The 57,671-nt window shown below is 57.0% G+C and carries 48 protein-coding genes and 2 tRNA genes (1 of these 50 only partly in view); 32 read left to right on the plus strand and 18 right to left on the minus strand.

All coding sequences use genetic code 11. The annotated features are described in order from the left end of the window. Positions 1 to 96 precede the first annotated feature (96 nt). Together WMO17_RS05060 and WMO17_RS05065 are read left to right on the plus strand one after the other, a co-directional pair. The gene (locus WMO17_RS05060; protein ID WP_005945812.1) at positions 97 to 1,359 is read left to right on the plus strand and encodes a methionine gamma-lyase family protein; all 1,263 of its coding nucleotides are present in this window, start codon (positions 97 to 99) and stop codon (positions 1,357 to 1,359) included. A gap of 14 nt (positions 1,360 to 1,373) precedes the next feature. Then, entirely contained in the window at positions 1,374 to 2,552 is a 1,179-nt protein-coding gene (locus tag WMO17_RS05065; RefSeq protein ID WP_097775353.1) for a pyridoxal phosphate-dependent aminotransferase, read from the plus strand. A 79-nt stretch (positions 2,553 to 2,631) separates the two neighbouring features. Here the strand turns inward: WMO17_RS05065 and WMO17_RS05070 are convergent, their stop codons facing one another. From WMO17_RS05070 to proC, 4 genes are all read right to left on the minus strand, one after another. Continuing rightward, the gene (locus tag WMO17_RS05070) at positions 2,632 to 3,072 is read right to left on the minus strand and encodes a methylglyoxal synthase (protein ID WP_005945815.1); all 441 of its coding nucleotides are present in this window, start codon (positions 3,070 to 3,072) and stop codon (positions 2,632 to 2,634) included. 437 nt (positions 3,073 to 3,509) lie between these two features. Next, a complete protein-coding gene (locus WMO17_RS05075) occupies positions 3,510 to 4,772 on the minus strand; it encodes a glutamate-5-semialdehyde dehydrogenase (protein ID WP_349137593.1) in 1,263 nt (420 codons plus the stop codon). Positions 4,773 to 4,776: 4 nt separating this feature from the next. Then, positions 4,777 to 5,553 carry a glutamate 5-kinase gene (proB, locus tag WMO17_RS05080; RefSeq protein WP_154255651.1) on the minus strand — a complete coding sequence of 259 codons (777 nt, stop codon included), beginning with the start codon at positions 5,551 to 5,553 and terminating at the stop codon, positions 4,777 to 4,779. A 7-nt stretch (positions 5,554 to 5,560) separates the two neighbouring features. Next, positions 5,561 to 6,367: a pyrroline-5-carboxylate reductase gene (gene proC, locus WMO17_RS05085; RefSeq protein ID WP_005945823.1), complete on the minus strand. Its 807-nt coding sequence runs from the start codon at positions 6,365 to 6,367 to the stop codon at positions 5,561 to 5,563. Between the two features lie 338 nt (positions 6,368 to 6,705). Here proC and WMO17_RS05090 point away from each other — a divergent pair, with 338 nt between their 5' ends. Further along, positions 6,706 to 7,287, plus strand: a complete 582-nt coding sequence (locus tag WMO17_RS05090; RefSeq protein WP_338428278.1) for a TetR-like C-terminal domain-containing protein — start codon at positions 6,706 to 6,708, stop codon at positions 7,285 to 7,287. 160 nt (positions 7,288 to 7,447) lie between these two features. Beyond that, entirely contained in the window at positions 7,448 to 8,881 is a 1,434-nt protein-coding gene (locus WMO17_RS05095; RefSeq protein WP_097775357.1) for a radical SAM/SPASM domain-containing protein, read from the plus strand. Between the two features lie 262 nt (positions 8,882 to 9,143). Here the strand turns inward: WMO17_RS05095 and WMO17_RS05100 are convergent, their stop codons facing one another. The 6 genes from WMO17_RS05100 to typA form a co-directional block, all read right to left on the minus strand. Next, the gene (locus WMO17_RS05100; protein ID WP_294648170.1) at positions 9,144 to 10,664 is read right to left on the minus strand and encodes an Ig-like domain-containing protein; all 1,521 of its coding nucleotides are present in this window, start codon (positions 10,662 to 10,664) and stop codon (positions 9,144 to 9,146) included. Between the two features lie 57 nt (positions 10,665 to 10,721). Beyond that, positions 10,722 to 11,834, minus strand: coding sequence for an HlyD family secretion protein (locus WMO17_RS05105; protein ID WP_005945848.1), 1,113 nt, complete (start codon positions 11,832 to 11,834; stop codon positions 10,722 to 10,724). Between the two features lie 2 nt (positions 11,835 to 11,836). Further along, positions 11,837 to 12,286 (minus strand): hypothetical protein, encoded by a 450-nt coding sequence (locus WMO17_RS05110; protein ID WP_097777610.1) that lies wholly within the window; start codon positions 12,284 to 12,286, stop codon positions 11,837 to 11,839. Between the two features lie 364 nt (positions 12,287 to 12,650). Continuing rightward, a complete protein-coding gene (locus tag WMO17_RS05115; RefSeq protein WP_005945852.1) occupies positions 12,651 to 14,981 on the minus strand; it encodes a peptidase domain-containing ABC transporter in 2,331 nt (776 codons plus the stop codon). Between the two features lie 459 nt (positions 14,982 to 15,440). Beyond that, a tRNA-Asn gene (locus WMO17_RS05120) sits at positions 15,441 to 15,517 on the minus strand. Between the two features lie 159 nt (positions 15,518 to 15,676). Beyond that, a complete protein-coding gene (gene typA / locus WMO17_RS05125) occupies positions 15,677 to 17,500 on the minus strand; it encodes a translational GTPase TypA (RefSeq protein WP_005945857.1) in 1,824 nt (607 codons plus the stop codon). A gap of 216 nt (positions 17,501 to 17,716) precedes the next feature. Between typA and WMO17_RS05130 the strand changes: the two genes are divergently transcribed. Then, positions 17,717 to 19,324, plus strand: a complete 1,608-nt coding sequence (locus tag WMO17_RS05130) for an MBL fold metallo-hydrolase RNA specificity domain-containing protein (RefSeq protein ID WP_097775360.1) — start codon at positions 17,717 to 17,719, stop codon at positions 19,322 to 19,324. A 48-nt stretch (positions 19,325 to 19,372) separates the two neighbouring features. On the opposite strand, the gene WMO17_RS05135 is transcribed toward WMO17_RS05130, so the two are convergent. Further along, positions 19,373 to 19,447: transfer RNA gene (locus WMO17_RS05135), tRNA-Gly, on the minus strand. A 145-nt stretch (positions 19,448 to 19,592) separates the two neighbouring features. Here WMO17_RS05135 and WMO17_RS05140 point away from each other — a divergent pair. From WMO17_RS05140 to WMO17_RS05185, 10 genes are all read left to right on the plus strand, one after another. Next, positions 19,593 to 20,288 carry a DNA alkylation repair protein gene (locus tag WMO17_RS05140; RefSeq protein WP_223389663.1) on the plus strand — a complete coding sequence of 232 codons (696 nt, stop codon included), beginning with the start codon at positions 19,593 to 19,595 and terminating at the stop codon, positions 20,286 to 20,288. A gap of 129 nt (positions 20,289 to 20,417) precedes the next feature. Next, a complete protein-coding gene (gene pyrH / locus WMO17_RS05145; RefSeq protein WP_223389665.1) occupies positions 20,418 to 21,128 on the plus strand; it encodes a UMP kinase in 711 nt (236 codons plus the stop codon). A gap of 81 nt (positions 21,129 to 21,209) precedes the next feature. Beyond that, positions 21,210 to 21,764, plus strand: a complete 555-nt coding sequence (gene frr / locus WMO17_RS05150) for a ribosome recycling factor (RefSeq protein WP_005945866.1) — start codon at positions 21,210 to 21,212, stop codon at positions 21,762 to 21,764. A 92-nt stretch (positions 21,765 to 21,856) separates the two neighbouring features. After that, positions 21,857 to 22,570, plus strand: coding sequence for a polyprenyl diphosphate synthase (gene uppS, locus WMO17_RS05155; protein ID WP_097775362.1), 714 nt, complete (start codon positions 21,857 to 21,859; stop codon positions 22,568 to 22,570). Positions 22,571 to 22,682: 112 nt separating this feature from the next. Continuing rightward, on the plus strand, positions 22,683 to 23,543 hold the full coding sequence (locus WMO17_RS05160) for a phosphatidate cytidylyltransferase (RefSeq protein ID WP_005945868.1): 861 nt from the start codon (positions 22,683 to 22,685) through the stop codon (positions 23,541 to 23,543). Positions 23,544 to 23,558: 15 nt separating this feature from the next. Then, positions 23,559 to 24,710 carry a 1-deoxy-D-xylulose-5-phosphate reductoisomerase gene (dxr, locus tag WMO17_RS05165; RefSeq protein ID WP_005945869.1) on the plus strand — a complete coding sequence of 384 codons (1,152 nt, stop codon included), beginning with the start codon at positions 23,559 to 23,561 and terminating at the stop codon, positions 24,708 to 24,710. Between the two features lie 74 nt (positions 24,711 to 24,784). Beyond that, positions 24,785 to 25,897, plus strand: a complete 1,113-nt coding sequence (locus WMO17_RS05170) for a M50 family metallopeptidase (protein WP_338428282.1) — start codon at positions 24,785 to 24,787, stop codon at positions 25,895 to 25,897. Further along, positions 25,894 to 26,967: a flavodoxin-dependent (E)-4-hydroxy-3-methylbut-2-enyl-diphosphate synthase gene (ispG, locus tag WMO17_RS05175; RefSeq protein WP_349137594.1), complete on the plus strand. Its 1,074-nt coding sequence runs from the start codon at positions 25,894 to 25,896 to the stop codon at positions 26,965 to 26,967. Before WMO17_RS05170 ends, ispG begins: the two co-directional genes overlap by 4 nt. Positions 26,968 to 26,981: 14 nt before the next feature. After that, positions 26,982 to 27,596, plus strand: coding sequence for a protein adenylyltransferase Fic (fic, locus tag WMO17_RS05180; RefSeq protein ID WP_348583219.1), 615 nt, complete (start codon positions 26,982 to 26,984; stop codon positions 27,594 to 27,596). 108 nt (positions 27,597 to 27,704) lie between these two features. Further along, positions 27,705 to 31,958 carry a PolC-type DNA polymerase III gene (locus tag WMO17_RS05185; RefSeq protein WP_435387695.1) on the plus strand — a complete coding sequence of 1,418 codons (4,254 nt, stop codon included), beginning with the start codon at positions 27,705 to 27,707 and terminating at the stop codon, positions 31,956 to 31,958. A gap of 116 nt (positions 31,959 to 32,074) precedes the next feature. Here WMO17_RS05185 and WMO17_RS05190 read toward each other — a convergent pair whose 3' ends face one another. Both WMO17_RS05190 and WMO17_RS05195 read right to left on the minus strand, forming a co-directional pair. Next, on the minus strand, positions 32,075 to 33,769 hold the full coding sequence (locus tag WMO17_RS05190; protein ID WP_097781699.1) for a DAK2 domain-containing protein: 1,695 nt from the start codon (positions 33,767 to 33,769) through the stop codon (positions 32,075 to 32,077). Positions 33,770 to 33,829: 60 nt separating this feature from the next. Then, complete coding sequence (locus WMO17_RS05195) at positions 33,830 to 34,180, minus strand: Asp23/Gls24 family envelope stress response protein (RefSeq protein ID WP_005945874.1); 351 nt, start codon at positions 34,178 to 34,180, stop codon at positions 33,830 to 33,832. 439 nt (positions 34,181 to 34,619) lie between these two features. On the opposite strand from WMO17_RS05195, the gene WMO17_RS05200 reads away from it, so the two are divergent. Together WMO17_RS05200 and WMO17_RS05205 are read left to right on the plus strand one after the other, a co-directional pair. Continuing rightward, entirely contained in the window at positions 34,620 to 35,072 is a 453-nt protein-coding gene (locus WMO17_RS05200) for a CBS domain-containing protein (RefSeq protein ID WP_097775366.1), read from the plus strand. A gap of 588 nt (positions 35,073 to 35,660) precedes the next feature. Beyond that, entirely contained in the window at positions 35,661 to 37,439 is a 1,779-nt protein-coding gene (locus WMO17_RS05205) for a Na/Pi cotransporter family protein (RefSeq protein WP_097775367.1), read from the plus strand. 52 nt (positions 37,440 to 37,491) lie between these two features. Here the strand turns inward: WMO17_RS05205 and WMO17_RS05210 are convergent, their stop codons facing one another. Next, positions 37,492 to 37,662 (minus strand): hypothetical protein, encoded by a 171-nt coding sequence (locus tag WMO17_RS05210; protein ID WP_154255643.1) that lies wholly within the window; start codon positions 37,660 to 37,662, stop codon positions 37,492 to 37,494. 132 nt (positions 37,663 to 37,794) lie between these two features. Further along, positions 37,795 to 38,169 (minus strand): hypothetical protein, encoded by a 375-nt coding sequence (locus WMO17_RS05215; RefSeq protein WP_120080248.1) that lies wholly within the window; start codon positions 38,167 to 38,169, stop codon positions 37,795 to 37,797. A 269-nt stretch (positions 38,170 to 38,438) separates the two neighbouring features. On the opposite strand from WMO17_RS05215, the gene WMO17_RS05220 reads away from it, so the two are divergent. From WMO17_RS05220 to WMO17_RS05280, 13 genes are all read left to right on the plus strand, one after another. Then, positions 38,439 to 40,964, plus strand: coding sequence for a transglycosylase domain-containing protein (locus WMO17_RS05220; RefSeq protein WP_349137596.1), 2,526 nt, complete (start codon positions 38,439 to 38,441; stop codon positions 40,962 to 40,964). Between the two features lie 180 nt (positions 40,965 to 41,144). Next, positions 41,145 to 41,585: an ACT domain-containing protein gene (locus WMO17_RS05225; protein ID WP_005945891.1), complete on the plus strand. Its 441-nt coding sequence runs from the start codon at positions 41,145 to 41,147 to the stop codon at positions 41,583 to 41,585. Positions 41,586 to 41,622: 37 nt separating this feature from the next. Then, positions 41,623 to 42,858 carry a homoserine dehydrogenase gene (locus WMO17_RS05230; RefSeq protein ID WP_005945893.1) on the plus strand — a complete coding sequence of 412 codons (1,236 nt, stop codon included), beginning with the start codon at positions 41,623 to 41,625 and terminating at the stop codon, positions 42,856 to 42,858. A 28-nt stretch (positions 42,859 to 42,886) separates the two neighbouring features. Beyond that, the gene (gene thrB / locus WMO17_RS05235) at positions 42,887 to 43,792 is read left to right on the plus strand and encodes a homoserine kinase (protein ID WP_005945895.1); all 906 of its coding nucleotides are present in this window, start codon (positions 42,887 to 42,889) and stop codon (positions 43,790 to 43,792) included. Between the two features lie 93 nt (positions 43,793 to 43,885). Further along, positions 43,886 to 45,085, plus strand: a complete 1,200-nt coding sequence (locus WMO17_RS05240; RefSeq protein ID WP_005945897.1) for an aspartate kinase — start codon at positions 43,886 to 43,888, stop codon at positions 45,083 to 45,085. Positions 45,086 to 45,398: 313 nt separating this feature from the next. Continuing rightward, positions 45,399 to 46,211 (plus strand): M15 family metallopeptidase, encoded by an 813-nt coding sequence (locus WMO17_RS05245; protein WP_097775370.1) that lies wholly within the window; start codon positions 45,399 to 45,401, stop codon positions 46,209 to 46,211. Between the two features lie 39 nt (positions 46,212 to 46,250). Then, positions 46,251 to 47,546, plus strand: coding sequence for a M16 family metallopeptidase (locus tag WMO17_RS05250; protein ID WP_298638394.1), 1,296 nt, complete (start codon positions 46,251 to 46,253; stop codon positions 47,544 to 47,546). Beyond that, positions 47,533 to 48,843, plus strand: coding sequence for an EF-P 5-aminopentanol modification-associated protein YfmH (gene yfmH, locus WMO17_RS05255; protein WP_223389703.1), 1,311 nt, complete (start codon positions 47,533 to 47,535; stop codon positions 48,841 to 48,843). The genes WMO17_RS05250 and yfmH overlap by 14 nt, the downstream gene beginning before the upstream one ends. Further along, positions 48,840 to 49,892, plus strand: a complete 1,053-nt coding sequence (gene lgt / locus WMO17_RS05260) for a prolipoprotein diacylglyceryl transferase (RefSeq protein WP_349137597.1) — start codon at positions 48,840 to 48,842, stop codon at positions 49,890 to 49,892. The genes yfmH and lgt overlap by 4 nt, the downstream gene beginning before the upstream one ends. Before the next feature lie 148 nt (positions 49,893 to 50,040). Then, positions 50,041 to 50,352 carry a 50S ribosomal protein L21 gene (rplU, locus tag WMO17_RS05265; protein ID WP_044954216.1) on the plus strand — a complete coding sequence of 104 codons (312 nt, stop codon included), beginning with the start codon at positions 50,041 to 50,043 and terminating at the stop codon, positions 50,350 to 50,352. Positions 50,353 to 50,366: 14 nt separating this feature from the next. Then, positions 50,367 to 50,618, plus strand: a complete 252-nt coding sequence (gene rpmA / locus WMO17_RS05270) for a 50S ribosomal protein L27 (protein WP_005945908.1) — start codon at positions 50,367 to 50,369, stop codon at positions 50,616 to 50,618. A gap of 213 nt (positions 50,619 to 50,831) precedes the next feature. Beyond that, positions 50,832 to 52,115: a GTPase ObgE gene (gene obgE, locus WMO17_RS05275; RefSeq protein ID WP_294648575.1), complete on the plus strand. Its 1,284-nt coding sequence runs from the start codon at positions 50,832 to 50,834 to the stop codon at positions 52,113 to 52,115. A 147-nt stretch (positions 52,116 to 52,262) separates the two neighbouring features. Then, a complete protein-coding gene (locus WMO17_RS05280; protein WP_097775375.1) occupies positions 52,263 to 52,667 on the plus strand; it encodes a Mini-ribonuclease 3 in 405 nt (134 codons plus the stop codon). A gap of 278 nt (positions 52,668 to 52,945) precedes the next feature. On the opposite strand, the gene WMO17_RS05285 is transcribed toward WMO17_RS05280, so the two are convergent. Further along, complete coding sequence (locus tag WMO17_RS05285; RefSeq protein WP_097775376.1) at positions 52,946 to 53,128, minus strand: hypothetical protein; 183 nt, start codon at positions 53,126 to 53,128, stop codon at positions 52,946 to 52,948. Positions 53,129 to 53,233: 105 nt separating this feature from the next. On the opposite strand from WMO17_RS05285, the gene WMO17_RS05290 reads away from it, so the two are divergent. Both WMO17_RS05290 and WMO17_RS05295 read left to right on the plus strand, forming a co-directional pair. Continuing rightward, positions 53,234 to 54,781, plus strand: a complete 1,548-nt coding sequence (locus WMO17_RS05290; RefSeq protein ID WP_349137598.1) for an RsmB/NOP family class I SAM-dependent RNA methyltransferase — start codon at positions 53,234 to 53,236, stop codon at positions 54,779 to 54,781. Positions 54,782 to 54,962: 181 nt separating this feature from the next. After that, entirely contained in the window at positions 54,963 to 55,700 is a 738-nt protein-coding gene (locus tag WMO17_RS05295; protein ID WP_044954219.1) for a YebC/PmpR family DNA-binding transcriptional regulator, read from the plus strand. A gap of 191 nt (positions 55,701 to 55,891) precedes the next feature. Here WMO17_RS05295 and galT read toward each other — a convergent pair whose 3' ends face one another. Next, on the minus strand, positions 55,892 to 57,391 hold the full coding sequence (galT, locus tag WMO17_RS05300) for a UDP-glucose--hexose-1-phosphate uridylyltransferase (RefSeq protein ID WP_097775378.1): 1,500 nt from the start codon (positions 57,389 to 57,391) through the stop codon (positions 55,892 to 55,894). After that, positions 57,388 to 57,671, minus strand: the 3' portion of a protein-coding gene (locus WMO17_RS05305) for a galactokinase (protein WP_349137599.1). 1,003 nt of this gene lie beyond the right edge of the window; only the last 284 of its 1,287 coding nucleotides appear in the window; the start codon falls outside the window, past its right edge — the gene reads right to left on this strand; its stop codon occupies positions 57,388 to 57,390. Before WMO17_RS05305 ends, galT begins: the two co-directional genes overlap by 4 nt.

The following is a 57,671-nucleotide window of genomic DNA, read 5'->3' on the forward strand; positions in this document are numbered from 1 at the left end:
AGGGAGCTGGCGCACGAAGTGCGGCTGAAGGAGTCATTCCGACAGAAAGCCTGCGCTCTATAAAATCTATAAAATTAAGGAACCGTTATAATGTCAATGCTGAACCACTTTTTCAATTACAAACCCGAAGTTCTGGCGCTGGATGAAAAGGCTATGGAGCTGTGCCAGCCCTACTTCCGCCATATGGAGGAGATCCGCGATTTTAACCAGCTCAAAATGCTGAAAGCCTTTGCGGATACCCAGATGTCCTCCACCGATATGCTGGGCACCACCGGCTACGGCCTGTGGGATACCGGCCGCGCAAAGCTGGAGCAGATCTTTGCCGAGGTGATGGGCGCAGAGGATGCCCTCGTGCGCAGCCAGTTCCAGAGCGGCACCCACACGCTGGCTGTGGCGCTGTTCGGCCTGCTGCGGGCAGGGGACACCCTGCTGGCTGCCACCGGCCGTCCCTACGATACGCTGGAAGGCGTGATCGGTCTGGACGGCAAGGGCAGGGGCACCGGCACCCTGATGGATTACGGCATCCGGTACGATGAAGCTCCGCTGAAAGCCGACTTCACCCCGGATTATGACCTGATCGCCCAAAAGGCCCCCGGTGCAAAGGTGTGCCACATCCAGCGCAGCCGCGGCTATCTGCAGCGCAATGCCTTTGATCTGGAAACGATCCGAAAAATTGCGGATACCGCCCGCGCCGCAAACCCGGACATCATTATTTTTGTGGATAACTGCTACGGCGAGTTCACCCAGACGCAGGAGCCCTGTCAGATGGGCGCAGACCTTGTGGTGGGCAGCCTGATCAAGAACCCCGGCGGCGGCATCGCTCCCACCGGCGGCTACATTGCGGGCCGCAAAGACCTTGTGGAGCTGTGCGCTTACCGCCTGAATGCGCCCGGTCTCGGCAAGGATCTGGGCTGCACGCTGGAAACGCCCCGTGATATGTATCTGGGCTTCTACTATGCGCCCGGCGTGGTGTGCGAGGCCATCAAGACCGCCATTTACGCCCAGTGTATGCTGGAGCTGCTGGGCAAGAATCCAGTGCCGCGCTACTGCGACGACCACAACGACATCGTCACCTGCTTTGATGCAGGCACTGCGGATGCGCTCATCGGCTTCTGTCAGGGCATTCAGGCTGCAAGTCCCGTGGACAGCTATGCCGCCCCGGAACCTTCTCCGGAGCCGGGCTATACTGATGAGGTGGTCATGGCAAGCGGCAGCTTTACACAGGGCAGCACCATCGAGCTTTCCTGCGACGGCCCGCTGCGTGAGCCGTACACCTGCTACCTGCAGGGCGGTCTGAACTTTGCTGCCAGCCGTGCAGGCGTGCTGCTGGCCATCCAGAAGGCTTATTTTAAGGACTGAAAAGGGGAGAGCGCATGCCTGTTTTAAGTGACCGTGTGGGTACCTTCACGGATTCAGTCATCCGCCGCATGACCCGCATCAACAATCAGTACGACTCCATCAACCTCTCGCAGGGCTTCCCGGATTTTGACCCGCCGAAGCAGTTGCTGGACGCTCTGGCCGAAACAGCTTACAAAGGCCCGCACCAGTACGCTGTGACCTTTGGCGCGCAAAACTTCCGCGAGGCGCTGGCAAAAAAGACCAGCCCTGCCCTGCACCACGAAGTAGACCCCAACACCGAGATCTGCGTGACCTGCGGCGGCACTGAGGCCATGATGGCCGCCATGATGACCATCTGCAACCCCGGCGACAAGGTGATGATCTTCTCACCGTTCTACGAGAACTACGGTGCCGATGCCATTCTTTCGGGCGCGGAACCCATCTATATCCCGCTGGTGCCGCCCACCTATGAGTTTGACATCAGCCTGATCGAAAAGGGCTTTGCCGAGGGTGCCAAGGCGCTGATCCTGTGCAACCCCTCCAATCCCTGCGGCAAGGTGTTCCGCCGCGACGAGCTGGAAGCCATTGCAAAGCTGGCCATCCAGTACGATGCCTTTGTGGTGACGGATGAGGTGTACGAGCATATCATCTATGCGCCGGCAGAGCATATCTGCATGGCAAGCCTGCCCGGCATGTTTGAGCACACCATCACCTGCAACTCGCTCTCCAAGACTTACTCCATCACGGGTTGGCGTCTGGGCTATCTGATCGGACCCGCAGAGGTCATTGAGGGCGCGCGCAAGGTGCACGACTTCCTTACTGTGGGTGCGGCTGCACCCTTGCAGGAGGCTGCTGTGGCCGGTTTGGAGATGCCCGCCAGCTATTACGAAAAGCTGCAGGCCCTTTACACCGAAAAGCGCGATCATTTTCTGGCCGGGCTGGACCGTGTGGGGCTGAAGCACAATGTTCCGCAGGGCACCTATTTTGTGATGATTGATATTTCCGATTTTCTGGCGCTGCCCCAGTTCAAGGGCTGGACCGACCTGCAGTTCTGTGAGTGGATGATCCGGGAAGTGGGCGTGGCCGCTGTGCCTGGCTCCAGCTTCTTCCGGGAGCCGGTGAACCACCTGATCCGGATGCACTTTGCCCGCGGCACCGATGTGCTGGACGAAGCCGTCCGCCGGCTGGAAAAGCTGCAGGCTTTACTGAAATAAAAAGCAAAACAAAAAACAACAGCGCCGCAGGAAGTTTCCTGCGGCGTTGTCTCTTTCCCGATACTCTATACACGATTCATCACACGGCGTGGCGCTGCACGGTGGGCATTGGCTCCACAAGAGCGGGATGCATCCCCTCGCGGTAGTCCAGGTCGCCCTGATCCATACCGCGCAGTAAGACCTCGGCGGTGGCAATGTTGGTGGCAATGGGTACGCTGTGCATATCGCACAGGCGGAGCAGATTCTGCTCGGTGATGCTGGCGGCATCCGCTTTCAGCGGGTCACGGAAGAACAACACCAGATCCACTTCGTCGCACGCAATGCGGGAAGTAATCTGCTGCACACCACCCAAGCGCCCGGAGAGATAACAGTGCACGGGCAGGCCGGTAGTCTGCGCCAGCATCCGTCCGGTGGTGCCGGTAGCAATGACTGTGTTTTTGGACAAAATGGCGCTGTAAGCAGTGCAGAACTGCAGTGCAAGCTCTTTGCGGGAATCGTGTGCAAGAATGGCGATCGTCATATTGCTCTCTCCTTTGTTCCAAGTATAGTGTTGTGTATGACGAACAACTTTCTCATTGGAAAGTGAAATGAAGTGAAATCGTTATCAAGTTTTCCAATATAGTTTTACCGCATCGAAATAGGGGTTGTCAAGGGGGGCCTTGTACTTTTTACAAAACAAAATGGAGAAAGTAAGACTATTACTTTGTAAGAATTGGAGAAAACTGGGATACAATCATCTATATCAGTGAGCGAACAGGAAAGGCAGATTGAAAACATAATTCAGCTTTTGTCTTTACTGAAAGAACATTTCATGGGAATAAAACAAAAATACAGGCTGGCGCAAATCGCACCAGCCTGTTTCGGAAAAAGCTTTTCAGTTTCGTTTCTAAATTATGAATATTATGGAGAAAACGCTCACTCCCGATTTCCGCACTGGAAAGGTGGGTTCAGCGGGCTTTAGCGGATCTGACCATTGCCGTGGATGATATACTTGTAGCTGCACAGCTCGGCCAGTCCCATGGGGCCACGGGCGTGGAGTTTCTGGGTGGAAATGCCCATTTCGCACCCAAGGCCGAATTCACCGCCATCCGTAAAGCGGGTGGAACAGTTCACATACACGGCGGCGCTGTCCACTGCGGCAGTGAACAGGTCGGCATGGGCCTGTGTCTGGGTCAGGATGGCCTCGCTGTGGCCGGTGGAGTGCTCAGCAATATGCCCGATGGCCTCCTCTACGCTGTCCACGACCTTGACCGCGAGGATGTAGTCCAGAAATTCGGTGTCAAAGTCCTTTTCTCCGGCAGGGGTGCCGGAGATTATGGCGGCGGCGCGCTTATCCAGCCGCAGATCCACCGGGTGCAGACCCTTTGCAATACGGTCCGGGCCAAGCCGCTGGGCCAGACGGGGCAGGAACTGCCCGGCAATGGAAGAGTGCACAAGGCACACTTCCTCGGCGTTGCACACGCTGGGGCGGCTGGCCTTGGCGTTCTCGATGATGTCCAGAGCTTTGGAAAGGTCGGCAGTGTCGTCTACATAGATATGGCAGATGCCGGTGCCGGTCTGGATACAGGGCACCTTGGCGTTCTGAACGCAGGCACGGATCAGCCCGGCACCGCCGCGCGGGATCAGCAGATCCACATAGCCTACAGCGGTCATCAGAGCGTTGGCAGAAGCGTGGGTGGTGTCCTCGATCAGGCAGACCGCTGTCTCGGGCAGACCGGCCTTTTTCAGGCCCTGCCGCAGGGCTGTGACGATGGCATGAGCACTGCGCCATGCCTCCTTGCCGCAGCGCAGGATGCAGGCATTGCCGCTCTTGATGGCAAGGGCAGCGGCATCGCTGGTCACATTGGGGCGGCTCTCGTAGATAATAGCGATCACACCCATGGGCACAGCCGTCTTTTCAATGACAAGCCCGTTGGGGCGCTCCACCCGGTTCAGCACCCGGCCCACCGGGTCGGGCAGAGCGGCAACCTCGCGGATGCCCTGCGCCATGGCTTCAATGCGCGGTACGGTCAGGGCCAGACGGTCCAGCATCACATCGCTGATGTGCCCCTTGGCCGCAGCCATGTCCTCAGCGTTGGCGGCAAGGATGGCCGCCTGATCGTCTGCGCTGCACAGCGCATCTGCCATGCCCAGCAGGGCCGCGTTGCGGGCGGTGTTATCGGCCAGCGCAAGGGCACTTTTGGCGCTGCGGGCGGCTTCCAGAATTTCCTGTGTGGTCATGTGTTCAGTCCTCCTTGCGGGCCGCAAAGCGGGTGCCTGCGGATCTGCCTGCGGCAATGTCGTACAAAAGCTCCGGGTGTGCGCCGTTGGCAATGACCATATCGGCACCGCTGCCCGTTACCATGCGGGCAGCGCGCAGCTTGGTGGCCATGCCGCCGGTGCCAAGGGCCGAACCGGCACCATCGGCCAGAGCCATCACCTCGGGGGTGATCTCCTCCACCAGCGGGATGAGCTTTGCATCCGTGTGGGTGTGGGGATTGGCGGTGTACAGGCCGTCGATGTCACTCAGCAGCACCAGCAGGTCAGCCTTGGCGCAGCAGGCCACGATGGCCGCCAGCGTGTCGTTGTCGCCAATGGAGGTGATCTCATCGGTGGCAACGGTGTCGTTTTCGTTGATGATGGGCAGGGCACCCAGCTCCAGCAGGCGGGACAGGGTGTTCTGAAAGTTCACGCGGCGTTCGGTGTGCTCCACGTCCACGCCGGTGAGCAGGATCTGCGCCACGGTGTGATTGTAGGCGTTGAACAGCCGGTCGTAGGTGTACATCAGCTCACACTGGCCCACAGCGGCGCAGGCCTGCTTGGTGGTGGTGTCCTTTGGGCGGGTTGGCAGTGAGAGCTTGCCCACGCCCATGCCAATGGCACCGGAGGACACCAGAATGACCTCATGGCCCTCGTTTTTCAGGTCGCTGAGCACCTTGACCAGCTGTTCCGTGTGGCGGATGTTCAGCCGTCCGGTGGCGTATGCCAGAGTAGAAGTGCCTACTTTTACAACGATGCGCATGATATCCTTAACCCTTTCCCATTTCCTTTGTCTTATTGTACGAGGCGATCACGGCATCCATCACCGCACCGCGCAGGCCGTGCTCTTCCAGCACGCGCACGCCCTGAATGGTGCTGCCGCCGGGGCTGCATACAGCATCCTTGAGTTCGCCGGGATGCTTTCCGCTTTCCAGCACCAGCTTTGCGCTGCCCAGAACCATCTGCGCGGCATATTCCTGCGCTTTGGCGCGGGGCAGGCCGCAGGCCACGCCGCCATCAGCCAGAGCCTCAATAAACTGGTACACCCATGCCGGGCCGCAGCCGGAAACGCAGCTGGCGGCATCGATCAGACTTTCCGGCACGGCATCCAGACGGCCCGCAGGAGCCATGATCCTGAGGAAGGCTTCTTCTTCCTCAGCGGTGACATTGCTGGAACAGTACTGGATCATACCCTCGCCCACCGAAGCCGGGGTGTTGGGCATGATGCGGATCACAGGAAAGTCCTCACCGGCCATCTCCTGAATACGGGCGATCGAAAGGCCCGCTGCCATGCTGCACAGCACAAAACGGCTGGGGCGCTCGTCAAAGGTGAACTTGAGCGGCTGGAGCAGAGCTTCCATCATCTGGGGCTTTACCGCCAGAAAAATCAGGTCGCAGTCACCGGCCACCTCGGCATTGGTGGCTGTTTTGCAGCCCAGTTCTTTGGCCAGTGCCTGTGCCTTGGCCGCAGTGCGGTTTGCCAGAAAAACTTTCTTAGGGTCAACAGCTTTGCAAACGGCACGGGCGATGGCTCCACCCATGTTGCCGCAGCCCAGAAAACCAATGGTATCCATCATAGTTTGTACCCTCCCTCAAAACGGCACTTCAATCACCGCCGTCTGCTCCCATTCTAAGCGTAGAGGAATATAAAATCAAGGGCCTTTTCCGCTTTTTTGCCGGAAGAAGCCGCTTTTGCAGGCATTGCGCACCGCCGGAAGGGGGTTGGGAGGGCTGAGAAACGGTTTTTGAAACGAGAAACTGCCGGAGTGAAAACGCAGGAAGTCGTTCTTTGTTTACAAAATGGACAGAATCAATGCTTGCAATCGGGACGGCTTTTGCGGTATTATAATGTACGAAGCTGCCAATCGCCGTACGCAGCGGGAAAAATTTCTACGGTCGGGAAAGGAAGGTTTTTGTGTCACAAACAACGAAGCGGGCACTGGAAGCATCGCTGAAAAAGCTGCTGCTGGAAAAGCCCCTCAATAAGATCACAATCAACGATATCACCGAGGACTGCGGCGTGAACCGCATGACCTTCTACTACCACTTTAAGGATATTTACGATCTGGTGGATTGGATCCTGACGGAAGATGCGGTCAAGGCGATGGAAGGCCGCCAGAGCTTTGATACATGGACCGAAGCATTTCTGGAAATCCTGCACCAGATCCGGGATAACAAAACACTGGTACTGAACGTATACCGCTCTGTGGGTCGTGAACAGGTGGAGCAGTATCTGTACAAGCTTCTGGACCCCATGCTGAAGGAATTTGCGGATCGCGAATGCCGCGACATCACCGTGCAGGACGATGACAAGCAGTTTGTGGTGGATTTTTACAAATATGCGCTGGTGGGCGTGGTGCTGGAATGGATCCGCCGGGATATGAAGACCGAGCCCGCTGTGATGGTAGAACGTATGGGACGGATGCTGCAGGGCGATCTGCGCCGCGCATTATGCCGCCTTGCCAGCAATAAGATCCATCTGGAACAGGACGGTTGAACCGGAAGAACGACAAAATTTTATCATAATCCGCGCCGTGATGGGTTTTCTATCACGGCGCTTTTTCTGTTTATGGCAACTTGTGGGATAGAATGGTAGAGTAATGGCATAGAAATAGAAAAAGAGATTTCCGAAAAATACCGTTTGGAGGAAAAGGATAATGAATACTTCTGTTGAGAGCCTGACTCATAAAATGCAGCGTGCTGCCGTTGGTAAAATGGTGGACGTGGTGCTTTCTCATGCCGATAAAGACCGTCAGAAAACCGTGGGACAGCTGGTGGATGTTGCAAAGCAGTTCTATGGCAGTTCGTTCAGCGATGAAGCCTACGAACACGCCAGACAGACCCTGACAGACCCTGACAGCAAGTGGTCCAAGCTCATCAACTGTGTGCTGGATCAGACCGACCCCAACGTGGCCCGCACCATGGCGCTGAATCTGGGCTACGAGGCTTTCTTCCGCGGCACCAAGACCATCCGCGAGAACCGCGTGAAGTATCAGTGCAACATCCCTTGGCTGATCCTGTTCGACCCCACTTCCGCCTGCAATATGCACTGCGTGGGCTGCTGGGCCGGCGAGTATGGCAACAAGAACAACCTCAGCTTTGAGGATATGGACAAGATCGTTACCGAGGGCAAGGAGCTGGGCGTATACCTGTACATGCTGACCGGCGGCGAGCCGCTGGTGCGCAAGGCTGATATCCTCAAGCTGGCCGAGAAGCACAATGATGTGCAGTTTGCCATCTACACAAACTCCACCCTCATCGATGAGCCCTTCTGCAAAGAGGTGGTGCGTCTGGGCAACATTGCCTTCATGCTGTCCATCGAGGGCACCCCGGAGACCAACGATGCCCGCCGCGGTGAGGGGCACTATGCCGCTGTTATGCATGCTATGGATCTGCTCAAGGAGCACGGCATCGTGTTCGGCACGTCCATCTGCTACACCCGCGATAATATCGAAGCTGTTACCAACGATGAGTTCATGCGTTTCCTGTGCGAGAAGGGCGCACACTTCGGCTTCTACTTCCACTACATGCCCGTGGGCAACGAGGCAGCACCGGAACTGATGCCTACCCCGGAGCAGCGCAAATATATGATCGACCGCATCCGCTATCTGCGCTCGGAAGAGTGCGATATCCCGTTCTACCCGATGGATTTCCAGAACGATGGCGAGTTTGTGGGCGGCTGCATTGCCGGCGGACGCAACTACTTCCACATCAACTCTGCCGGTGACGCAGAGCCGTGCGTGTTCATCCACTACTCCAATGCCAATATCCACGACCAGAGCATTCTGGAAATTCTGCACAGTCCGCTGTTCATGGCTTATCACAACGGCCAGCCCTTCAACAAGAACCATCTGCGTCCCTGCCCGATGCTGGAAAACCCCGAACTGCTGCAGAAGATGGTGCACGAGACCGGTGCCCACAGCACCGACCTGCAGTCGCCGGAGAGCGTGGAGCACCTGTGCGAGAAGTGCAAGAACTATGCGGCCAACTGGCAGCCCACGGCGGACGAGATCTGGTCCCACACCAAGATCCGCGAGAGCCGCTACGAGAACTACAAGGACTGGAAGCCCTCGCAGCCCATTGAAAAGTAACGAAGGCAGACATCATAATGCAAACAAAGCCCAGGCGTTCCATTGAAGTGCGCTCCGTCAAGTAGACAGAGAAATAATATAAGTTTTTGTTCGCCGTTTCCACAAGGAGACGGCGAATTTTTTGTGCAAAAGTGATTGTTCTTTCTTGACATAAAAATACCCCCAGAGTACGCAGAGTTTTTGTTTTACTCTGTCTACTCTAGGGGGAGCATATCACACGCAGAGAGGGTCTTACTGTTTCATGAAAGAGTGGTTTTGAAAATTACCAGAACCAGTAGCGCTTTTTCAGCACAACATATGCAATGCCGATCAGAACCACTACAACACCACCGGCAATGAAGAAGGTCCAGTTGATATTGGCAAATTTCAGGTTCTGGTTGGTCAGCAGATAACGGCCTGCAGTATCGGCAGTGATGATGCCGTCGGTGTAGCTGTTCAGGTACTGCCACTTGTTGGAGACGGCGTTGTACAGATACAGGCGGGTATAGGTGCTCACATCCAGATCGATGCGCACCGAGCAGGGAAGAGCCTTGCCCTTGTCCAGCTCAAACTCGATGCCCTGATCGGACTCAGTCAGGATGAGCATGGTGTCCAGCTCACTGGTGGTGCTCTTGACACCGCTGCCTGCAATCTGCATGGTGTAGCCATCACCCACCACGCACAGGGTCTTGCCGGTGGTGCGCAGCGCATTGAGGATATCACCGGTCACGGTAGGCACCTCGGCCTGTGTGAAAACGATCTCGTTGTCCTCACTGTCCTGAATGGCCTGCACAACGGGATCGATCTCGATGGGAGTATCGTTATCCGATTCGGTGGAGCTGCTGTCCGAAGAATTATCGGAAGAAGATGCAGCCGAACGGTTGACGATGACCGTGACCATGGCGGATGCAGTGCCGTTGGAAACGGTAATGGAAGTAGCGCCGGTGCCCACAGCCGTGATCACGCCGCTGGGGCTGACCGTGGCAATGTTGCTGTTGGCGGACTTATAGGTGAACTTCTGGGAAGCGGAAGAAGGCTTGACACTGGCGGTCAGGGTGCGGGTGGCACCGGGCTTGAGCACAACGTAGGAAGGATTCACCGTGACGACCTGACCGCTGTTGGAAGAACCAGTGCTGGCGGTGCCGGTGCTGGAGTTGGGAATACTCATGACCGTGACATTGGTGGTAGCAGTCACCGAACCGCAGGTAGCGGTAATGGTGGCGGTGCCGGGGGCAATGCCGGTAACACGGCCGAAATTGTTCACCGTGGCGACCTTCTCATTGGAAGAGGTCAGAGCGACGGTGGCATAGTTGGAAGCCGAAGTAGGCCGCACCTGCAGCTGTGCCGAGACCGAGTTGCCAACATAGATGGTGTTGGAGGAAAGGGAAAGGTCCATCTCGGTAACGATCATGGAAGAATCCATGGAGACAACGATGGTGTAGGCACAGATCTGGTTGCCTGCGGCAGCGGTGATGCGGGTGGTGCCTACGCCCACAGCCTGCACGACACCGGAGTTGCTCACGGTCAGAATGGAAGTATCGTCCGAGATAAAGACAACCGAGTCGGTAGAGTTGCGCGGACGCACCACAGGAGACAGCTGCTGAGAGGAACCCAGCAGCATGTTGGCGGTATAGCTGCCGGCCTCAATGCTTTCGGCAGGCACGTCCTGATCCCACGGCATGGCAACGCCGCTCAGGGCAAGGCCGGAGACAGGGCTTGCTGCGGCCGCAGACACAGCTGTGCCGCAGGCCAGCAGGCAGAGCGCTGCCGCACAGACGGCCAGTTTTTTTGCGGTTGATTTCATAGTAAGTGTACCTCTTTGGGTGATATAACGGCGGCTGGCAGTCAGCACAGCTCCGGTTTAGCGGAACAGAACGCCCAGGGCTTCCATTGCGTACTCGAAATAGGTGACCTGATCGTACTCCACGCGGGCAGTAACGCTCATGCCGTTGGAAAGATCCACCTTGTCGCCGCTGCGGCTCACCACATAAGTGGCATCGGGCTTAATGGTCATCTTATAGTAGGAAGCGTTGGAGCTGGCCGTCACGTCACTGTCAATGGCCGTTACAGTGCCGGTCAGGGTGCCATAGGAATACTCCGAAAGGCCGGTAATGGCGATCTTGCACGGGTCACCCACATGAAGCAGCGGGCGGTCATTCACGGTGACCATGGCAACGATCTCCAGATCGTCGTTCTCGCTGGCAACAGTGGCCAGCGGGGAGCCTGCGCTCAGCACCATGCCCTCTTTGTAAGGAGTATCCATGTGGATCACACCGGAGGTGGGGGCGTAGATGTAGTAATCGTTGGCACCGGTGTTCAAGGCATCGAGCTGAGCCTGAACGTTGTCCACGTTGCTCTGTGCGCTGGTAATGCTCTGGGAGATGGACTGCATGGTGGAGTAGTACAGAGCTTCTACTTCGCTCTGGCTCTGCTCCATCATGGTCTTGATCTGAGCATCGGAGTAACCGGCAGCCTGATAGGCCGTGGCATCAAAGGTCTTCTGAGAGACCTGGCTCTTGTAGGTCTCGTACTGATAGTAGTAGGGCTGATCTTCGGGGTTTGTCTCGCTGAAGTAGTTGGTATCATCCTGCACGCACTGCAGCAGCTTGTTGTACTGGTCCAGCTGGGTCTGGTAGATCTTGAGCTGGCTTTCCAGGTTATCCTGCTGCATGTCGATATCCGTGCTCTTGATGTGGGCCACGAGGTCGCCCTCGTTCACATAGCTGCCCTCCGAAATATACATCTCGGTAATGGAGCCGGAATAACTGGACATGATATAGGTTTTATTGCTGGCCTGAACGGTGCCTGCGTTCTGGCTGACATAAATGCGGTTGGTATGGGTGCTCCACACCACCAGAAACAGCATGAAGATGCCCACCAGAATGACAAAAGCGTAGCCATAAGGTGGCAGCTTTTTTTCCATCATGATGCGGCGGTCCTGCAGATCCGAAAGGTTCTGAACTTTAATCGTCATAATTACTTGGTCTCCATAAAGACATCGACCACGGCATCATCCTCGTCCTGATTGACATAGATGGTATAAGAGGTGCCGGTCAGTTTCTGCTCATTCTCAAAAGCGTGGACCTGCAGCTTGTAGGAAGCCAGCTGGCTTTCGGGCATGGGGCCGGTGTAGTGGGCATACAGGCAGTTCTTCACGCGCAGAATAGCATCCATATGGTAGTCCTGCTCCATCTGGCCGATGAACTGGGTAGCCTGCTGCATCATGTACAGGTGCATCTGACGATCCTCACCAACCACCATGGCCTGCACAATGGGGCCAATGGGCTGTGCGTTGTTGCTCTTGATAAAGTTGTGCATCTGGGTCAGCACCACGGGCAGACTGGCCATCTCTTCCGGATGAATCTCACGGGAGAGCACATTGGTGAGCTTCAGGGTCTTGTTCTCGGCTACTTTGATCTCTTTCATGTTGAATACCTCGGTTCCTTTTCAGATTTACCTCAGAAGAGGCAGTAATAGGCAATCGAGAAAGGGGAGAAAACCGCTGCAGAGAGCAGCTTCCTCTCCGCTCCCGATCGCCTACTACTTATAAAAGTAATAGGGATCTTGCAAATAAAATGTGCCCGGAGGCATTTTGCCTCCGGGCACACCATAGTGAGGCATAGTTACCTGAGCAGGCGGGGCCTGTTCAGGATAACACCATCTACTTCTACTAAACAGAAAGTCTTTCTAGCTCTTTTTATCTGACACAGCAAAACTATGTCAAATCAAGCTATCCATCATGAATGACTCCCTTTCATATGTAACCGGGTACGCACCCGGCTGCAACACATCAATAGGTGATCGACTCACCGTCGTCATCCTCTTCCACCACGGCCTGCATGACAGACTGCTTGGGCTCTGCCTTTTTGCTGCGGTAGATACCCTGCTGCATGTTCCACAGCTCGTAGTACTTGCCTTCCTTGGCAAGCAGCTCATCGTGCGTGCCGCGTTCCACGATCTTGCCGTGATCCATCACAAGGATCAGATCACAGTCACGAACGGTGGACAGGCGGTGAGCTACGATCAGCATGGAACGATCTGCAAGCTGATCGTAGATCATGTTGAAGATCAGATTTTCCGTAGCAAAGTCCAGATTACTGGTGGATTCATCCAGAATGTAGAGGTTGGAATCTTTCAGGAAAGCGCGTGCCAGCGCAATGCGCTGCTTTTCACCGCCGGACAGGCCGTTGCCTGCTTCCTCCAGATAGGTGTTATACTGCAGGGGCAGATGACGGATAAAGTCGTGAGCATCTGCCTTCTTGGCAGCTTCCTTAACTTCGTCCATCGTAGCGTCCATACGGGAAACGCGGATGTTATCATAAATGGTCTTGCTGAACAGCTCAACGTTCTGCGGCACATAAGAAATTGCGCGGCGGACAGAATCATTGGTGTATTCAGCCAGATTCACACCGTTCAAGTCGATCTCGCCATCTTCCGGTTCATAATACTTGAGCAGAAGCTTGGTGATCGTGGATTTGCCGCTGCCGCTGCTGCCCACCAGCGCGACCTTTTTACCGGCCGGAATGGTAAAGCTGATGTGATCCAGTGCAGGGGCACGGTTGCCATAACGGAAAGTGACATCCTTGAACTCGATATCGCCCTCCACCTTGTCCAGATCGGTGCGGTCTTCGTCGCCGACCGTCTCGGAGGGATAATCCATGATCTCGCCCAGACGCTTCATGGAAATGCTGGCCTCCTGAATCTGCATCTGCAGACCAATCAGGTTGCTCAGCGGAGAAGTAAAGTAAGAGGACAGCGTGCTGAAGGCCATGAATCCGCCCAGTGTCATCTCACCCTTCAGAACCTGACTGATACCCACATAGGTGGTCAGCATACTGAAACCGGTGGAAATGAAGGAGGAGATCAGGCCCTGCGTGGTGCTGATCTTGCTGGAGCGCAGGCTGATCTTCAGGCTCTTGATGTACTCACGCTCGAGGTTCTCCATTTCGGTATCCTCGTTGGCGTTGCACTTGACCGTCTCAATGCCGCGCAGGCTTTCGATCATCTGGCTGTTCAGTGCAGCGGACTGCACCATGGTCTCTTCGTTGATCTTTTTGTAAGGCTGCTTGTAGATCAGCACCAGCAGAATGCTGACCAGAGCCATGAACAGCGAGATCGAGAAGAGCATCGCATTCATGCGGAACAGGATGATACCGGTGATAATGGCCATCGAGATATCCATGATCAGGCTCAGCGCAATGCTGGTAAAGATGGATTTGATGGTGTTTGCATCCGAATAACGGGTGGTGATATCACCAGTCTTGCGGGTGGCAAAGAACTTCATGGGCAGACGGAAGATATGCCCGAAGTAACCCAGCATCAGCGGAATATCGATCTTGATGGATAGGTGGATCAGAACCCACTGCCGGACAAAGCCCACCAGCGTATTGGTGATGCTGACCATGCTGAACACAAGGATCAGCGTAACCAGCAGATTGTCTAGACCATATGGCAAGACCTCGTCCATCAGGATCTTGTTGAACATGGAGGAGGCAATGCCCAGGATCGTAACGATCAGAGAACTCAGGATCGCATAGGCAAAGAGCTTTTTCTGGGGCAGCAACAGGTCGACGTAACGCTTGAACATGCCGCCCTTTTCGATCTTACCGCCCTTGAACTCCGAGGTAGGGTTCATCAGCAGCAGAACACCGGTAAAATTCTTGTAGAACTCATCCAGAGAGATCTTTTTCAGCTCGCTGCCGGGGTCGCCAATCACGACATAATCCTTGCACTTGTGTTTTTTGCCGTTCTTCTCATCTTCCTTGGCGGCTTCGGCTTCTTTCAGCATGTGCCGACGACGCTCACCGTCATCTTTGATGGTGGTCTTTTTAAAGACGACCACAAAGTGGGCCAGACCCTGATCGGTGATGACCTGCGCAATGCAGGGCAGCGAGAAATCGCTGAGGAAATTTTCACGGTCTACGCGAACCGCTGCAGTGGTGAAACCCAACTCATTAGCGGCTTTCTGCAAACCAACAAGGTTCGTGCCTTTCAGGTCGGTACCCATCATATCGCGCAGGCGGGTGATGGTAACTTCCTTTTTGTAATGGAGGCACACCATTGCGAGGCAGGCAGCCGCACAGTCAGTGGTGTCGTGCTGCCGGACATAGGTATAACGCATAGATGCTTCCTTTGATCATATACAAATTTATTCAAACAGCGGCAGGCGTTTTGAAGAAGCGGCCTGCCGCAGATCTGACAACGTGAAAAGAGCCGGAGCCTGAAACAACAGCACAGAGACCGGTGCTTTGTCCTGTCCTGCGGAGAACCATGACAAAACACCGGTCGGCTGCTATCAAAAGAAGGGAGCACCTACCCTTTGATCTGTGTGCCGGACTTTGGAAAAACAGATACAAATTCCCAAAGCTTATAAGCAGTATACCACAATGTGACATCTTCTTCAAGTAGTCAAATTTTAAGAAATCATTATGCTTGATGCTTTTTTCGCATGAATGCTGTGTTTTTGGGACAGAGAAGCCCAAAAACAGAGGAGAAACACGACTGCATGGCTGTACAGAAAAAGGGTGTAGTATGGGACAAACAAAAAAGGCAATGTTCTGTGGAACATTGCCTTTTCTTCTGGCGCCTCTTGCCTGACTCGAACAGGCGACACCCTGATTAACAGTCAGGTGCTCTAACCGACTGAGCTAAAGAGGCAGATCACATTTGTGACTGCGAGAGATATTATACCGCATAAGAATGCCTTTTGCAAGCCTTTTTTTAAAAAATGAATCATTTTTGGCAAAATAAAACCGTCCTGCAGTGTTTTGAAACGCTGCAGGACGGTAAAGTACATATTATAAAAGAAGGAAAGGCTTATTTCAGCTTGCTCTTGGCCTTCATGCGCTGCTCGTGGTTCAGGATCTGCTTGCGGATGCGCAGATTTTCAGGAGTGACCTCCAGCAGCTCGTCCTGTGCCAAGAATTCCAGGCAGCCTTCCAGGCTGAGCTTGCTAATGGGGATCAGGCGCAGAGCATCATCGGAGCCGGATGCACGGGTGTTGGTCAGGTGCTTGGTCTTGCAGACGTTGACATCCACATCCTCGCCGGAAGCGGTGTAGCCAATGACCATGCCCTCGTAGACCTTTTCACCAGCGCCCACCAGAAGGGTGCCGCGCTGCTGAGCATTGAACAGACCGTAGGTGACAGCCTCGCCGGTCTCAAAGCTGACCAGAGAACCGGTGGAGCGGTTGGCAATCATGCCAGCCCAGACATCGTAACCGTCGAAGATCTGGTTGATGATGCCTTCGCCGTGGGTATCGGTCAGGAACTGGTTGCGGTAGCCGAACAGGCCGCGGCTGGGCATACGGAACTCCAGACGCACGCGGTCGGTGCCCAGAGATTCCATCTGCTGCAGGATAGCCTTGCGCTGGCCCAGACCGGTCATGACAGCGCCCTGATACTGGGTGGGCACATCGATGACGACATGCTCCATAGGCTCATAGGTCTTGCCGTCGATGACCTTGGTCAGAACGTGCGGGGGAGAGACCTGCAGCTCATAACCTTCACGGCGCATGGTCTCGATCAGGATGGACAGGTGCATCTCACCACGGCCCATAACGCGGAAGGAATCGGTGGTGGCGGAATCCTCCACCTTCAGAGCAACGTCCTTCAGCAGCTCCTTCTGCAGACGGTCACGGATCTGACGGCTGGTAACATACTTACCCTCGCGGCCGGCCAGCGGGCTGTCGTTGACGGAGAAGGTCATTTCAACGGTAGGATCATTGATCTTCACGAAGGGCAGCGGCTCCACATTGGAGGGGCTGCACAGGGTATTGCCGATGGTCACGTCGGGCAGGCCGGAGAATGCCACGATATCGCCGGCGGTGATGTTATCGCACGGCTGACGGCCATTGGCCTGGAAGTCGTACAGCTTGGTCAGACGGCCGCGCATCTTCAGATCCTGATTGTGCCAGTCACAGACGACAACTTCCTCGCCCACCTTGGCAACGCCGTTCTGGATGCGGCCAATGCCGATGCGGCCCACGAAGTCGTTGTAGTCCACAGAGGACACCAGCATCTGGAAGGGAGCCTCGGGGTCGCCCTCAGGCGGCTTGATGGTGCTCAGCAGAGTATCGAACAGGGGGATCAGGTCGGTGCCGGGCACATCCGGGTCCAGGCTTGCGGTGCCATCACGGCCGCAGCAGAACAGCATGGGGCAGTCCAGCTGCTCATCGGTAGCGCCCAGATCCATCAGCAGGTACAGAACTTCGTCGATGACTTCCTTGATGCGGGCATCGGGGCGGTCGATCTTGTTGATGGCCACCACCAGACTCAGGTTCTGCTGCAGAGCCTTCTGCAACACAAAACGGGTCTGGGGCATGCAGCCCTCGGCGGCATCCACCAGCAGCAGAACGCCGTTGACCATCTTCAGCACGCGCTCCACCTCGCCGCCAAAGTCGGCATGGCCCGGAGTATCGACGATATTGATCTTGACACCCTTGTAGGTGCAGGAGCAGTTCTTGGCCAGAATGGTAATGCCACGCTCACGCTCGATATCGCCGCTGTCCATGACGCGCTCAGCCACGACCTGATTATCGCGGAATGCGCCGCTCTGACGCAGCATTGCGTCCACCAGGGTGGTCTTGCCGTGGTCAACGTGAGCGATAATGGCAACGTTGCGCAAATCGTTACGAACCATAAAATTCAACCTCTCTATTATTAAAACTCATAAAATACGAACGAACGTCATACAAGTTTAAGTTTATAACAGGAAGGGGTGGTTTGTCAAGATTGTATAAAAAATTTTTCAACCTTTCGGCAAAATGCCTGAGAAAAGCCATGCGATTTGTGCGGCGTGTACCTTTAGAATATGCTATACTAAGGATACAGAAGAAATAAAGCCGGAGGTGTTTTTATGAAGATCACATTTCTGGGCGCGAACCATGAGGTCACCGGCAGCTGCACTTTGATCGAAGCGGCTGGGCAGCGCTTTTTGATCGACTGCGGCATGGAGCAGGGCAAGGATGTATACGAGAACCAGCCCATCCCGGTAGCACCCGGCGAGATCGACTGGGTGCTGGCCACCCATGCACACATCGACCATACCGGTATGCTGCCGCTGCTGGTGCGCAACGGCTTCCGCGGCAAGATCTATGCCACGAACCCCACGGTGGAGCTGTGCGGCATCATGCTGCGGGACTCGGCCCATATTCAGGAATTTGAAGCGGAGTGGAAAAACCGCAAGGGCCAGCGCTCCGGCGCAGAACCGGTGGAACCGATGTATACTGTGCAGGATGCTGAAGCAGCCATGAAGCTGTTTGTGGGCAAGGCCTATGAGCAGCGCTTCCAGCTTGCACCGGGCATTGAAGCCCGCTTTGTGGATGTGGGCCATCTGCTTGGCTCGGCCAGCATAGAGCTTTGGATCACCGAGGGTGAGACCACGACCAAGCTGGTATTCTCCGGTGATATCGGCAATCTGGATCAGCCCATCATCAAGGATCCTGCTTACATCAAAGAGGCGGACTACGCCTTTATGGAATCTACCTACGGCGACCGCAGCCACGGCCCGAAGCCGGACTATGTGAGCGAACTGACGAAGATCCTGCAGCGTACCTTTGACCGGGGCGGCAATGTGGTCATTCCCAGCTTTGCGGTGGGCCGCACGCAGGAGATGCTCTACTTTATCCGTGAGATCAAGGAAAAGGGCCTTGTGAAGGGACACGGCAACTTCCCGGTGTACATTGACAGCCCGCTCGCCATCGAGGCGACCCGCATCTTTAAAGATACCGACCCGGACTGCTTTGATGCGGACACCCGCGCTCTGCTGGAAAAAGGCATTGATCCGATCACCTTCCCGGGGCTGCGCGTCACGGTGACCAGTGATGAATCCCGCATGATCAATGCAGACCGCGTGCCAAAGGTCATCCTCTCGGCCAGCGGTATGTGCGAGGCAGGCCGCATCCGCCACCACCTCAAGCACAATCTGTGGCGGCCGGAGTGCACCATTCTGTTCGTGGGCTATCAGGCGGTGGGCACGCTGGGCCGCACCCTGCTGGAAGGTGCCACGACGGTAAAACTGTTCGGTGAACCTATTGAGGTGCAGGCAGAACTGTGCCAGCTCACCGGCATGTCCGGCCATGCGGACAGAGAAGGTCTGCTGCGGTGGGTGAACTCCTTTGAGCAGAAACCAAAGCGTGTGTTCGTGATGCACGGCGAAGATGAGACCGAGGACCACTTTGTGCAGACCTTGACGGAACAGGGCTTCACTGCCTGCGCACCCTACAACGGCGCACAGTGGGCCATCGGAGCCGAGGGAGCCGTATGCCTGCAGGAGGGCATGCGCGTCCGCATTGAGCACAAGGCCAATGAAGGCCAGAGCCGTGCTGCCAGTGTGTTCCAGCGGCTGGTCAGCGCCGGCAAGCGCCTGCTGCGGGTCATCGAGCACAACGAGGGCGGCGCAAACAAAGACCTTGCCAAGTTTGCCGACCAGATCAATGCCCTGTGCGATAAGTGGGACCGATAAAGCAAAACAAAAGCGCCGTGACCCAAAAGGCCACGGCGCTTTTTTGCATGGAGCGGGCAATGGGAATCGAACCCACCTCCTCAGCTTGGAAGGCTGATATACTAGCCGATGTACGATGCCCGCATTTACGAACGATATTATAGCATGTTCCGGCACAAATGTCCAGCCCAATTTTTGTATGTTCCTTAAAGCACTGGAAAAGAATGCCGGAACGGCCTTGCTTTTCCATACGGCTCTGCTACAATAGAAAAGAACGGAGGGAGAGAGGATGGAGCCGGAAGCAGAGATCATTCGTGCGCAGCTGTTTGCCCTGCGGGATGAAGCATACCGCACCTTTCACAGTGCGTTGATGCCCACCGTGCCGCCGGAAACGGTGATCGGCGTGCGCGTTCCGGCTCTGCGCAAGTTGGCAAAACAGCTCGCAGGCACAGCGCAAGCAGAAGTGTTTTTACAGGCCCTGCCGCATGGATACTACGAAGAGAACAACCTCCACGCGTTTCTGATCGAACTTATCCGGGACTACGACAGGGCGCTGGCTGAAACGGAAGCGTTCCTGCCCTACATCAACAACTGGGCCACCTGTGACTGCTTTTGCCCCAAAGTGTTTGCAAAGCACAAGAAGGAACTGCTGGTGCCCATTCGCCGCTGGCTGGATTCGGGCGAGGTGTACACCGTGCGCTATGGCATGGAGATGCTGATGCGCTATTATCTGGATGATGCATTCCGGCCGGAATATCTGGAATGGGTGGCCGATGTGCACAGCACGGAATACTATATCAATATGATGCGGGCATGGTATTTTGCCACAGCACTGGCAAAGCAGCCGGATGCCGCGCTGCCGTGGCTCACAGAAAAGCGGCTGGATCTGTGGACCCACAACAAAGCTATCCAGAAAGCGGTGGAAAGCCGCCGCATTCCGCTCGGAATGAAGCAGCTGCTGCGCGGTCTGCGCAGCCGTTCATAAAAGCTTCCGGATTTCCGCGCAGATTTCCTGTTTACTTTATGGATGTTTTATTGTAAAATAAGCTATAGTAAAAAATGCCAGGGTATGCCTATGCCCTGACGGAAGATAAAAACAGGTGGTGTTTGGATTATGGCATTGAAATATCAGCGTATCCTTCTGAAGATCAGCGGCGAAGCACTGGGCGGCGAAAAGGGCATGGGTTTTGATGAACCCACTATGGACGCGATCTGCGGCGGCGTGAAGAAAGCACACGAGCTGGGCGTGCAGATCGGCATTGTTGTGGGCGGCGGCAACTTCTGGCGCGGCCGTTCCAGCGGCAAGATGGAGCGCACACTGGCCGATAAGATCGGTATGCTGGCAACCGTGATGAACGCACTGGCTGTTTCCGATAAGCTGGAACAGCTGGGTGTGCCCACTGAGGTGTTCACCTCCATCACCATGCCGCAGGTGGCACAGCCCTTTACACGCAAGGATGCTCTGCGCGCCATGGATGAGGGCAAGATCGCCGTGTTCGGCGGCGGCACCGGCAACCCGTTCTTCTCCACGGATACGGCAACCGCTCTGCGCGCTGTGGAAGTGAGCGCCGATGTGATGTTCAAGGCTACTATGGTGGATGGCGTTTACGATAAGGATCCCCACAAGTACGCCGACGCAAAGAAGTATGATACCCTCACCTTTACCAAGGTGCTGGAAGACCAGCTGGCTGTTATGGATGGCACTGCTGCCACTCTGTGCCGCGACAACAAGCTGCCCATCCTCGTGTTCGATCTGGCCGACCCGGACAACATTGCCCGTGCCGTGCAGGGCGAGAATGTGGGCACACTGGTTTACGAGGGCTGAAACGCCTGCAGCCGACATACATTATAGGGCAGACGCATTGCAGCGCAGCCCCAAGATAAAAAGGAACAGGAGACTACCGCAATGAGCAGCAACACCAAGGTTTACGAAGACAAGATGAAGAGCTCGGTCGAACATCTGGGCCGCGAACTGGGCGCTGTGCGCGCAGGCCGCGCAAATCCCGCTGTGCTGGATAAGGTCAGCGTGGATTATTATGGTGCCCCCACTCCCATCCAGCAGGTGGCATCCGTGGCTGTGGCCGAAGCACGCACCCTGACCATTACCCCGTGGGACCGTACTCTGCTGCGCCCCATCAGCAAGGCCATCATGGCCAGCGATGTGGGCATCACTCCCATTGATGACGGCTCTACCATCCGCCTGAACTTCCCGGCTCCCACCGAGGAGCGCCGCAAGCAGCTGGCAAAGGAAGTTTCCAAGCTGGGCGAGGAGGCTAAGGTGGCAGTGCGCAACATCCGCCGCGAGGCTATGGATAAGGCCAAGGCCATGAAGAAGGCCGGCGAGCTGACCGAGGACAGCCAGAAGACCATGGAAGAGGATGTCCAGAAGCTGACCGACAAGTATATCAAGAACATCGATGCTGCGGTGGAAGAAAAGCAGAAGGAGATCATGTCTGTCTGATCTGCGCAGATGCAATAGACTGGAGGTGCCGTGCGCTGAAGAAGAGTGCGCGGCACTTTTGTTGAAGGCGGCGTTGCTGCCGGGAGGAAACAATGGCGCATCCTAAAGAATTTGCCGAGGGCCTTTCCATCGGCATCATCATGGACGGCAACGGCCGCTGGGCAAAGAACCGCGGCCTGCCCCGCACTGCCGGGCACAAAAGAGGCGCAGAGGTGTTCAGCGATATCGCAGATTACTGCGATGAGCTGGGCGTTTCGTCGGTGTACTTCTATGCGTTTTCCACCGAGAACTGGAAGCGTCCGCTGGAAGAGGTCAACGCCATTATGCGGCTGTTCGGCGAATATCTGCTGAAGGGCTTTGACTACAAGAACCGCAATATCCGCATCAAGTTCATGGGCGACCGCACGGTGCTGGATGAAAAGCTGCAGCAGCTGATGAACAAGCTGGAAGCAGATTCTTCGGTCAAGACCGGCATGACCCTGAACATTGCTATCAACTACGGCGGCCGCCCGGAGATCGTGCGGGCGGCGCAGCAGCTGGCGGCAAAGGCGGCGGCAGGGGAGATAAAGCCCGAAGAGATCACGGAACAGCTGCTCAGCGATGCCATGTATACCGCTGGCCAGAAGGACCCGGATTTTATCCTGCGTCCCAGCGGAGAAAAGCGGCTGTCCAACTTCATGCTCTGGCAGGCAGCTTACTCGGAGCTGGTAGAAATGGACGTTCTGTGGCCGGATTTCACCCGCAGCGATCTGGACGCTGCCATTGAGGAGTTCAATCATCGCTCCCGCCGGTTTGGCGGACTGTAAAACCCAAGACCTCCTGCACACGGTGCAGGGACCGGACGGCCCGGCGGCTTTGCCGGAGCCAAACTTAATCCAGAGGGGTGCGGCACCGACCGGTGAAAAGGAGATCCAATCTATGAAAACACGTGTTATTACTGCGATCGTGGGCATCATCGTACTGATCGGCGTGATGTTCACCTTCAACACTCTGATCTTTAATCTGGTCATCGCGGCCATTACGCTGATCGCCGTTCACGAGATCTACAGTGCCCTCGGCTTTGAAAAGAAGGACTGGCTGATGTACGCGGTTCTGGTGCCGTATACACTGCTGGTCATGACGAGCAACTATCAGGTCATGCGGCGGCTGGTGATGCCGATGTCCTTTCTGCTGGTCACCTTTTATGCCATCTATCTGGTGGTGCGCAATGGCACCATCAGCTATCAGAAGGCCAGCGGCCTGCTGATGTTCTCCGGTATCGTGATCTTCTGCTTCTATTCCTTTATCCGGCTCAAGGAGCTGCTGCCGGTGGAGCAGTACGGCTACGATGCGGTGTTCTTTATCTTGCTCATCCTCTGCTTTGCCTGGGGCGGCGATACCTGTGCCTACTTTGCAGGCCGTGCTTTTGGCAAGCACAAGCTCTGCCCGGTGGTCAGCCCCAAAAAGACCGTGGAGGGTGCCATTGGCGGTGTTCTGGGCACCATGGTGTTCGGTGTGATCATCACACTGGTGTACTCAGTGGCGGCAAACCGGATGGAAGCCTTCACCCGCTCCAACATTGGCGTTTCCATGTACGTGATCATTGCGCTGCTGGGCTGCGTGGCGGCGGTGCTGGGCATTTATGGCGACCTGTTTGCCAGTGTGGTCAAGCGCCAGTGCGGCATCAAGGATTACGGCACCATCTTCCCGGGGCACGGCGGCATTCTGGACCGCTTTGACAGTGTGATGTTCATTGCGCCCTTTGTGACCATGGTCATTACGGCGGTGTTCTACTATTAAAAGGGGGAACGTGTGATGTCGAAAAAAATCACTCTGCTGGGTTCTACCGGTTCCATCGGCACCCAGAGTCTGGATGTGATCCGTGCACAGGGCTATGAGGTGTTCGGCCTTTCTGCCCACAGCCATGTAGACAAGATCCTGCAGCAGATCGAAGAGTTTCATCCGCGCTATGTCTGCATGACCGACCCGGATGCGGCCCGCAGGCTGGATGCGGAGCTTTCCGGTCGTGCAGATGCGCCCCGGCTGCTGGTAGGGCCAGAAGGGCTCAAGCAGCTGGCTGCACTGGACGGCACCGATGTGGTGCTGAACAGCGTGGTGGGCATTGCAGGCCTTGGTGCCAGCCTGTGCGCGATCGAAAGCGGGCATGATCTGGCCCTTGCCAACAAGGAGAGCCTTGTCACCGGCGGCCATCTGGTCACACAGGCCGTGGCAAAGCATGGTGTAAAGCTGCTGCCGGTAGACAGTGAACATTCGGCCATCTTCCAGTGCCTACAGGATAAGGAGAGTGCCCCCAGCCTGACCAAGATCCTGCTCACGGCATCCGGCGGCCCCTTCTTCGGGATGAAGACCGAGGAGCTGCGCGGTAAGACCAAGGCGGATGCCCTCAAGCACCCCAACTGGAACATGGGCGCAAAGATCACCATTGACTCTGCCACCCTGATGAACAAGGGTCTGGAGCTGATCGAGGCAGTGTGGCTGTTCGGCCTGCCGCCGGAGAAGATCCAGATCGTGGTGCAGCGCCAGAGCATCGTGCATTCGGCGGTGCAGTTCAGCGATAATTCGGTCATTGCTCAGCTGGGTGTGCCGGATATGCGCATTCCCATCCAGTATGCGCTCACCTACCCAAAGCGCGTACCCGGCGTTGTGCCAGAGCTGGACTTTGCCGCACTCAAGGTGCTCACCTTCGATGTGGCAGACGACGAGACCTTCCGCTGCCTTGCCGCCTGCAAAAAGGCCATCAAAAAGGGCGGTCTCGGCCCATGTGCCGCCAACGGTGCCAATGAGGAAGCTGTCAAGCTCTTCCTTGAGGACAAAATTGGCTTCCTCGATATTGGCCGTCTGGTGGAAGCAGTCGTGGACAGCGACAGCTTTGGCGGCGAGTATACCCTCAGCGATGTGTACGAGTGCGACCGCATGGCACGGGAATTTGTAAGAGCGCACTTATAAAAACCCTCTCAGCCTCACTGCGTTCGGCAGCCCTGACTGAGAGGGGTTCCGACTTTTCAGCTTTAGGAGACGCAATGTCAATTTTTATCACCCTGATTGCCGCACTGATCGTGTTCAGCGCTGTGATCGCCATTCATGAATTCGGGCACTTTACCGTGGCAAAGCTCTGCGGCATTCAGGTCAACGAGTTTTCCATCGGCATGGGGCCGGCTTTGTGGAAGAAAATTTACAAGGGCACCCAGTACAGCCTGCGTGCATTGCCGGTAGGCGGCTATGTGGCGCTGGAGGGCGAGGAAAGCCCCGAGAGCCAGCAGGCCGAGGAGGCCCGCGACGAACGGGAAGCAGAGGACGAAAACCCTGTCCCGCCGGAGCAGCGCACCGGCATCCCTTTGAACGAGGCACCGGTATGGCAGCGTGTGCTTGTGATGGTGGCAGGTGCCTTCATGAATTTCGTGCTGGGCTTTGTGGTGCTGGTCATTCTTGTGGCAGCACAGGAAGGAGCCATCACCAGCAAGACCATCTATTCCATTGAGAACGATGCCCTCTGCGGCCAGACCGGCCTGCAGGCGGGGGACGAGATCGTTGCCGTGAACGGCAGGCGCTGCTTTGTGGCCAACGACATCCTTTATGAGCTGGTGCGCACCGAAGCCTATCGCGCCCGGTTCACCGTGAAGCGGGACGGCCAGAAGGTGGAACTGCCGGACGTGCAGTTCGACACCTGGCAGGACGAGGACGGCCAGACCCATATGACCCTTGGCTTTACGGTGTACGGCATCAAAAAAACACCGCTCAATGTGTTAAAAGAAGCATGGAACAGTACCCTGTACTACGGACGCATCGCGTTTATCTCGCTGGCAGACCTTGTGCGCGGACGTGAGAGCATCAACAATCTGTCCGGCCCGGTGGGTATCGTGACAGCGATCGGTCAGGCGGCAAGCTACGGCTGGCAGGATCTGCTGGAGCTGCTGGCCCTCATCACCATCAATCTGGGCGTGTTCAATCTGCTGCCCTTCCCGGCACTGGATGGCGGCAAGGTGGTATTTTTGATCATTGAGGGCGTTACCGGCCATGCAGTGCCGGAAAAGCTGCAGGGTACACTGACCATTGCGGCTTTTGCACTGCTGTTTGGCCTGATGCTCTTTGCAACCTATAATGATATCATCCGGCTTGTGACCGGTGCAATGTGAGCAAAAACAGAAAGGGGAACTTTATGCGGCAGTTAAAACGGGAAGTGAAAATCGGCAATGTGACCATCGGCGGCAAGAATCCTGTTGCGGTGCAGACGATGCTCAACGTGCCGGTGGAGGATATTGAGGGCAATGTGGCGCAGGCAAAGCGGTGCGAAGCTGCTGGCTGTCAGATCCTGCGCGTGACCTGCCCCAGCCCGGCGGATGCAAAGTGCATCGAAGCCGTCAAGAATGCGGTGAACATCCCCATTGTGGCAGACATCCATTTTGACTACAAGGCGGCTCTGGCCTGCGCAGATGTGGGTGTGGACAAGATCCGCATCAACCCCGGCAACATCGGCGACGATGACCGGGTGAAGGCTGTGGTGGATGCCTGTCAGCGCAAGAACATTCCCATCCGCATCGGCGTGAATGGCGGCAGTCTGGAAAAGCACATCCTTGCAAAATACGGCGCACCCACGCCGGAGGCCATGGTGGAGAGTGCACTGTACCATGTGCGCCTGCTGGAAAAATTCGATTTCAACAACATCGTCATTTCCATCAAGAACTCCAATGTGCCCCGCATGATGGAGGCCTACCGCCAGCTCAGCGCTGTCACGGATTACCCGCTCCATGTGGGTGTTACCGAGGCGGGTACCTACCAGATGGGTCTGCTGAAAAGCGGCATGGGCATCGGCGGAATGCTGCTGGAAGGCATTGGCGATACCATCCGCGTCTCGCTGGCCGCAGATCCGGAAAAGGAAGTGGAAGCGGGCTACAACATCCTGCGCGCCGTGGGCTTCCCGGTAGCAGGCCCGGAGGTCATCACCTGCCCCACCTGCGGCCGCACCCAGTATCCCTGCACCGAGATCGCCAACGAGGTGGAAAAGCGGCTGCAGGGCTGCAAAAAATCCATCAAGGTGGCCGTGATGGGCTGCGTGGTCAACGGCCCCGGTGAAGCCCGCGAAGCAGACATCGGAATTGCCGGCGGCAAGGGCGAGGCGGTGCTGTTCATCCACGGCAAGCCCATCAAAAAGCTGACCGGAGACAACATCCTGGATCAGTTCATGGATGAGATCTATAAACTGTAAAGTGGGAGAATGATATGGCACTGCAAAATAAACTGGGCCTGACCGATGAACTGGAGCTTGCCCGTGAAGAGGAAAGAATCAGCAAACAAAAGGCGCTGGCTCTGTATGATACGGGTTTGCTGGATACTTTTCCGGTAGGAACATTTGCAGGCCTTGCAATGATCCATAAATATCTGTTTGAAGATATCTATGAATTTGCCGGTCAGATGCGCACCGTAAACATCGCAAAGGGAAATTTCCGCTTTGCACCGGTCATGTATCTGCGCCCGGCACTGGAAAGCATTGACCGGATGCCGCAGTCCACGTTTGATGAAATTATTGAAAAATATGTGGAAATGAACGTGGCGCACCCTTTCCGGGAAGGCAATGGCCGCAGTACCCGTATCTGGCTGGACTGCATCCTGAAAAAAGAACTGCATCAGGTGGTGGATTGGAGCCGCGTGGATAAAAGCGACTATCTGATGGCCATGGAACGCAGTCCGGTGAAAGATCTGGAAATCAAGGTACTGCTGCATAAAGCACTGACGGAACAAATCAATGACCGTCAGGTGTATATGAAGGGTATTGATGCAAGCTATCATTATGAGGGCTACCAGATTTTCAGAACAGAGGAACTTGCAAAGAAATAAAATCACATTTTTGCTGCCACACCTGCAAAAACGGGTGCGGCAGTTTGTGCTGTATAAAAAGGAGTACCATTTGTGACACCACTCGTATCCAACCTGTGGCCGCAGTTCATGGTGGACCCGGCATTTGCGGCCTGCTTCGGGCAGGTCATTGTGGAGCATGCGCAGATGCTGCGGCAGGAGCGGCAGGTCGTCTTTACCCTGCGCAGCGGTGCGCCACTGGACAAAAATCTCTGTGCCCGGCTGCTGGCATCCCTGCAGCCGGATTATGAGGGCTTTGAGCTGCGCATCCAGAACCTGTTTGGCTATGCCATGCTGGACGAAACGGCCCTGCGCGATCTGATGGAAGAGATGAAGCGGGACGGCGTGCCCATCAACGGCTTTCTGGACCGGTGCAAGATCAACATCATCGGACAGAAGATCACCATCGGCGTATGCCATGGCACCAAGTTTTTGCAGGAGATGCACTTTGAAAAGCTGCTGGCAGAGCGCATTGCGGCCCACACCGGGGTAACGCCGCAGGTAACGCTGCAAAGCGCTGTAAGCGAAGCCGAGCAGCACCAGATGGAAGAAAAGCTGGAGCGCAAGATCGCGCCACCGGTGGTCAAGTTTGAGAAAAAGAACACAGCACCGTCCATCAAGGTGGATGGTCTGGACCTGACCGATAAGCCCGTCACCATTTTCCACGGCAAGATGTTCACTCCCAAGAACCTCACCCCGCTGAAAGACCTTGGCGGCGAGGGCGGCAAGTGCACGATCTGGGGCGATGTGTTCTTCTCGGAGGTCAAGGGCAACTTCCGCAAAATTTATACCGTATCCATCACCGATTATCAGGGCTCCATCAACCTGAAGATCCGCGCGCAGGAAGGTGAGGACTGCTCCAAGTGGGAGAGCCTTGGCAAAGGCACCACCCTCATCGTGCGCGGCGACTGCTCCTACGACAAGTACGAACACGATTATATCGTCTACCCCTACGATGTGCTCATCGTGGAGCGCAAAAAGCGGGAGGATACCGCACCGGTCAAGCGTGTGGAGCTGCATCTGCACACCAAGCTTTCCAGCATGGACGGCTTCTGTGATCCCGGCGGCATCGTCAAGCTGGCCCACCGCATGGGACATCCGGCCGTTGCCATCACTGACCACGGTGTGTGTCAGGGTTACCCGGAAGCCATGCTGGCAGCGGACGATATCCATAAATCAGACCCGGACTTCAAGCTGATCTACGGCTGCGAAGCCTACTTTGTGGACGACATGATCCCCTGTGTATACGGTGTGAAGGATCAGCCGCTGGACGGGGAGTTCTGCGTGTTTGATACCGAGACCACAGGCCTTGACCCCGGCGTGGAGTATATGACCGAGATCGGTGCCGTCATCGTGAAAAACGGCGAAGTGGTGGAGGAATTTGATACCTTTGTCAAGCCCGGCAAGCCCATCACCCCCAAGATCACCGAGCTGACCGGCATCACCAACGAAATGGTGGCGGATGCTCCCGGCGAAAAGGAAGCACTGGAAGCCTTCCTCAAATTTGCGGGAGACCGCATCCTTGTGGGCCACAACGTCCATGCCTTTGATATGCGTTTCCTGCGCGCCGCCGCCAAGCGCAGCGGCATCAAGCTGGAGCCGACCTATATCGACACCCTGACCATGGCGCAGGCCATGTACCCCGGCCTGCACAACTACAAGCAGGGCACCATCAACAAGCATCTGGAGCTGCCTGCCTACGAAGCCCACCGTGCCTGTGAGGATTCTGCCGCGCTGGGCCGCATCTTCGGGGTCATGCTGAACGACCTGAAAGAAAAGCAGGTAGCAAAGGTCAGTGAGATCAACACCGGCCTTGGCGGCAACCGCGAGGTGCTGAAAAAGAAGTATTACCACCTCATCATTCTGGTCAAGAACCAGATGGGCCTGAAAAATCTGTACAAGATCGTCAGCGAAGCCCATGTGAACTACTTTTTCAAAAAGCCCCGGGTGCCCCGGAGCCTTTTGAACAAATACCGGGACGGCCTGCTGCTCACTTCCGCCTGCGAAGCCGGCGAGCTGTACCGGGCCATCGTGGATGGCACCAGCTATGAAGAACTGAAAAAGATCGCGTCCTACTACGATATTCTTGAGATCCAGCCGCTGGGCAACAACGCCTACATGGTGCGAGACGGCAAGGTGGACAGCGAAGAGGACATCAAAAACTTCAACCGCACGGTCATCAAGCTGGGCGAGGATCTGCACAAGCCGGTCATTGCCACCGGCGACGTGCACTTTACCGAGCCGGAGGACGCGGCGTACCGTGCCGTGCTGCAGGCGGGCAACGGCTTTAAAGATGCCGACAACCAGCCGCCGCTGTTCTTCCGCACCACGCAGGATATGCTGGCGCAGTTCTACTATCTGCCCAAGGAAAAAGCCTACGAGGTAGTGGTGAAGAACCCCCGCAGGATCGCGGCGATGATCGACAACAATGTTCGTGCCATCCCGCGCGGCACCTACCCGCCCAGCATCGAGGGTGCAGAGCAGCAGCTGCGCGATGCTACGTGGGAACACGCCAAGCGCGATTACGGTGACCCGCTGCCCGAAATTGTGGAAAAGCGGCTGCAGAAGGAGCTGGACTCCATCTGCGGCCATGGCTACGCCGTGCTGTACGTCATTGCGGTCAAACTGGTGGCCTATTCCAACGCGGGCGGCTATCAGGTGGGCAGCCGTGGTTCGGTCGGCTCATCGGCCGTGGCCCACTTCTCCGGCATCTCGGAGGTGAACAGCCTGCCGCCCCACTATCGCTGCCCCAAGTGCAAGCACAGCGAGTTCATCACCGACGGCAGCGTGGACGACGGCTTTGACCTGCCGGATAAAAACTGCCCCAACTGCGGCACCCGGATGCTGGTGGACGGCCACGATATTCCCTTCGAGACCTTCCTCGGCTTCTACGGCGATAAAGAGCCGGATATCGACCTGAACTTTTCCGGCGAATATCAGTCCAATGTGCACCGCTATACCGAGGAGCTGTTCGGCAAAGCCAACGTGTTCAAGGCGGGCACCGTGTCCGGTATTCAGGACAAGACCGCCTACGGCTATGTCAAAAAATATCTGGATGAGCGCGGCCGCACGGTGAACCATGCGGAGGAGAACCGCCTGACTCTGGGCTGCACCGGCGTCAAGCGCACCACGGGTCAGCACCCCGGCGGCATGGTCGTTGTGCCGGACACCTACGAGATCTACGATTTCTGCCCCATCCAGCATCCGGCGGATGATGTGGCAGGCGGCCTGCTGACCACCCACTTCGAGTTCAAGTACCTGCACGATACCCTGCTCAAGCTGGACGAACTGGGCCACGATATGCCCACCTTCTACAAGTATTTTGAGGAGTACACCGGTATCCCCATCGACAGTATCCCCATGAACGACCCCAAGGTGTACAGCCTGCTGACCAGCCCGGAAGCGCTGGGCGTGACCCCGGAACAGATCGACAGCCAGACCGGCACCTTCGGCATCCCGGAAATGGGCACCAACTTCGTGCGCGGTATGCTGGTGGAGGCACGGCCCAAGAACTTCTCCGAGCTGATCCAGATCTCGGGCCTGTCCCACGGAACGGACGTGTGGACCGGCAACGCGGACGAGCTGATCCGCAGCGGCACCTGCACCATTGCGGAGGTCATTGGCTGCCGTGACAGCATCATGCTGTACCTGTTGCGCAAGGGTCTGGAACCCAAGATGGCCTTTGATATCATGGAGGCCGTGCGTAAGGGCAAGGTGGCCAAGGGCGGTTTCAAGGATGGCTGGGAGGAAGCCATGCGGGAGCACGAGGTGCCGGACTGGTACATCGAGAGCTGCCGCAAGATCAAGTATATGTTCCCCAAGGCCCATGCCGTGGCCTACCTGATGTCGGCCATTCGTCTGATGTGGTTCAAGATCTACCGTCCGCCGGAGTTCTATGCGGTATACTTTACCGTACGCGGCGACGACATCGACTACGAAGCCGCTGTGGGCGGTGCGGCAGTGGCCCGCGCCCACATGGAAGAAGTCAAGCGCCGCCTGAAGGAAGAGAAGAACGCCAAGGACGAAGATGTGCTGGTCAGCCTGCAGCTCGTCAACGAGATGCTGGTGCGCGGCTACGAGTTTTTACCCATTGAGCTGGGCAAGAGCCGCGGCTCCAAGTATGTGGTGGAGGACGGCAAGGTACGTCTGCCTTTCTCTTCGCTGAAGGGTCTTGGCGGTGCTGCCGCCGATGCACTGGAAAAGGTGACCATCCACGGCGAAGAATATATCTCGGTGGAAGAGTTGCAGCAGGCTTCCGGTGTCGGCAGCAGCATTCTGGACCGTCTGCGTCAGGTGGGCGCTCTGGGCGACCTGCCGGAGAGCAGTCAGGTAAGCTTCTTCTGAGGATTCTGAAAGCAAAAGTGCCTGCACGGCTTTAGCTGTGCAGGCACTTTTGCTTTAAAAAAGCACCCGCGGCAAAAATCGCAGGTGCTTAAAAATTCAGCAGAACGGGGGAGTGTTTACTCCACGCTGATCATATAATAGTAAACGGGCTGGCCGCCGCGGATGTGGCTGACCTCAACGTGGTTCGGGCACTTTGCCTTTACGATCTCGGTGACCTTCTCGGCATCCTCATCGCTCACGTCGCAGCCGGAGATGATGGTGACGAAGCTGGAATCCTTCTTGCACATGCCGCGTGCCAGACGGTAGGTAGCTTTGGTGATATCGTTGGAGGTGGAAACGATCTTGCCGTTCTCCAGAGCCATGATCTCGCCCTTCTTGATGCGCTTGCCGTCGTACTCACTGTCGCGGGCAGCATAGGTGATCAGACCGGTGGACACCTTGTCGGCAGCAGCCATCATGTTGATGGTGTTGGTCTCGGCGTTCACAGAGGGATCAAAGTTCAGCATGGCGGTAATGCCCATGGGCACGGTGCGGGTGGGCAGAACGACCACCTGACGGTCGGCCAGCTTCTGGGCCTGCTCAGCAGCCATGATGATGTTCTTGTTGTTGGGCAGCACGAACACGGTCTTTGCGGGCACGCTCTGGATGGCGGCGAGGATATCCTCGGTGGCTGGGTTCATGGTCTGACCACCGGAGACCACTGCGTCTGCAGCCAGATCGGTGAACACGGCCTTCAGGCCTTCACCGGCGGCAACGGCAACAAAGCCATAGTCACGGCTGGGGTCCACAGCAGCGTAGACGAACTCGCTGGACTGAGAAGGGGCCTTCTCAGCAGAAGCCTGCTTTTCCAGGCTCTTGCCCTGCTTCTGGCGGGCCAGGAACTGCTCGTGCATGTTCTCGATCTTGAAGTTGGTCAGGTAACCATACTTGATGGCTTCGCTCAGGATCTTACCGGGGTCAGCGGTGTGCACATGCAGGTTGATCACATCGTCATCCTCGATGCACACCACGCTGTCGCCGTTGGATTCTGCAAAGGCACGCATCTTTGCGGCGCTTGCCCCCTCATACTTGTTGATCAGGAACTGGGTGCAGTAGCCGTTCTTGATGTCCTCCACCTTCATCAGGTCGTCGGTGAACACGCCCTTGCCGGCGTTCTCGGTGGAGAGCTTTGCCTTGTTGGGAGCAGCCTCGCCGCCTGCCACGATGCCTTCGCCATGGAACACCTTGCCCATGCCCTCAAAGATGACCATGATGCCCTGACCGCCGGCATCCACAACGCCGGCCTTCTTCAGAACAGGCAGCAGGTTGGGGGTGTCCTCCAGAGCCTTCTGGCCGGCGGTCATCACCACATCCCACAGAGCGGGCACATCCTCGGCACCGCAGGCAGCAGCTTCCTCAGAGGCAATGCGTGCAACCGTGAGGATGGTGCCCTCGGTGGGCTTCATAACGGCCTTATAAGCGCCCTCGACACCCTTCTTCAGGGCCTCGACAATGTCGGCAGCGGTGGCTTCTTTCTTGCCTTCCAGCGCCTTGGAGAAGCCGCGGAACAGCAGGCTGGTGATAACACCGGAGTTGCCGCGTGCGCCGCGCAGCATGGCGGAAGCAGCGGTCTTGGAAGCCTCACCCACGGTGCAGCTGTCGTCCAATGCTTCCAGCTCGCGCACAGAAGCACCCACGGTCATGCCCATGTTGGTGCCAGTGTCGCCATCAGGAACAGGGAAAACGTTCAGCTCGTCCACGCGGGAGCGCTGATTGTTGATGTTGTTGGCGCCAGAGATAATGGCGTCACGCAAAATCTTACCAGAAATCATTCTTTTTTACTCCTTGTACTTGCCGGAAAAGCCCGGCGCATTCGGATGAACCAACAAAAATCAGGCGATCACATCGTCTACCGAAACCACAACGCGGGCAACCTTCAGGCCGGTAGCCTGCTCCACCTCGTCCTTGACGCGGTGAGAGATGCTGCGTGCGGCGGTAGAAATGTTCAGGCCATAGCTCACTGCAATGTGCAGTTCGATCACCAGACGACCATCCTCCTGCGTGACACGGACACCCTTTTCCGGGTAATCAGAACCGTGCACCATGCTTCTGACGGCATCGGTCATATCACGGGGTGCCATTGCGGCAACACCGTAACACTGTTTGGCTGCTTCACCTACCAGAGTAGCAAAATACCCGGACGTAAAGCTGACATCCCCCAGAGGGAAACGGGAAGTGATCATAGTCGCTCTGCTCCTTTATGTTATTTTCATAAAACACATTCAAGGTCTGGGGCGCAGCGGCGGACAGATACACATACTGCGCCGAGAAACACCCACATTATTATACAACTTTGGGGCGCGCTTGTACAGCGCAAAATGCTGGTATATCAACTTTTTGCGCAGGTTTCTGCATTGGCGGCATGGTTCGGGCGGCTTCGCACCGGGAAGGTGATAGCATAACGGACGCTGGTTGCTTTTTATCAAAATCGAAAGTATGACGAAAGAAAGCAAACAATCTGTTAAAAAAATATAAAAGGTGGGTGATAACTCTTTATCCGACTATGAAAAAGTGCTAAAATAGAAACAAGGATAGGGACTGCGGCGCAGGGTCCCGCTTGTGCGGATGAACTGCGTTATTTTTTGCGCACGGCGCGTGGAACAATGTTTAGGAGCTGTTGTCATGAATATTCTGTTTTTCCTTTCACCCAAGCAGGATCTGATGTATGTTTACGACGATTTCACCCTTCGGCAGACGCTGGAAAAGTGGGAGAATAACCGCTACGCGTCCATTCCGGTGCTCAACCGGCAGGGAAAATATGTGGGCACCCTGACCGAGGGCGACATTCTCTGGGGGCTGAAAAAGTTCCATGGTCTGGATCTGGAAGCGGCTGAGGATGTCCCCATTTCGGCCTTCCCGCACAAGCGCGACTACAAGGCTGTCACCGTGACCACCAGCATGGATCAGCTGATCGAAGCGGCCATGAACCAGAACTTTGTGCCGGTTGTGGATGACCGCGGCATCTTCATTGGCATCGTGCGCAGGCAGGCGATCATCCGTTACTGCTATGAGAAGGCCCGCACAGAGCAGCAGGCCCATGAGCAGCGCATCCCGGAATATGCCGCTGTGCATTGAACGATATAAATAGGTGGCCAGCCGCCCGGTTCCGCATCTGAAGCCGGGCGGCTTTTTGTCTGCAAAATACGTTGGAAATCCGATTTATGGTACCTGTTGTGTGCGATAATACAGCCATGGAACAAAAACGTTCTGAAAAGCTGCAAAAAACGAGATACAGGAGGGAACACGGATGAAAGATTTTGAACTGCGTTATGTCGGAAGCCATGTGGAAGTATACACCGGCAGCGGGGTGTTCCTGTTTTCGGCCGATACGGTGCGGGAAGCAATGGAAGAACTGGCAGAGTAAGCGCCCGCAAACAGGCAGAGACTTCGGTGCAAATGTAAAATTGATGTAAAATAATTGAAAAGGAAAGAGCACGAATTCATTAAGAGACGGAAAAATGTGTAGAAAAAGTGATTTTCTTGTAAAATAAACCTTGTTGTGACAGGATAAAAAATGATATAATAGATCCAAGCGCGGTCATTGTGCGCCGTTCTGCGCAGCAGAGCGGCAGGCCGCAGCATCTGCCGGACCAAGCAGGCCCGGTGTGCGGGCAGGGCAGATGTACAAGGATCAAAAGGAAGATCATTTTTAGGAGTATCGTTATGGATATCACACACATTACCTCTCTGTTGGGTGGAATTGCGCTGTTTCTGTACGGCATGTCCATTATGGGCGCTGGTCTGGAAAAACTGGCCGGCGGCAAAATGCAGGGCGTGCTGCAAAAGCTGACCTCCTCAACGCTCAAGGGCGTTATTTTTGGCACCCTCATCACGGGTGTCATCCAGTCCTCGGCCGGCACGGTCGTTATTTGTGTCGGTCTGGTAAACTCCGGCATCATGACCCTTACGCAGTCGGTAGGTGTCATTATGGGTGCAAACATTGGTACCACTGTTACCGGCCAGTTGATCCGCATGGCGGATATCTCCGGTGACAGTCTCTGGCTGACACTGATCCAGCCCAAGACCTTTGCGCCCGTGGTGGCGTTTATCGGCTGCATTTTTTATGTGTTCCTGCGCAGCGCTAAAAGGAAGAACATCGGCCAGATCATGCTGGGCTTCGGCATCCTGTTTACCGGCATGAGCCTGATGGACACCGGTGTGGCTCCTCTGCGTGAGAGCGCCGTGTTCCAGAATCTGTTCGTTACCATGACGAATCCCGTTCTGGGCATTCTGGTGGGCGTGGTGGTCACGGTGATCATCCAGTCCTCCTCGGCATCGGTGGGTATCCTGCAGGCACTGTCCAGCACGGGTCTGGTCACCTTCAGCTCTGCCATCCCCATTATTCTGGGCGCACACATCGGCACGGCCTTTACGCCGCTGCTCACCATTGGCGGCTCCTCCAAGGACGGCAAGCGCGCTGCACTGATCCATCTGTACTTCAACATCATTGGCAGCGTGATCCTGCTGGCGCTGGTGTATGCGGTGCAGTTTACCGTTGGCATCCCCATGTGGAACGACGTGATGAACAAGAGCACCATCGCAAACATCCACACCCTTTCCAGCGTGTGCGCCATGCTGCTGTTCCTGCCCTGCAGCGGTGTGCTGTCCAAGCTGGCACTACTCACTGTGCCGGACAGCGCCGAGGAAGCACAGGAGCTGAGCATGCCGGTGCTGGATGAACGTCTGTTCAAAAGCCCGGCTGTGGCCCTGCAGCAGGCTAAGAGCGCTGTGATCAAGATGTCCCGCCGTGCTGCCCGCAATGTGAATCTGGCTGCACCGCTGCTGCTGAAGATGGACGAGGATACCGTCAGCGCCATCCGGGTGCGTGAAAACCTGATCGACCGCATGGAGGTGGCAATCTCCAACTATCTGATCAAGATGACCGATCAGGAGCTGGGCGACGATGAGAGCCACACTGTGACCGAACTGCTGAATTTTGTTACCGAGTTCGAGCGCATCGGCGACTATGCGGTGAACATTATGGAAAAGGCAGAAGAACTGCAGGAAAAGGAAGCGTCCTTCAGTGAAAACGCCACCAAGGAGCTGCAGCTGCTGGAGAATGCGCTGAACCGCATCCTGAACCTGACCAACGATGCCTTTGAAAACAGCGATATGCGTCTGGCGGCTCAGGTGGAACCGCTGGAGGAAGTGATCGATGTGATGGCGGAGCGCCTGCGCGACCAGCACATCCTGCGCCTGAAGGACGGCGTGTGCTCCATTGATACGGGTGTCGTGTTCCTGGATGTGCTGAACAATGCAGAGCGCATCTCGGATCACTGCTCCAACGTTGCTGCCCGCCTGATCGGCATGGATGCCGGCGAGGACTACGACTCCCACACCCTCAAGAGCATCATGCACCACAACCCCACCAAGGACTACATGCTGGAATACGAGGAGTGCCGCAAGGCCTACCTTGTTCCGCTGGAAGAAATGGAAGCCTGAAACTAAGAAAAACCTCCGGGACGCTTTTCCCGGAGGTTTTTTGCGTTAAAAATCAAGCACTTTTGGGCAAGGAGACAATGACCCAGCGGTGCGGCCCGTGAAAGCCGTCTACCTTGGCGGCTTTGCTGCAGGTGCCGGGGCTGGGCGGGCCGAGGTGGATACCGCGGTCCAGCTGCTTGCCGCAAAGACGGCACTGGTAATGGAGGGTGATCTGTTCTGACATGAGGAAGCACTTCCTTTTATGATCGCTGCAGGCGGTTAAAAAACTTTACTTCTATTATCATTATATAATTTTTACATCGGGATGTCAATAAAAATAATCAGTAAAAGTAGATAAAAATTGAGCATTCTGCACTCAATCGCCCAGATCTTCCAGCAGCAGGTCCAGTTCCCGTTCGCTGTACACGGTCACACCGCGCTTGATGCGCACGGCATCGTTCTCCGGCAGAAGATTGGTGTAGATGCCGGTGACGGTAACAAGCACATCCGGCTGGCCATTGGTGCCGCAGCGGTAAACGGCCACACGCCCGCCTTTGTCGCACAGGCGGTAGCTCTGGGCAGCAAGCTCCGGCATGGCCTGTGCGGCAAGGTCTGCTGCGGAGGAAGGCGGTGCTTCGCTGCCGGGATCGGGCACCGGAAGGCTGAGCTTGGGCAGGGCCATCCAGAACAGGCTGAACACGATGGTGAATACGCACAGCCCGTAGAACAGGCAGGTGCACAGTTTGCGCATGGAGAAACACGCTCCTTTCCGGCTGAAGTATGCCCCAAAACAGGGGGGCACAGTCAATTTTCACACGGGAATGCTGTACTTTGTCCGGCAGATTGTGTTATACTACAGATGATTAGACCTATCAGGGCCGAAGATTGGTTCTTGCCCGCGTTCTGTGCACGTGCTATAATATGGTATTGCGTGCAGTTCTGTGCGCTTTGATGGAAAAGTACCAGCGCATGGCGCTGAAAAAGCAGCCTGAATGTTAGGAGGCGATTTCTATCTCCGATATGAGAAAGATCAACCGTGCCGGTGAGGGGCATTCCCCGGCACCGGCGGGGCGGAAGGTAAATGTGAGCAACAGCCGCCGGGAGTCCCAGCTGGGACCCAAACACGGCCGGGAACCCAAAGAACCAAAGGAACCCTGTGAAAAGGGCAGACATCCCATTCTGCGCTTCATTGGCCGAACCATTGCTACACTGATCTGTCTGGGCATCATGGCAGGCAGTCTGGTGGCAGTGGGTGCTGTATATTACGTGGTGCAGGCTACCGCCAACGACGGCGACCTGCTGGATCTGGACAACATTGAGCTGAGCCAGTCCAGTGTGGTGATGGCTACCGACCCGGACACCGGTGCACAGGTGGAGTATGCCACGCTGCGCTCTTCCAACAGCCACCGCGTGTGGGCGGATCTGGAGCAGATCCCCACGAACCTGCAGTATGCGTTCATCTGCACCGAGGATAAGGACTTTTACAACGAGCCCGGCGTCAACTTCAAGCGCACCATCGGCGCAATGGTCAACGAATACCTGCTGCCCATCTACAGCTCCAAGCAAGGTGCATCCACGCTGGAGCAGCAGCTGATCAAGAACCTGACCGACGACAAGAGCGCCAGCGGCATTGAAGGCGCACTGCGCAAGCTGCGCGAGATCTACCGCGCCCTCTGCCTGAGCCGCAGCTATTCCAAGGAGACCATTCTGGAAGCGTACCTGAACACCATCAGCTTTACCGGCACCATTCAGGGCGTGCAGACTGCGGCCAACGAATACTTTAATAAGGATGTCAGCCAGCTGACCCTGTGGGAGTGTGCGACCATTGCGTCCATCACCAAAAACCCCACCAACTATAACCCCTACACCAACCCCGAAAACCTGATCAACCGCCGTAACTTCCTCATGTACAACATGTGGCAGCAGGGCGTGATCAGCGAAGAGGACTACCGCAACGCAGCGGCCCAGCCGCTGGTACTGGCCGAGGAAGAGGATACTAAGAAGAATTCTTCCGTTACCTCTTACTTTACCGATGCACTGTTCACCGAGCTGGTGCAGGACATCATGGACAAGGAAAACATTTCGGAATCCGAGGCACAGAAGCTGCTGTACACCGGCGGCTTTACCGTTGAGTCGACTGTGAACACCAAGGTGCAGTCCGCCATGGAAAACCTGATGCTCAACACGGATGATGCCTACTTCCCGGCCGGCTGGCATGAGGAAGAGGTGACCTCCATCTCGGACGACGATGTACAGGTGATGAACGAGGACGGTACGCCCAAGACCCGCACCGGCGACGACGGTACCGTTTACTATTACCGCAATGTGCGTACTCAGGCAGCCATGGTCACGCTGGACTATGACGGCAATGTGATCGCCATTGTGGGTGGTCTGGGCGAAAAGAACAAGAGCCTCTCGCTGAACCGTGCCTACAGTGTCACTCGTCAGACGGGTTCTACCATCAAGCCTATCGGTGCGTATGCACTGGGTGTAGAGTATGGTCTGGTGAACTGGTCCACCATGCTCAACAACTCGCCCTTGTATCAGAAGCAGGATATGGTGATCCGCGATGAAGATTACTGCCGCAAGAACGGCCTGATGGGCCTTTCCGACAAGCAGCTGCGCGCTTATCCCAACGCATGGCGCAGCTGGCCCCGCAACTATGGCGGCAACTACGGCGACAACAGTGATGTGCCGCTGTGGAACGGTCTGGCCCGCTCGCTGAACACCATTGCGGTGCGTGTGGGTGATCTGGTGGGCGCAAGCAACATCTTCAATTTTGTGTACAACACCCTGCAGCTGAACACGCTGGACCCGGTAAACGATGTGGGTCTGGCGCAGATGGTCATGGGCAGTCAGACCCATGGCGTTACGCCCACGGCGCTGGCAGCTGCGTTCCAGATCTTCTACGATGGCCAGTACACCACCCCGCACCTGTATACCCGCGTGCTGGACCGTGACGGCAATATCTATCTGGAAAACAACTCCACCAGCTATCAGGCCCTGACCCCGGATACCGCTTATGTGATGAACCGCCTGCTGAAGAACGTTCTGTACTCCAGCGTGGGCACCGCCGGCGGCCGCTACCCCAACTCCAACGGCATGGAAGCCTTTGGCAAGACCGGTACCGCCAGCGACGAAAAGGATCTGTGGTTCGTGGGCGGCACGCCGTACTACGTTACCGCCGTGTGGTGGGGCTACGATGCACCCTATGATATGACCAAGACGCTGGGTAAGCAGCAGGCCAAGACCCGTACCTGTGTTATGGCGTGGAAGGCCCTGATGGAACAGGTGCAGGCAGACCTGCCGTATAAGGCATTTCCGACCTCTGCCGGTGTGGTGGAGCGCCGCTACTGCACCCAGAGCGGCCTGCTGGCAGGCGGCTCCTGCCCCAGCACCGCCGTGGGCTACTACCGCGCCGATGATCTGCCTGGTACCTGCAACTACTCCCATGCAGCAGCTCCTGCAGCGGCTGCACCTGTGGAGACTGCGGCACCGGAGCAGGCTGTCATTCCTGCGGATACAGGTAATCAGGATACAGACTGATCTGTAGCCATATGAAGGACAAAAGGCGTACTATCGGCACCGGCGCGGGGTGAATCCGGCAAGGAAATACCGCGCTTGCCGCAGCAAAACTGGATAATCTGACAAAAACGCATCCGACCTCTTGCATTGCAGGGGGCCGGATGCTATTATATTCACTGCAAGAACACTTGTGTTTGTGAGGTGAACAAGTTGGAACGCCGCTTTTATCTGGTAGATGCGCAGGTGCTGCCTGAGGTTTTTCTCAAGGTGGTACGCGCCAAGGAACTTCTGGCCAGCGGGGAGGCACGCAGCATTTCCGCTGCCACCCGCGCAGTCGATCTTTCGCGCAGCGCTTTTTATAAGTATAAGGACTGCATTTTTGACTCCGAGAATGGCCGTGAGGTGATCACCGTCATGGCTACTCTGCGGGACGAGACCGGTGCACTGCAGAGCCTGCTGGCCGGCATCAGCGCCGCAGGTGCAAGCATTGTGACCATCAACCAGTCCACACCGGAAAACGGTGCCGCACTGGTGGCAGTCACCATCCGCACCGATACCATGCAGATGACCCCCGAAGAGCTGACCGAAAAACTTTCGCGTCAGCGTATGGTGGTAGGCGTGCACTGCGGGTACAATCTGTAAGCAGTAAGCAGTCTTCAGAAAACGAGGGAGAACAACAATGGCTAAAATTGCAATTCTGGGCTTTGGCACGGTGGGCAGCGGCGTGTACGAGGTACTGTGCCGCAACGCTGCGGGTGTCTCCCGCCGTGCAGGTGAGCCGGTGGAGGTCAAGTACATCCTTGACCCGAAGGATTTTTCAAACCATCCGGATGCACACCTGTTTATAAAGAACTTCGATACCATTCTGGAAGACCCGGAGATCAAGGTGGTGGTGGAGACCATCGGCGGCACCCGCTTTGCGTATCCGTATGTAAAGGCCTGCCTTGAGAGCGGCCGCAGCGTATGCACTTCCAACAAGGAGATGGTGGCCACCTACGGCGCAGAGCTGCTGGGCCTTGCCAAAGAGCACGGCTGTGCCTTCCTGTTCGAGGCTTCTGTGGGCGGCGGTACGCCCATCATTACCCCGATGCACCAGTGTCTGGCGGCAAACGTCATCACCGAGGTGGAGGGCATCGTGAATGGCACCACCAACTTCATGCTCACCAAGATGGTGCGCGAAAATCTGGGCTTTGACGATGCGCTGAAGATCGCGCAAGAGCTGGGCTACGCCGAGACGAAGGACCCCAGCGACGATGTGGACGGCCGTGATGCCTGCCGCAAGATCGCCATTCTGTCCTCGCTGGTGTGCGGCCATCAGATCTACCCCCAGAACATTCCCACCCGCGGCATCCGTGCCATTACCACGGCAGATGTGGAAGCGGCGGAAAAGCTGGGCTGTGTGATCAAGCTGATCGCATGGATGAAGCGCGGCAAGGACGGCAGCGTGGCTGCCGGTGTGGAGCCGTGTCTGGTGCCCAAGGCAAACCAGCTGGCCAGCGTGGACGATGTGTTCAATGCAGTGCTGGTCAAGGGCGATATGCTGGGCGATGTGGTGTTCTACGGCAAGGGCGCAGGCAAGCTGCCCACCGCCAGCGCCGTGGTGGCCGACGTTGTGGATGCCCTGAAGCATGGCTCCAAGGTGCACGACAGCCTGTTCTGGCAGCCTGCTGAGCCGGTGGAGGGAATGCTCACCGACCCGGCTCCTGCTGCATATTATGTGCGTGTAGCAGGCATTGCTCCGGCGGTGGTGGAAGCCATCTACGGCTATGGCAGGGTGGTGGACGAACGCTACGAAGGCTGCGCTTACTTTGTGGAGCGCGCCGACGAAAAGGCACTGGCCGAAGCAGCCCGCAAGGTGGAAGCCGTGGGCGGCAGCGTGAAGCTGGTGCTCAAGCGTCTGCCGGAAGAAAACTGATAACGGAATAAGGAAAGGTGCGGCAGCTATGAAGATCAAGGTTTCTGTCCCGGCCACCAGTGCAAACATCGGCTCCGGCTTTGATGCGCTGGGTCTGGCGGTGACGCTGTATAATACGGTCACCTTTGAAGAGAGCGAAGTGCTGGATATCTCGTCTGCGGACGGTACCCGCATCCCGCGCGGTGAATCGAACCTCGTGTACCGTTCGGCAAAGGGGCTGTTTGAGAAGGTGGGCAAGCAGATCCCGCCCCTCAAGATCACCCAGACGAATCCCATCCCCATGGCGCGCGGCCTTGGTTCTTCCTCGGCCTGCATCATTGCGGGACTGCTGGGTGCCAACCGGATGCTGGGCGATGTGCTCAACACGCAGGAGCTGCTCACGCTGGCCACCTCCATTGAGGGCCACCCGGATAACGTGGCCCCGGCTCTTCTGGGCGGCCTGACCAGCAGCGTGTTCGAGGATGGCAAGGTGTACTCGGTCAAGCGCAATGTGGATGAAACGCTGTGCTTTGCCGCCATCGTGCCGGACTACAAGCTGCTGACGGAAGCCGCTCGTGCGGCCCTGCCCAAAGAGGTCTCCCACAAGGACGCGGTATATAATCTTTCGCGCGCTGCGCTGGTGCCCGCCGCCTTCTGCGAGGGCAGACACGACCTGCTGGCCATTGCCACCGAGGATAAGCTGCACCAGCCCTACCGTATGCCGCTGATGCCCGGATCCAAGGAAGTGTTCGATATGGCACGCCTGTGCGGTGCAAAGGCTGTTTACGTTTCCGGTGCGGGCAGCACCGTGATGGCCGTAGCGGAAAAGGCGGAGGCCGAAAAGTTCTATTCCAAGCTGGAAAAGGGTCTGGAGCTGCTGGAAGGTCTGGACGGATGTGAAGCATTTACATTGCTGCGTTTGGATGCCGATAACACCGGCGCAACGGTGGAATGATAAATGGGTAAGGGAAGTGCAAGGCGCTGCTGACCGCTTCCGCCCGGTGTACCCCCTTTTGACAAAGGGACAAAAAGAGGAGAGTGACAAGATATGGCGTTGATCGTACAGAAGTTCGGCGGTTCTTCGGTGAAGGACCGTGACCGTATCTTCAACGTGGCACGCATTGTGGCAAACACCCACAACGCGGGCAATGACGTAGTTGTGGTGGTGTCCGCTCAGGGCGATACCACCGATGACCTGATCGCCAAGGCTGGGGAGATCACCCACAACCCTTCGGCCCGTGAAATGGATATGCTGCTGGCTAGCGGCGAGCAGATCAGCATTTCGCTGCTGGCCATGGCACTGAATGAGCTGGGCTGCCATGCCATCAGCCTGACCGGCTGGCAGGCTGGCTTCCGCACCGACCGCGCCTATACCAAGGCGCGCATCACTCGCTTGGAGACAGAGCGCATCTCTTCTGAGCTGGAGCGCAACCGTGTGGTCGTTGTGGCGGGCTTCCAGGGCCTGAACAAGATGGATGACATCACCACTCTGGGCCGCGGCGGCTCCGACACCAGCGCTGTTGCCATTGCAGCAGCCCTGCACGCAGACCGCTGCCAGATCTTTACCGATGTGGAAGGCGTTTACACGGCCGACCCGCGCAAGGTGCGCAACACCCGCAAGCTGGACGAGATCACCTTTGACGAGATGCTGGAGCTGGCATCTCTGGGTGCACAGGTGCTGAACAACCGCAGCGTGGAGCTGGCCAAAAAGTATAATGTGGAGCTGGAGGTGCTCTCCAGCCTGAATCCCGTGCCCGGTACGGTGGTCAAGGAGGTTACAAAAGACATGGAAGGTATGCTGATCAAGGGTGTCGCAAAAGACACTGATGTTGCTGTTATCACGATTCTGAACGTTCCCGATGAGCCGGGCATGAGCTTCAAGATCTTCGGTCTGCTGGCCCAGAAGAACATCAACGTGGACATCATCCTGCAGTCCACCGGCCGTGACGGCAAGAAGGATATCAGCTTTACCTGCTCTGAGGGCGAAGCCGATCTGGCCATGCGCGTGCTGAAGGAGAGCGCACACTTCAACGATGTGAGCGTGGACACCACCTGCGCCAAGGTCTCCATTGTGGGTGCCGGTATGCAGAGCCACAGCGGCGTTGCTTCCAAGATGTTTGAGGCACTGTCCAACAACAACATCAACATCAAGATGATCTCCACCAGCGAGATCAAGATCTCCTGCATCATCAACCGCGACGATGCCGACAAGGCTGTTTCTGCGATCCACGATATGCTGTTTGATTAAATAAAAATATAGGAATGCCGCATCGCCTTTTAGGTGGTGCGGCATTTTTGCGTGGAAAACTCCTCCAGTCGCCTGCGGCGACAGCCCCCTCTGAGAGGGGGCCTTTGACAGAACGGGAAACTTTTCTGTTTCGCCAGAGCCTCCCTCATTGAGGGAGGTGGATGCGAGCGTGCGAGCAGACGGAAGGAGTTTTTTCGGTCATACTTATTTTACACTTCCGGCGTTTACACAAAATGCAAAGGGGTGTATAATATACACTGTATCTGTGCGGCGCAGTGCGCTGCAAATTCTGCAAAAGGAGCTGCAACGCACCATGGAACCGACTGATAGAAATGCTGCAAAGCCCCGCCTGACCCGCGCTCAGTGGAAGCGCCGCAAGCGGCTGCGGCTGGCCCGCAATTGGGCCATTCTCATTCTCGTCTGCGCCGCCATTGTGGCGCTTATGACCAAAGGCATCCTCTGGCTGCTGCCAAAGGTGAACGCCATGCTTGCAGGGCCGCAGAGCTTTGATGCGGCCAGCTACGATGGCACCGGCTATAGCTTTGATGCTGACGATGAGCGCTTTGTGCTGGTGAACACCAATCTGCCTTTTGCCGAGGAACCCTCTCCGGCCCTTGCCGATGCCGATGAAGCCAGCGGTATCCAACTGGAAGCCGAAGCAGCTGCAGCCTACCAGAAAATGGCTGCGGCTGCGGCCGAGGACGGCATTGCACTGGTGCTGACGGCAGGCTATCAGGACGCAGATGCCCGCAGCGCGGCCTATGAGACGCAGAAGCAGCAGTATCTGGAAAAGGGCAAAACCGAGGAAGAAGCCGCCAGCCTTGCGGCAGATATCCAGCCGCCTGCGGAATGCAATGATCACGGCACCGGCTATGCGGCGGATATCCTCAGTACGGACTACCCGACCCGTGATACCGGCTTTGATACGACCCGCGCCTACGAGTGGCTCACCGCCTACGCCGCCGAATACGGCTTCATCCTGCGCTATCCGCAGGACAGGCAGGCTGCTACCGGCGTGGTGTTTGAGCCGTGGCACTGGCGGTATGTGGGCGTTGAAAATGCCCTTGCCATCCGTGCCAGCGGCCTGAGTCTGGAAGAATTTCTTGCCTTGCAGAAGGCATCATAAAAATAAAAGCTCCCTGTGAAAGCAGGGCGGAGGAACAAATTGGAACGTACTCTCATTGCGCCGGGTGTGCATCTTTCCTGTGACCCGGCGGAAAAATTCAACCGCTGCCGCATCAGCGTCCACTTTGCCTTTCCGGCAAAGCGGGAAACGGCCACAGCACATGCGCTGCTGCCGCTGGTGCTGGAGCGCGGCTATGCCGACTGCCCGGATATGACCCGCCTGACCAAAAAGCTGGCCAAGCTCTACGGTGCAGACCTCACAGTGGATGCCCGGCCCATGGGCTGTAGCCACAACCTGTGTGTTAGTGTTACCGGCATCAAGGATCAGTTTGCGCTGGAAGGGGAGACCCTTACAAGGGAATATGCATCCATTGCACTGGGTGCGGCCTTTCACCCGTATTTTGTGGGCGGCACTTTTGATCCGGAAGCCGTGGGCATTGAAAAGCAGATGCTGAAAAAGGCGCTGGAAGATGAGATCAACGATAAGCGCCTTTACTGCCTGCATCAGGCCAACCGGGAATTCTTTGGCGACAGCCCGGCGGGTGTGCGGCAGGAGGGCTATCTGGAAGAGGTGGAAGGCCTGACACCGGAACAGCTTACCGCAGCCTATTACGAGATGCTGCGCACCGCCAACATTGAACTGCTCGTGCTGGGCTGCACGGCAGAGCAGACCGCTGCGGTAAAGGATGCACTGCTGGCAGAGCTTGCGGCAATTGACCGCGCACCGCTGCCGCTGGCGGAAAACATTGCCATGCCCCGCCGGGAACCGGTGCACAAAACCGAAACCTATGATATGGTGCAGGCGAAGCTCTGTATGCTGTTCACGCTGGGCGAACCCATGCGCACCGAACAGCTGGCTGCTGTGCGCCTTGCCATGGCGCTGTACGGCGGCAGTGTGACCAGCCGCCTGTTCCTGAATGTGCGCGAGCGTGACCACCTGTGCTACTACTGCTCGTCCTCGTTCCAGAGCTTTACCGGAAGCATGGCTGTGAACAGCGGCGTGGAGCACGCCGACGCAGCCCGGGCAGAGCAGGCCATCTTGAAGGAACTGGCCGACCTGTGCGATGGCCCCATCACCGACGATGAATTTGAGGACTGCCGTCGGGGTCTGCTGAGCGGGATGCAGGGGGTAGAGGATACCTTGGGCGGCATCGAGACATGGTATTACATTGAAGTGCTGCGCGGCGGCGACCCGGCCAAGGTGCAGACACCCGCCGAAGCCCGCGCCGCTCTGCAGGCCGTGACCAAGGACGACGTGCGCGCCATCCTGCGCAAACTGACCCTCTCGGTCAGCTATCTGCTCACAAAGGAGGTGGCCGCTCATGCCGCAGAATAACCAGACCCTGCTGGAAAAGACCGTGGCTGACCAGTGGCAGACCCTGCCCTCCGGACTGACCGTTATCGTGCGGCCCATGCCGGGCTATTCCAGCACCCATGTCATTTTTGCTACCCGCTTTGGCTCCATTGACCGGGATTTCCGGCTGGACGGCAAAGAGGTGCATCTGCCTGCAGGCGTGGCACACTTCCTCGAGCACAAGATGTTTGAAGATCAGGACGGCGATGCCTTTGCAAAGTATGCCAAGACCGGTGCCAATGCCAACGCATTTACCAGCTTTGACCGCACCTGCTACCTGTTCACTGCGACCCAACAGCTGGACGAAAGCTTGGATGTGCTGCTGGGCATGGTGACTCATCCGTACTTTACCGAGCAGACCATCGCCAAGGAGCAGGGCATCATCGGGCAGGAGATCAAAATGTACGATGACAGCCCGGACTGGCGGCTCATCACCGGCCTGTTCGAGTGCTTGTACCACGAGCATCCCATCCGCAGCGATATCGCGGGCACGGTGGAGAGCATTGCTGAGATCACGCCGGAGATGCTTTACGACAGCTGCAAAGCCTTCTATGCACCGGGCAATATGGTGCTGGCGGCTGCCGGCGACACTACCATGGAGCAGATCCTGGCTGCCTGTGAGCGCCACGGCCTGATGAGACCGCGCAGCACCGAAAGAGTGCAGCGGCTGTGGAAGCCGGAACCCATGACGCTGGCGGCAGCCCATAAGACCCTGAAAATGCCGGTGTCCAAGCCCTGCTTCGGCGTGGGCTTCAAGGAGAAGCCGTTGCCCCCGAACGATCTGCGCACTGAAGCGCTGTATGATCTGATCCTGAGCTGCATCACAGGCGGCATGTCGCCGCTGTACCGCCGTCTGTACGACGGAGGCCTTGTGAACCCCGGCTTTGGCGGGGAAGTGCTGCGGGTGGACGGCTGCTGCTGCATCCTGTTCACCGGCGAGAGCGATGCCCCCGATGCCGTGAAGCAGATGCTTCTGGACGAGATCGCCCGCATCCGTGCCGCGGGTGTGGACCGGGAGATCTTTACCCTGTGCAAGAACGAAAAGTACGGCCAGCTGATCGAAAATCTGGAAAATGTGGAGGACTCGGCCAGCCAGATGGCAGACTTTGCCCTCTCCGGCCAGACGGTGGCGCAGCAGATCACCATGCTGGCAGGGCTGACTGCCGAGGATGCGGACGCTGCGCTGCAGCACATCCTCAGCACCGACCGCATGGCTGTGATGGATATTTTGCCAGATGGCACTGCGCCGCTGGCCGAGAACGAGGAGGAAGCAGAATGACAAATCTGGTGCAGTTCCCGGGGCTGGGCCTGAGCTTTGAGATCAACCGCGTGGCCCTTTCCATTGGCGGGTTCAATATTTACTGGTATGGCGTGTGCATTGCCTTTGGCATCTGTCTGGCGCTGGTATTTGCGTTCCGCCACAGCATCGAGTTCGGCGTGGACCCGGACAGCATGGTGGATGTGATCCTGATTGGCATCGTGCTGGGCATTGTCAGCGCCCGCGCCTACTATGTGGCCATGGCACCCTTTAAATACGAAAGCATCTGGGAGATGATCGCCATTCGGGATGGCGGCCTTGCCATCTACGGTGGCATCATCGGCGGCTTTCTGTTCGGTGGCTTGGCCTGCAAACGGCGGGGCGTGCCGGTGCTGCCCATGTTCGACCTGACCGCTATGGGCTTTCTGCTGGGACAGGGCTGCGGCCGCTGGGGCAACTTCTTCAATCAGGAGGCCTTTGGTTGCAACACCACCCTGCCGTGGGGCATGTTCAGCGAAACGACCCGCGCTTACCTGATGGGCAGCACAGTCACGGCCCAGAGCGGCGTGACCATTGACCCGAATCTGCCGGTGCATCCCACCTTCCTGTACGAAAGCATCTGGTGCTTCGTGGGCTTTCTCCTGCTGTTCCGTTACATTAAAAAGCGCAAGTTCAACGGTGACATTGCCCTGCGGTATATGATCTGGTACGGCGCGGGCCGCTTCTGGATCGAAGCCCTGCGCACCGACAGTCTGATGCTGGTGCCTTCCATTGGCCTGCGGGCATCCCAGCTGGTGGCAGGTATCGCTGTGGTAGTCGGTGTGGCTGCGGAAATTTACTTCACCCACAAGTTCAAGGACAAGCCCCTGATGGTAAAGCTGGCAATGACGGCGGACAACAAAGCCGCAGTCAATAAGCTGAGCAAAGAAAAAACTGTTATCGGTCTGATGACGGATGCAGATACTGAACTGCTGGCCTCCAGCCCGCGTAAGCTCTTCGTGGAGCGCACCGAAGCGTATAATGCCGAAGTAAAACGCACCATCGCGGAAAGCGGGAAGACGGAAAAATAAAAAATCCTTCGGAAAGAGGAAAATTCCTCTTGCATTTCCATCGTTTTTTTGCTATAATATTCTAGCCGCATGGTGTGGGCGCCTGAAATGGCCCAGTGTAAGGGCCTGCCTTTACGACCAGCGAGTACAACGAAAAGGAATGAACAAAATGTACGCAATCATTGTTACCGGCGGTAAGCAGTACCGCGTGGAGCAGGGCGACATCGTCTACATCGAAAAGCTGGACGTTGAGGCCGACTCCGAAGTGAAGTTTGATCAGGTTCTCGCTATTGGCGAGGAGGGTTCTGTGAAGGTTGGCGCTCCCGTTGTTGAGGGTGCTACCGTTACTGCCAAGGTCATCAAGAATGGCAAGGGCAAGAAGCTGAACATCATCACCTATCGCGCAAAGAAGCACAGTGCTCGCCGTATGGGCCATCGTCAGCCCTTCACCAAGGTTGAGATCACTGCGATCAACGGCTAAGGAGGTAAATTACAATGGCACATAAAAAGGGCGTAGGCAGCACCAAGAACGGCCGCGATTCCGCAGCACAGCGTCTGGGCACCAAGCGTGCAGACGGTCAGTTCGTTCTGGCCGGCAACATCCTGGTTCGTCAGCGTGGCACCCACATCATGCCGGGTGAGAACGTTGGCAAGGGCAGCGATGACACCCTGTTTGCTCTGGTGGACGGTACCGTCCGTTTCGAGCGCGTGGGTAAAGACGGCAAGAAGTGCAGCGTCAAGCAGTAACTTCTTTCGGATAACTGCAAAACGTAGAGAGCCGGACCCTCGTGGCCCGGCTCTTTTTGATGAAGAATTCTCTTTTTGACTGTCTGGCAGAAACTCCCCCAGTCGCCTGTGGCGACAGCCCCCTCGGGGAGGTGGCATCGTGCAGCGATGCCGGAAGGAGTTCCCGGCAAGGGAAGGGGAATAAACGAACATATAAAACTAAGGAGGGGCTGTATGGCAGCACAAACCAACTTTATCGACATCGCCACGATATGGCTCCACGCGGGCAAGGGCGGCGACGGTGCGGTGAGCTTTCACCGTGAAAAATTCGTGGCCGCTGGCGGCCCGGACGGCGGCGACGGCGGCCGCGGCGGCGATATCATCTTTGTGGTGGACGATCACCTGACCACCCTGATGGATTTCCGCTATAAGCGCAAGTATGTGGCCCCGGAGGGTGGCAAGGGCGGTGCAAGCCTGTGCCACGGCAAAAACGCGGAGAACCTTGTCATCAAGGTGCCGCTGGGCACCGTCATCAAGGACGCCGAGAGCGGCCTTGTCATTGCGGACCTGTCCGACCACACCCCAGTCACCATTGCAAAGGGTGGCCGCGGCGGCTACGGCAATGCGCATTTTGCCACTCCCACCCGACAGATCCCCAAGTTTGCAAAGCCCGGTATGCCCGGCGAAGACATTCAGGTGACGCTGGAGCTGAAGCTGATCGCCGATGTGGGTCTGATCGGCTTCCCCAATGTGGGTAAGTCCACCCTCATTTCCACCATCAGCGCAGCCAAGCCTAAGATCGCAAACTACCACTTCACCACGCTGGTGCCCACGCTGGGCGTTGTATCCGTGGCGGAGGGCGCAAGCTTTGTCTGCGCCGACATCCCCGGCCTGATCGAGGGTGCCAGCGAGGGCATCGGTCTGGGACATGACTTCCTGCGCCATGTGGAGCGCTGCCGCCTGCTGCTGCATGTGGTGGATGTTTCTGGCAGCGAGTGCCGTGAACCCATTGAGGATTTTGAAAAGATCAACGAGGAGCTGGCAAAGTTCAGCCCTGTGCTGGCTGAGCGCCCGCAGATCGTCATTGGCAACAAGTGCGATCTGGCCACCGAGGAGCAGATCGAAGCTTTCCGCAAGTATGTGGAGGGCAAGGGCTTGACCTTTGTGCCCATCTCTGCCGCTACGATGCAGGGCGTGAAGGAACTGCCGGGCCTCGTGTATAGCCGCCTGAAGGATATCCCGCCGGTGCCGGTGTTTGCTCCCGAGTACAAGAAGCCCGAACCCAAGGCCAACGACCGTGCGTTTGAGATCAAGCGCATGGAAGCCCATGTGTGGAGCGTGGAAGCCCCGTGGCTGGAATACATTCTGGCCGGCAGCAATGTGGACGACTACGAAAGCCTGCAGTTCTTCCAGCGTCAGCTGGGCGAGAGCGGCATTCTGGACGCTCTGGTGGCAAAGGGCGTGCAGGAGAACGACACCATTCTCATTGGCGATTACCAGTTCGATTATATCTTCTAAAGAAGAACCCTCTCCGTCAACGCTGCCGCGCTGCCACCTCTCCCGAAGGGCGAGGTTTCACGCATCTAAAAAGTACGTGCAATAAAAGCTCCCCCTTTCGGGGGAGCTGGCGAGCGGATGCGAGTCTGAGAGGGTTGGAGAATATTTATGAACGAACCTGAAAAGATCGACCCGCGGGAGCTTAGCCCCTTGGCGCTGGCCTTTGTGGGCGACAGCGTGCTGGAACTGCTGGTGCGACAGCGTCTGGTGGAGCATCACCGCCTGTCTGCCGGAAAGCTCAACGCAGAAAAGGTCAAATACGTCTCGGCCCGGGCACAGTTCCGGGAGGAACAGCTGCTGGAGCCGCTGTTCACTGAGGACGAACTGGCCGTGTTCAAGCGGGGCCGCAACGCCAGCAAGGCCAGCGTGGCAAAGCACGCTTCCCCGGAGGAATACCGTGCTTCCACCGGCTTCGAGTGCCTGCTGGGCTGGCTGTATCTGAACGGTCAGCTGGGCCGTGTGCACGAGCTGTTTGAAACACTGTGGCAGCAGTTCGACCCCAACGAGACCTGAGAAGTTGCTTTCATAATCATTGCACACCGCCTGAACGGTCTTTTTGCTGCCATACTGCGTTGCTCTTCCTTGCAATCCATCAGGATTGCTGCGGAAAACCGCCTTGTCTGGCGGCAAAAAGCCGCGCCCATTCGGCGCACCCTGACTATAAAAACAACTTCTGACGCGAAAGCCCGCTGCTTTCCGCACTGGAAAACAGTGCCGGAGGGCAGCGGGCTTTGCGATTTGAGAAAGATCAGAGGTTCGCGCCCGTGGTCCATCAGGCGCGAAGGGCAGCGTCAGCGGCTGTTTTTGGCGTTGCTGGAACGGCTGCTCGTGGAGTTCTTGGCGCTCTCATCGTCGGCACCCTTGGTGTACTGGTTGGGGTGCTTGTGCTCGTTGGTGGCGCTGTTGGTGGTCTGGTTGGACGTGCGGTTCGAGGTCTGATTCTTGCAGTTATTGCTGCGGTTTTCGGTTGCCATAGTGAATGATCTCCTTTCGGTTTTCCGTGCGGGGCGGTGTGCCCCTCACAAGACCTAGTTTGGCCGCAGACGGCGGCTTTATACATCCCACAGGAGGAATGCAGAATGCCCATGGAATATTTTGAACAGCGGGAGCGCGCTCTGCTGGGAGACCGGTTCGATGTCCTGTATGCAGCCCCGCAGGAAACGGCGGAGCGCGGCGTAACGGTGTCGGCCCTGCGCAGCTCACCGGAGCAGTTTGCCGCAAAAGCCGATTTCCCACTGGAAGCATCGCCCTTTTGCAAGGCGGCATTCGTGGTGCATCAGCCGGATGATTTGAAATTCCGGCCCGGGCGGCATCCGTACCACCATGCGGGCGTGTTCTACTCGCAGGAGCCGTCTGCGTCCTCGGCGGCACCGCTGCTGGGCGTGCAGCCCGGGATGCGTGTGCTGGACATGTGCGCCGCGCCCGGCGGCAAAAGCAGCCAGCTGGCGGCGGCGCTGCAGGGCCGGGGTGTGCTGGTGAGCAACGAATACGTTGCAGCTCGTGCGGATATCCTGAAAAGCAATCTGGAACGCATGGGCGTGCCCAATGCAGTGGTGCTCAATGAGACGCCCGCCCGCATTGCGGATGCGCTGCCGGAATTTTTTGACCGGGTGCTGGTGGACGCGCCCTGTTCCGGCGAGGGAATGTTCCGCAAGGAGCCGGTGGCCCGTCAGCAGCACTGTGAAGCGCTGGTGAAGCAGTGTGCTGAGCTGGGTGCAGAAATTCTGGACTGTGCAGCCGCTGTGCTGGCCCCGGGCGGGCAGCTGGTGTATTCCACCTGCACCTTTGCACCCGAGGAGGACGAGGGACAGGTGGCGGCATTCCTGCAGCGCCACCCGGAGTTCACCCTTGCGGATGCGCTTGGCAATGTGGACTACACCTTTGGCAGTGAGGGCGAAGCCAACCGCACCGGCGGCCTGCCGCTGGATGTGAGCAAGGTGCGCCGTATCTGGCCCTGTCAGGGCGGCGAGGGCCACTTTATGGCCCGGCTCGTCAAAGCTGGCACTCCGCGCGTTCTGCCCGCAGAGGGCGAGTACACTGCCGAAGAACAGCTCTGGCTGGCAGCAGCGGAAGCTGCGGGCAAAAAGGCCAAGGGGAAGGGCGGCAAGCCTGCCAAGACCCCGGATGCCCGCAGTGCCCGCCGCGAGAATGCCCGTGCCTGCCGGGAAGCGGTGCAGGGTGACAAGCGTAGCCGCGAAGCACAGGCAGGGGAGACAAGTCCTGCCCAGAGCCTTGCAGCATGGCACGCGTTTGCCGGGCAGTATTTCCCGGCGCTGGTTGACCGCCCGGCTGTGGTGCACGGCGGCGGTGTGCTGCTGCCGGTGCCGTTCCCGCAGACGAACCTGCATGTGCTGCGGGCGGGCGTATTTGTGGGCAGCGTGCAGAAAGGCCGCTTTGTACCGGAGCACCATCTGTTCACGGCATTTGGCGCACAGTGCGTAAACCGCGAAGAACTCACCCTTGATGACCCGCGCTGCGTGGAGTATCTTTCCGGCCGTGAGGTGGAAGCCCGCATCGCTGCTGACGGCTGGTGCTGCGTGACGGTGGACGGCTGGCCGCTGGGCGGCGGCAAGGTGTCCGGCGGGCGGGTGAAAAACCATTATCCCAAGGCGCTGCGGCTGCTGTGAACGGGCAGAAAAAGCGCATTTTTCCGCGCAGAATGCTGAAAACCGGGCGGATAAGGCTTGAACGCTCTGCCCGGTTGTGCTACAATAATAGAGTTAGATTTTGTGTGCTGCCACAATGCGGGCGACCACAGCCCGTCTGCCCGCAGGCGGAGATTTGAGAATATACAGGAGGCTCTTTCCCATGTCTGGACATAGCAAATGGAACAATATTAAGCGCAAGAAGGAAAAGACCGATGGCGCAAAGGCAAAGGTCTTTACCAAGATCGGCCGTGAGATCAGCGTTGCCGTGCGTACCGGCGGCCCGAACCCTGCTTCCAACAGCAAGCTGGCTGACCTGATCGCCAAGGCAAAGCGCATGAGCGTGCCCAACGATAACATCCAGCGCATCATCAAGAAGGCTGAGGGCGGCGATAAGACCGAGTACGAAGCAATCACCTACGAAGGCTACGGCCCCGGCGGCGTTGCTGTCATGGTGGAGACCCTGACTGACAACCGCAACCGTACCGCTGCCGACCTGCGCCACTACTTCGACAAGAACGGCGGCAATCTGGGTGCTATGGGCTGCGTGGGCTTCCTGTTCAGCCAGAAGGGTGTCATTGATATCTCTCTGGAAGATAAGGATGCCGACGAGGCTATGATGGATGCTCTGGATGCTGGTGCCGAGGACTTCGATGCCAGCGAGGATGCAGCCGAGATCACCACCGATCCCGAGAACTATTCTGCTGTGGTCAAGGCCATGGAGGAGAAGGGCTACGAGATCCTCTCCGACGATCTGGCCATGGTGCCCATGACCACCACCCGCCTGACCGACCCCGACCAGCTGAAGCTGATGGGCAAGCTGCTGGATGCGCTGGAAGACAATGATGATGTCCAGAACGTCTGGCACAGCCTGGAGAACGAAGAGGATCTGCCGGAATAACCTTCCGCAAGGCTCTTTGCTCCTGAAATAAGACGATAAAAAGCCGCTTTTTGTGCTAATTGGCACGAAAGGCGGCTTTTTTGTGCTGTGTTACGGGACTGAAAACGGCTTGGAATCTCCACTGAACAATAAAAATCCCCCGTCGGCAAGGCATACCGGCGGGGGAAAGGGGGAGAGCGTTTTTTAATAGATTATTGCACGCTTGCAAGGAACCGTACAAAGCCTGCGCGGCCAGCCTCGTCCATTTTATAGACACCGGCATCGGCCAATACCTGAGCGAACACATGGCCCACCTCGTCCTGCAGGATGAGGTGCACGGTGTCGCCGTTCAGTTCCGGGTGGCGGGCAAGAATATCCTCGGCCCACTCGGCGTGCTTCTGCAGTTCTTCCGGGTACTGGCTCACCGGGGTGCGGGCTACCAGTGCATCGGCCAGCTCAAACAGTTCCTTTTTCAGGCGGCTGGGCAGCACGGCAAGGCCCATGACCTCGATCAGGCCGATGTTTTCCTTTTTGATGTGATGCAGCTTTGCATGGGGATGGAACACGCCCAGCGGATGCTCCGGGGTGGTGATGTTGTTGCGCAGCACCAGATCCAGCTGATACTTGCCGTCCCGCATCCGGGCAATGGGGGTGATGGTGTTATGTGGCTCGCCGTCGGTCTCGGCAAAGATGAAGCATTTTTCGTCCGAGTAGCCGCGCCATGCGGTCAGAATTTTATCGGCCAGCTCCACAAGACGGGCATCATCCTCGCTGGTCAGGCGGATGCAGCTCATGGGCCAGTGCACGATACCGGCATCCACATCCTCAAAACCGGGGAAGACCCACTTCTTCTCGACGGGAGCCTTTGCCATAGCGAATTCATAGTGGCCGCCCTGGAAATGGTCGTGGCTGAGAATGCTGCCGCCCACGATGGGCAGGTCGGCGTTGCTGCCCACGAAATAGTGGGGGAACAGGCCCACGAAATCCAGCAGCTTGCGGAAGGTAGCACGCTCGATCTTCATGGGAGTGTGCTGGTTGTTGAACACGATGCAGTGCTCGTTGTAGTAGACGTAGGGGCTGTACTGCAGGTTCCAAGCGCTGTCGTTGATGGTGAGAGGGATGATGCGGTGATTCTCGCGGGCGGGGTGGTTCATGCGGCCTGCATAGCCTTCGTTCTCGGCGCAAAGCTGGCACTTGGGGTAGGCGCTCTGGGGAGCTAGTTTGGCGGCGGCAATGGCCTTGGGGTCTTTTTCGGGCTTCGAGAGGTTGATGGTGATATCCAGATCGCCGTAGGGGGTCTTGGTGACCCATTTCAGGTCGCGTTTGATGCGGTAGCGGCGGATATAATCGGTGTCCTGACTGAATTTATAGAACCAGTCGGTTGCGGCCTGCGGGCCTTCGCTTTCGTAGCGTTCCTCGAAATTGGCGCGCACGATGCTGGGCCGCGGGGTCAATACGCCCATGAGCTTTGTGTCGAACAGGTCGCGGGCGGTGGAGTTGTCCTCGCACACACCGCGGGCAACGGCATCATCTACCAGCGTTTTGAGGATGCTTTCCAGATCGGTATAGCACACCTCGCCCTCCGGCGCGGTAAAGTCGTCCAGCTGCATGGTCATAAGCAGCTGGTTGCGGATGTAAATTTCATCATCGGGCAGGATAAGGCCGGTGTCAAGCCCGTAATTCACGAGCTGCTGAATGGCGGTAGAAATCACAGGACTGCGCCTCCTTCCGGGCGGATGTTCAGCACATGGCAGCGGCCCTCACCAAGGATGGCTTCCATGTGGGCCTTGAAGTCGGCCAGCATTTCCACCGGCACAAAGGCCTGAGCCGTACCGGCAAAGCCGCCGCCGTGCACGCGCACAGCGCCCTTGCCGTTCAGATAATGCTTGGCAGCTGCAATGGTCACGCCCATCTCCTGATGCTCCTTGTAACCGGCGGGGATCACGTTCTGCAGGTATTCCCAGCTGCTGTGGCCGGACTCGTTGACCAGAC

It is taken from the genome of Faecalibacterium faecis (genome assembly GCF_040096475.1).
GTDB lineage: Bacteria > Bacillota > Clostridia > Oscillospirales > Ruminococcaceae > Faecalibacterium > Faecalibacterium taiwanense.

What these genes read in the sequence shown, in the direction of transcription:
- WMO17_RS05060 (WP_005945812.1), top strand. Translation starts at nt 97, where the DNA reads ATGCTGAACCACTTTTTCAATTACAAACCCGAAGTTCTGGCGCTGGAT.
- WMO17_RS05065 (WP_097775353.1), top strand. Translation starts at nt 1,374, where the DNA reads ATGCCTGTTTTAAGTGACCGTGTGGGTACCTTCACGGATTCAGTCATC.
- WMO17_RS05070 (WP_005945815.1), bottom strand. Translation starts at nt 3,072, where the DNA reads ATGACGATCGCCATTCTTGCACACGATTCCCGCAAAGAGCTTGCACTG.
- WMO17_RS05075 (WP_349137593.1), bottom strand. Translation starts at nt 4,772, where the DNA reads ATGACCACACAGGAAATTCTGGAAGCCGCCCGCAGCGCCAAAAGTGCC.
- proB (WP_154255651.1), bottom strand. Translation starts at nt 5,553, where the DNA reads ATGCGCATCGTTGTAAAAGTAGGCACTTCTACTCTGGCATACGCCACC.
- proC (WP_005945823.1), bottom strand. Translation starts at nt 6,367, where the DNA reads ATGATGGATACCATTGGTTTTCTGGGCTGCGGCAACATGGGTGGAGCC.
- WMO17_RS05095 (WP_097775357.1), top strand. Translation starts at nt 7,448, where the DNA reads ATGAATACTTCTGTTGAGAGCCTGACTCATAAAATGCAGCGTGCTGCC.
- WMO17_RS05100 (WP_294648170.1), bottom strand. Translation starts at nt 10,664, where the DNA reads ATGAAATCAACCGCAAAAAAACTGGCCGTCTGTGCGGCAGCGCTCTGC.
- WMO17_RS05105 (WP_005945848.1), bottom strand. Translation starts at nt 11,834, where the DNA reads ATGACGATTAAAGTTCAGAACCTTTCGGATCTGCAGGACCGCCGCATC.
- WMO17_RS05110 (WP_097777610.1), bottom strand. Translation starts at nt 12,286, where the DNA reads ATGAAAGAGATCAAAGTAGCCGAGAACAAGACCCTGAAGCTCACCAAT.
- WMO17_RS05115 (WP_005945852.1), bottom strand. Translation starts at nt 14,981, where the DNA reads ATGCGTTATACCTATGTCCGGCAGCACGACACCACTGACTGTGCGGCT.
- typA (WP_005945857.1), bottom strand. Translation starts at nt 17,500, where the DNA reads ATGGTTCGTAACGATTTGCGCAACGTTGCCATTATCGCTCACGTTGAC.
- WMO17_RS05130 (WP_097775360.1), top strand. Translation starts at nt 17,717, where the DNA reads ATGAAGATCACATTTCTGGGCGCGAACCATGAGGTCACCGGCAGCTGC.
- WMO17_RS05140 (WP_223389663.1), top strand. Translation starts at nt 19,593, where the DNA reads ATGGAGCCGGAAGCAGAGATCATTCGTGCGCAGCTGTTTGCCCTGCGG.
- pyrH (WP_223389665.1), top strand. Translation starts at nt 20,418, where the DNA reads ATGGCATTGAAATATCAGCGTATCCTTCTGAAGATCAGCGGCGAAGCA.
- frr (WP_005945866.1), top strand. Translation starts at nt 21,210, where the DNA reads ATGAGCAGCAACACCAAGGTTTACGAAGACAAGATGAAGAGCTCGGTC.
- uppS (WP_097775362.1), top strand. Translation starts at nt 21,857, where the DNA reads ATGGCGCATCCTAAAGAATTTGCCGAGGGCCTTTCCATCGGCATCATC.
- WMO17_RS05160 (WP_005945868.1), top strand. Translation starts at nt 22,683, where the DNA reads ATGAAAACACGTGTTATTACTGCGATCGTGGGCATCATCGTACTGATC.
- dxr (WP_005945869.1), top strand. Translation starts at nt 23,559, where the DNA reads ATGTCGAAAAAAATCACTCTGCTGGGTTCTACCGGTTCCATCGGCACC.
- WMO17_RS05170 (WP_338428282.1), top strand. Translation starts at nt 24,785, where the DNA reads ATGTCAATTTTTATCACCCTGATTGCCGCACTGATCGTGTTCAGCGCT.
- fic (WP_348583219.1), top strand. Translation starts at nt 26,982, where the DNA reads ATGGCACTGCAAAATAAACTGGGCCTGACCGATGAACTGGAGCTTGCC.
- WMO17_RS05185 (WP_435387695.1), top strand. Translation starts at nt 27,705, where the DNA reads ATGGTGGACCCGGCATTTGCGGCCTGCTTCGGGCAGGTCATTGTGGAG.
- WMO17_RS05190 (WP_097781699.1), bottom strand. Translation starts at nt 33,769, where the DNA reads ATGATTTCTGGTAAGATTTTGCGTGACGCCATTATCTCTGGCGCCAAC.
- WMO17_RS05195 (WP_005945874.1), bottom strand. Translation starts at nt 34,180, where the DNA reads ATGATCACTTCCCGTTTCCCTCTGGGGGATGTCAGCTTTACGTCCGGG.
- WMO17_RS05200 (WP_097775366.1), top strand. Translation starts at nt 34,620, where the DNA reads ATGAATATTCTGTTTTTCCTTTCACCCAAGCAGGATCTGATGTATGTT.
- WMO17_RS05205 (WP_097775367.1), top strand. Translation starts at nt 35,661, where the DNA reads ATGGATATCACACACATTACCTCTCTGTTGGGTGGAATTGCGCTGTTT.
- WMO17_RS05210 (WP_154255643.1), bottom strand. Translation starts at nt 37,662, where the DNA reads ATGTCAGAACAGATCACCCTCCATTACCAGTGCCGTCTTTGCGGCAAG.
- WMO17_RS05215 (WP_120080248.1), bottom strand. Translation starts at nt 38,169, where the DNA reads ATGCGCAAACTGTGCACCTGCCTGTTCTACGGGCTGTGCGTATTCACC.
- WMO17_RS05220 (WP_349137596.1), top strand. Translation starts at nt 38,439, where the DNA reads ATGAGAAAGATCAACCGTGCCGGTGAGGGGCATTCCCCGGCACCGGCG.
- WMO17_RS05230 (WP_005945893.1), top strand. Translation starts at nt 41,623, where the DNA reads ATGGCTAAAATTGCAATTCTGGGCTTTGGCACGGTGGGCAGCGGCGTG.
- thrB (WP_005945895.1), top strand. Translation starts at nt 42,887, where the DNA reads ATGAAGATCAAGGTTTCTGTCCCGGCCACCAGTGCAAACATCGGCTCC.
- WMO17_RS05240 (WP_005945897.1), top strand. Translation starts at nt 43,886, where the DNA reads ATGGCGTTGATCGTACAGAAGTTCGGCGGTTCTTCGGTGAAGGACCGT.
- WMO17_RS05245 (WP_097775370.1), top strand. Translation starts at nt 45,399, where the DNA reads ATGGAACCGACTGATAGAAATGCTGCAAAGCCCCGCCTGACCCGCGCT.
- yfmH (WP_223389703.1), top strand. Translation starts at nt 47,533, where the DNA reads ATGCCGCAGAATAACCAGACCCTGCTGGAAAAGACCGTGGCTGACCAG.
- lgt (WP_349137597.1), top strand. Translation starts at nt 48,840, where the DNA reads ATGACAAATCTGGTGCAGTTCCCGGGGCTGGGCCTGAGCTTTGAGATC.
- rplU (WP_044954216.1), top strand. Translation starts at nt 50,041, where the DNA reads ATGTACGCAATCATTGTTACCGGCGGTAAGCAGTACCGCGTGGAGCAG.
- rpmA (WP_005945908.1), top strand. Translation starts at nt 50,367, where the DNA reads ATGGCACATAAAAAGGGCGTAGGCAGCACCAAGAACGGCCGCGATTCC.
- obgE (WP_294648575.1), top strand. Translation starts at nt 50,832, where the DNA reads ATGGCAGCACAAACCAACTTTATCGACATCGCCACGATATGGCTCCAC.
- WMO17_RS05280 (WP_097775375.1), top strand. Translation starts at nt 52,263, where the DNA reads ATGAACGAACCTGAAAAGATCGACCCGCGGGAGCTTAGCCCCTTGGCG.
- WMO17_RS05285 (WP_097775376.1), bottom strand. Translation starts at nt 53,128, where the DNA reads ATGGCAACCGAAAACCGCAGCAATAACTGCAAGAATCAGACCTCGAAC.
- WMO17_RS05290 (WP_349137598.1), top strand. Translation starts at nt 53,234, where the DNA reads ATGCCCATGGAATATTTTGAACAGCGGGAGCGCGCTCTGCTGGGAGAC.
- WMO17_RS05295 (WP_044954219.1), top strand. Translation starts at nt 54,963, where the DNA reads ATGTCTGGACATAGCAAATGGAACAATATTAAGCGCAAGAAGGAAAAG.